Origin of the sequence: Pseudokineococcus sp. 5B2Z-1 (assembly GCF_037482305.1) — a bacterium.
Classification (GTDB): domain Bacteria; phylum Actinomycetota; class Actinomycetes; order Actinomycetales; family Quadrisphaeraceae; genus Pseudokineococcus.
Map to the genome: position 1 here is coordinate 160,507 of NZ_JBBHZG010000003.1, position 56,367 is coordinate 216,873.

Below are 56,367 nucleotides of genomic sequence, written 5' to 3' on the forward strand. Positions count from 1 at the left end.
CCGCCCGGGGGCCGCGGTGAGGAGCTCCGCATGTCTCTGCTCGACCGGCTCGACCGGCTGCGCCGACGCAGCGCGCCGCAGCGCGTCGCCGTCGTCGGCGCCTCCGGCGAGGACGACGCCGCCCCCCAGCCCGCGAGCGGCACCGGCTCCGCCGGTGCGGACGGCGTCGACGCGGTCGTCGAGATGCGCCCGTCGCGCGCCCACGCCACGAGCCGCTTCGGCAGGCTCGAGCAGGCGGCCACGGCGGTCGCGCTGTGGGTGCTGCGGGTCCTCGCGATCGTCCTCGGCCTGGTGCTCGTCTTCCTGGTGCTGCGCGAGCTGTGGTCGATCGTGCTCCCCGTCGTGCTCGCCCTCATCCTCTCGACGGTCCTGTGGCCGGGGGTCAAGCTGCTCCGCAGGGTCATGCCGGCGGCCCTCGCCGCCGCCATCACCCTGCTCGTCTTCCTCGGCGTCATCGTCGGGATCTTCTCCTTCCTCATCCCGCGGGTCGTCGAGCAGGCGTCCGGGCTCGGCGACCAGGTGTCCGGCGGTATCGAGCAGGTGCAGCAGTTCGCACGGGACGTCACCGAGAACGGCATCTTCGGCATCGGCGCCGACCAGGTCAGCGAGTACCTCGACCAGGCCCTCCAGCAGCTCCAGTCGAGCGCGCAGTCCATCGCCGGCAGCGTCGGCAGTGGGCTCGTCACGGGCCTGACGAGCGTGGGCTCCGCGCTCATCACCCTGCTCCTCGTCCTCGTCCTCGCCTTCTTCTTCACGAAGGACGGGCCCAAGTTCCTCCCGTGGCTGCACCTGTGGAGCGGTCCGAAGGTGGCCACGCACGTCGACGAGCTCCTGAGCCGGGTCTGGTCGACGCTCGGCGGGTACATCTACTCCCAGGCCGCCGTCGCGCTCGTCGACGCCGTCTTCATCGGCCTGGGCCTGTGGCTGCTCAGCGTCCCGTTCGCCTTCCCGCTGGCGGTCCTGGTCTTCTTCGCAGCCTTCATCCCGATCGTCGGCGCGGTGGCCACCGGCGCGCTGGCGGTACTCGTGGCCCTCTTCGCCGAGGGGCCGCTCATCGCCCTGGCGGTGCTGGGCGTCGTCCTCGCGGTGCAGCAGATCGAGGGGAACGTGCTCCAGCCGATCCTCGTCGGCAAGACGTTGGCGCTGCACCCGGCCGTCGTCATCCTCGCCGTGACCGCCGGCGGCACCATCGCCGGCATCATCGGCGCCTTCCTCGCGGTGCCCGTGACGGCCGTCGGCACGGTCGTCTTCCGGTACGTGCGCGAGTCCGTCCTCGACGAGGACCCGACATCCGGCGGGGGCGGCGCCCCGCTGTCGTCGACGGAGTCGGCCGAGGTCGAGCACCGCGTCGACGAGGGCGAGAGCAACCGCGAGGCCGCGCAGGCCGTCCCGCCCCCCGCCTGAGCCGACCCCGCCCGGCAGCGCGACGACGCACCTGGGTCGTCGGTGCCGGGTCAGCGCCCGGCGACCACCAGGCGCTCGCTCGTCGCGGCGCCCGACGCGGCGCCGCTCGCCGCGAGGTCGTGCGGGCCCCGGCGGGCGTCCGCCGGCACCTGCACCTGCGCGGTGAAGGAGCCGTCCTCGCCCGCCTGCGCGACGGCGAGGTCCACGACCGGCGCCTCGCCGCGCCCCTGGTGGCGCTGCAGGGTCAGCGCGACCTGCTCACCGGGCAGGTAGCCCGAGCCGCTCACCTCCACCTGCGCGCCGGGGGAGGCCAGGCGCGCGCCCAGCTCGAGGGCCGGGTCCACGGCGACGACCTGGACCTGCACCTCGCGGGACGCGCTGGTGCGGCCGTCGTCGACCGTGACGTGGGCCGTGTAGGTGCCCGGCGCCGCGTAGACGTGGTCGCCGACCACCTCCGCACCGCCGTCGCCGGTCGGCCGGACGGCCGCCGTCTCCAGCGGCGTGCCGTCGCCCCACAGGACGCGGGCGGTGAGGTCCTCGGGGGCCGCCGCACCGCCCGTCGCCGTGGCGAGCACCGCCCCGACGGGCGCACCCGCGGCCGCGGTGACGGTCTCGGGCGCCTGCACCGCGAGCGCGTCGGCGGGCGTGCCGTCGGAGGCCACGGCCATGACGTGCACCCGGCCGTCCTCGGTCTCCGTGCCCTGCTGGTCGGGCATCGTCAGGGTGACCGGGAGCGGCCCGTCGAGCGCCACCGGGGCGGTGGCGAGGACGAAGGGCCGGGCCGCGTCGCGGCTGCCGCCGAGGAGGCGGAACTGCGCCGCCGCCACGACGACGTTCCCGAACTGCGGCTGGTTCGACGGGTTCCCGCCGAGGGTCCAGTCCGAGAGCTGCAGCGGCACCTCCTGGGTGCTGCCGTCGGCGTAGGTGAGCAGCGCCGTCTCGTCCTGCGCGCCCTGGGTGCCCGCGCCCACGAAGGACAGCTGCGTCGCGTCGGCCGGCAGGTCGAGGTCCACGACCTGCCCGTCGCCCGTGGCGTTGTCCGGCGCGCCGGCCGGCACGGCGGGCATGACGAAGGACAGGTCGGTCCCCGGCACGCCGTGCCGCTCGCCCTGGACGAGGCCCGCGTCCGCGAGCGCGGCCCGCGAGTAGGACCAGCCCTTGGCGTCGCAGTCGGCGCCCGCCCCCTCGTCGCCGATGCACGTGCTGTCGAAGGCCGCGCGCAGCGACCCCTCCGGCACGAGGGCGACGTCGACGAGCAGCTCCGACGTGGCGGTGGCGTCCCCGGACGTCGCCGTGACGACGACCCGGTGCACGCCCGGCTCGGCGTAGGTGTGGGCGCCGCTGACGACGAGGGAGCCGAGGCGGCCCTCGCGCACGTCGGCGGGCACGGGACCGGTGCCGTCGCCCCAGTCGACGACGACGTCGACGTCGTCCGCCGCGGCCCCGGCGACCACGGCCAGGTCGCCCGACACCTCGCGGCCGGTCTGGGCGGTGAGGTCGGCGCCCGCCGTCACGGCGAGGTCGCCGGAGACGGCCTCGGCCGGGTCGACGAGGAGCTCGACCTCCGAGAGCTGCACGGTGTCCGCGCCCGCACCGGTGATCCGCAGGCGGTACTGCGCGAAGGGCTGGGCGTCCTCGACCTGGAAGGGCCGCGTCTGGCGCCGCCAGGCGAAGGCCTCGCCGGAGCGCGCGTCGACCTGGGTCCACGTCGCGCCGTCGTCGGAGCCCTCGAGGACCCAGGCGCTCGGGTCGCCGGCGCCGTCGGTGCCGCGCCCGGAGGTCAGGGTGTAGGTCCGCACGGCGCGGGCGCCGACGGCGGAGGTCCACGTCAGCTCGGCGTCCGCGCCCACCGTGGCCTGGCTGGCCGAGGTGTCGTCGACGAGGGCGGCCACGTCCGCGCCGCTCGCGGCCGTGAGCGTCCCGAGCCCGCTCGCCGTGGAGTCCTCGAGCGGGTCGGGCGCCTCGCCCTCGGGCGTCAGCGACGGCGGGGCGTCCTCCGGGTCCGAGCCCCAGTCCGATGGCTCCTCGCCGGTCGTGAAGGCCAGCTCGTGGCCCCCGCTGACCTGGTCGGCCGAGAGCCACGTCTGCTCGTGCGGCGCGCCGTCGACCGTGAGCGACTGGACGTAGACGTCGTCGTGGCCGTTGTCGCCGCCGCCGGCGTCCTTGGCGGTGACGACGAGGTCGCCGTCGGGGCGGTGGACGACGGCCCGGTCGAACAGCGGCGAGCCGACGCTCCACCGGTCGGACCCGACCTGCTGCGGGTAGACCCCGAGGGAGGACAGGACGTACCAGGCGGACATCTCGCCGTTGTCCTCGTCGCCGGGGTAGCCCTGGCCGATCTCGTCGCCCGTGTACAGGCGGCGCATGATCTCGCGGACGACGGCCTGCGTCTTCTCCGGCGCGCCGGCCTCGAGGTAGGCGTAGGGGATGTGGTGGCTCACCTGGTTGCTCATGCCGAGCTGCCCGAGCCGCACGTCGCGGGCCTCGCGCATCTCGTGGATGACGCCGCCGTAGCCGCCCGGCTTGTCCGCCTCCTCGGGCGTCGCGAAGAACTCGTCGAGCTTCGCCTCGAGGCCCTCGCGGCCGCCGTAGAGGGCGGCGAGGCCGGCGCCGTCGTGCGGGGCGTGGAAGGCGAAGTTCCACCCGTTGCTCTCGGTGTAGACCCCGCCCCACGCCTCCGGGTCGTACTGCTCCGGCGACTGCTGGAACGACCCGTCGGGGCGGCGGCCCTGGAAGAAGCCGACCTCCGGGTCGAACATCCGGGCGTAGCCGGTGGCCCGGTCGAGGAAGTAGGCCGACTCCTCGCGCAGGCGCTCCCGGCGCTCGTCCGGCGTCCGCGGGTCGTCGGCGAGCGCCGCGGCCATGTTGCCGATGCCGTAGTCGTTGATGAAGCCCTCGAGGCCCCAGCTGACGCTCTCCCCGGTCGTCGTCGGCGTCCAGCCGAGGAAGATCGACGTGTCGAGGCCCTTGCGGCCGACGGCGGCGTCGGGGGAGGGGGTCGTCGCGTTCTTCACCGCGGCGTCGTAGGTCTCGAGCGCGTCGGGCAGGTCGACGCCCTTGAGGTAGGCGTCGGCGAAGGCGACGTCCGAGCTCGTGCCCGTCATGAGGTTGGCGTAGCCGGGGGAGGACCAGCGCGACACCCACCCGCCGTCGCGGTAGTGCTGGACGAAGCCGTCGACGAGCTCGGCCGCCACGTCCGGGTAGAGCAGCGAGTACGCCGGCCACACCGTGCGGTAGGTGTCCCAGAAGCCGTTGTTGACGTAGATCTTGCCGTCGACGACCTCGGCGCCCGTCTGCGTCGCCGTGGGCTCGCCCGCCGGCTCGGCGACCGGGCTCGCGTACCGGTAGACCGGCTCCTCGGGTGTTCCGGTGTTCTCGAACTGGCTGTTGGGGTAGAGGTTCAGCCGGTACAGCGAGCCGTAGAGGCTGCGCAGCTCGGTCTCGCTCGCGCCCTGCACCTCGACGACGCCGAGGCGCTCGTCCCACTGCCGCGCGGCGTCGGCGCGGACGTCCTCGAAGGACCGGCCCTCGAGCTCCATCGCCAGGTTGGCGCGCGCCTGGTCGAGGCTGATGAAGGACGTCGCCACGTGCAGCACGACGTCGTCGTCGCCGTCGAAGGCCGCGTAGCGCGTGCCCCGGTGGCCGCCGTCGGTGGCCCCGGCCGCGCTCGCGGCCCGGTCGAACGTGCCGGCCACGAACATGCGGCTGCGACCCGCCGACAGGCCGCTGCCGTTGTCGACCCAGCCGGTGAGCTCCGTCGAGCCGGCCTCCACGGAGAACTCCCCGCTGTCGTCGACGGTGTCGACGACCACCTGCCGCGGCGCCCCGTCGGGGAAGGAGAAGCGCATCACCGCGCCGTGGTCGGTCGGCGTCGTCTCGGCGCGCAGCCCGCCCTCGAGGTCGACGCCGTAGTAGTCGGGCTGCGCCGTCTCGGCCGTGTGGGCGAAGGGCAGGGAGCGCGCCTGCGCGCCGCCCGCCGGGACGCCGTCCGCCGTGGCGGGCATGAAGGAGACCTGGTTGCGGTCGCCCATCCACGGGCTCGGCTCGTGGGAGAAGGCGAGGCCCTGCAGGTGGGGCCGGTTCTGGGCGTCGTTGCCGCGCGCCCAGTCGTACTCCCAGCTCTGGCTGTTCGCGTTCGTCACCGGCGTGAGGAAGTTGAAGCCGTTGGGGACGGCGGTGATCGGCAGGTTGTTGCCGCGCGAGAAGCTGCCCGTCGAGTTGGTCCCCCGGCGGGTGTCGACGAGCGCCGTGAACCCCGTGCCGTCGGTCGGCGCGGTGAGGACCTCGGGCGCGGGGTCGATCGTCACGTCGTCGACCCAGCCCGCGAAGGCGGTGCCCTCCTCGGCGTCGGGGTCGTCGTAGGACAGGAGCAGCGCCTCGACGCGCTTGCCGGCCGCGACGGCGCCGAGGTCGGCCTCCACGTGGTTCCACTGGTCGGGGTAGAGCACGTCGGAGGCGCCCTGGCCCGCCGCCGTCAGCGGGTAGCCGTGCTGGTCGGTCGCCCCCAGCTCGGACAGCCGCGTGCCGTCGGTGAAGCGGACGTCCATCGCCACGTGCAGCGACGGGTAGGAGAGGTCGCCGCCGGTCAGCTCGGGGAAGACGCGGTAGGAGAGGTGGGAGTCCTCACCGACGAGGAGGTCGTCCACCTCCACCACGCGGTTCACCGCGCTCGCGCGCCCGTCGACGGTCTGCACGCCCGCGTAGCGCAGGGCCGCGACGCCGGTGAAGCCGACGCGCGGGCGGACCGTCGGGCCGGACGCCGGGCCGGGGCCGACCTCGGTGGTCATGGGCTCGGCGGGCGCGGGCGGGGCCGTCCCGTCGGCGAGGTCGAGCTCGGCGAGCTGGAGCAGGGGACCGCCGGCGTTCGCGTCCACCTGCAGCCGGTAGAAGCGGTGGGGGGCCGAGGCCTCGTCCAGCACGAACTGCTGGGTCGACAGGCGCGCGGGGAAGGTGAGGTCGGTCCGCCGGTCGACCTCCGTCCACTCCTGGCCGTCGTCGGACCCGAGCAGGCGCACCTCCCGCGGGTCGCGCTCCGGCGCGTCGTTGGCCGAGGTGAGCGACCAGGTCGTCACGGGCCGCGGCTCGGCCAGCTCGACCTGCAGCCAGCCGGTGGGGGAGAAGGCCAGCCACTTGGAGCTGGTCGAGCCGTCCACGGCCGCCGAGGCGACCTCCGAGGGCGGGTTCTCCGCGCTCGCCGTGACGGCGACGACGTCGTCGCGCACGGAGCCCGGGAGGCCGGCCTCGCCGCCCTCGACGCCGTCCTGCAGCGGCTCGCCGTCCTGGGTCTCCGGGGTGCTCACCAGCACCTGCGGCGCGTCGCCCGTCTCGAAGGACGTGCTGAACGACCCGCCGTCGGCCGGCTCGCCGGGCGCCGCCGGCGCCGCGCCGGCCGGGGACGCCACCACGAGCGCCAGCGGGAGGGCGAGCGCGGCGGCGGCCGCCGCGGCGACCGAGCGGCGGCCGCGAGGGCGTGCGCCGCCCGCGAGCGGGGACGGCCGTGAGTGCGGGGGGAGGTGCAGGGCGGGGGGAGCCATGGGGAGCCTTCCGACGAGGGGACCGCTGCGTCGGCCCGCCGGCGCTCCCGGCGACCCCCGGGGCGGGGCGCCGCGGGCCGGCGCCGGTGCGGGCCCACGACCGGTAGGGAACAACTCGGACGGCCGGGTGTCAACGTTGTCAGGTCGTGACCCCGCCTCCCCGGCGCGGCCGCGGCCGTCCTGCATACTCCCCGGCGTGCACACCGCGGACGGGGAGCGCCCCCCGACGACGCTGCAGCACGTCGCCGCGCTCGCCCGCGTGAGCCCCAAGACGGCGTCCCGGGCGCTGAACGGCGAGCGCTACGTCGCCCCCGAGACGGCGGCGCGCGTGCTGGAAGCGGCTCGGAGCGTCGGCTACCGGGTCAACGCCGTCGCGCGCGACCTGCGGCTCGGCGCCGCGCCCCCGCTCGTCGGCTTCGTCTCGGCCGACCTCGCCAACCCCTTCTACTCGCGCCTGGCCGCGGGGGTCGAGCGCGAGCTGCGACCGGCGGGCCTGCTCCTCGTGACCGTCTCCAGCGACGAGGACCCGGACGCGGAGCGCACCGCCGTCGCCAGCCTGCTGGACCGCGGCGTGCGGGCGCTCGTCGTCGCGAGCACGAGCGCCGACCAGGAGCACCTCGAGGCCGCCCGCCGCCCGGGCACGCCGCTCGTCATGGTCGACCGCGCCGGGGCCGTCCCGGGCGCGGACACCGTGGTGCTCGACAACGCCGCGGGCGCCCGCGAGGTCACGGCCCACCTGCTGGCGCGGGGGGCGGGCGGAGGAGCCGGCGGGGAGGGGCGCCGCCCCCACCTCGCGGTCGTCAGCGACCTCCGCCGCCTCGAGACGGGGCGGGCGCGGATGGAGGGGGTCGCCCGGGCGCTCGAGGAGGCCGGGCTGCCCCCGCTCGCCGCCGCCCAGGTGCGCGAGGCGCACGACGCGGCGAGCGCCGAGCGCGCCGTCGCGGAGCTGCTGGCGGCCGACCCGCACCCGACCGGCGTGCTGGCGATGAACAACCTGCTCGCGACCGGGGCCGTGCGCGCCCTCGCGCGGGCCGGCGCGCTCGGCACCTGCGCGGTGGCGGGCTTCGACGACGTCGACCTCGCCGGGCTCGTCGGCCTGGCGACCGTGAGCTACGACGCCGAGGAGATGGGCCGCGAGGTCGGCCGGCTCGTGCTGGCCCGCGTGCGCGGCGACGAGGGCCCGGCGCGGCACGTCGTCGTCCCGACGCGGCTCGTGGTCCCCCCGGACGACGACGGAGCGGACGGCCGAGCCGACGGCGGAGCGGGCGACCGCGTCGAGGACGGTGCCCCAGGTCACGATCGCATGACGTCGTTGACATCACCGACGCCGCACGCCTAGCGTCCTGACGTCTCATGACATCGATGTCACTCAGAGGAGTACACATGCGTTCCACCCGTCTGCAGACCGGTGTCGTGGCGGGCGTCGCGGCCCTCGGCCTGACGCTCGCGGGTTGCGGGTCCGACTCCGGCGGCTCCGGCGGCGACGGCGGCTCCGGCGGCGGGGACGCCAGCGAGGTCGAGGTCTTCACCTGGTGGGCGGCCGGCTCCGAGAAGGCCGGCCTCGACGCCCTCGTCGCCGTCTTCGACGAGCAGCACCCCGACACCGAGTTCATCAACGGAGCGGTGGCCGGCGGCGCCGGCTCGGCCGCGAAGGACCTGCTCCAGCAGCGCCTGCAGACCAACGACCCGCCGGACACCTTCCAGGCGCACGCCGGCGCGGAGCTGCAGGACTACATCGACGCCGCCCAGATCGAGGACGTCAGCTCCCAGTTCGACGAGTTCGGCCTCACCGACGCGGTGCCGCAGGACCTCATCGACCTGCTGACGACCGAGGACGGGGCCATCTACTCGATCCCGTCGAACATCCACCGCTCGAACGTCGTCTGGGCGAACCCGCAGGTGCTGCAGGACGCGGGCCTGGACCCCGAGGCGACCTACAGCAGCATCGACGAGTGGATCCCCGCGCTCCAGGCGGTGCAGGACAGCGGCGTGACGGCGCTGTCGGTCGGCCAGGCCTGGACCCAGGTCAACCTCCTCGAGACCGTCCTCATGTCCGACCTCGGCGCCGAGGGGTACATCGGCCTGTGGGACGGCTCGACGGACTGGAGCTCGCCCGAGGTGACGGCCGCCCTGGAGGACTTCGACACCCTCATGGGCTTCACGAACACCGACCGCGACGGCCTCGACTGGCCCGACGCCACCCAGCAGGTCATCGACGGCCAGGCCGGCTTCAACGTCATGGGCGACTGGGCGGAGGCCGCGTTCGAGGAGCAGGACCAGGTCGCGGGCGAGGACTACACGTACTTCCCCGTCCCGGGCACGGCCGACCAGTTCGGCTTCCTGGCGGACTCCTTCACGCTGCCCGTGGGCGCCCCGCACCCCGGCGGCGCCGAGGCGTGGCTCGAGACCGTGGCCTCCCCGGAGGGCCAGGCCGCGTTCAACAAGGCCAAGGGCTCGATCCCGGCCCGCTCGGACGTCGACCTGTCCGACTTCAGCGAGTACCAGCAGAGCGCGGCCGAGGACTTCGCCTCCGCGACGATCGTGCCGTCGCTGGCGCACGGCGCCGCGGCGCCGGTCGCCACGCTCAACGACATCACCGACGCCGTGAGCAAGTTCACCAGCGGCTCCTCGGACGTCGCGACGCTGCAGCAGGAGATGGGCGCCGCCGTCAACGGCTGACCCCCCGCCGCGGCGCCCTCCCCGGCCTCGGGGAGGGCGCCGCGGCGTCACCGCTCGACCCCCGGACCGGCGCACCGGCCCGCGGGACCCCAGCACCTCGTGGAGGACCCCCCGTGACCCCTCAAGCGCCGACCGCGGCCGCCCGCGGCACCAGCGGCGGTGGCGCCCGGTGAGCAGCCCGACCACCGCCTCCCCGCGCACCGACCGCCCGTCCGGCACGAGCGCCCCGACGGGGGAGCGCCGACGCCGGCGGCGCGCCGGGCGCTACGTCGCCCCGCTGCTGCTCATCTCGCCGTCCCTCGTCGTCCTGGCCGTCTTCGTCTACGGCCTCATCGCGGTCAACATCCGCACGTCGATGACGGACGCCAACGACGCCGCGATCGCCACGGGCCGGGAGCCCGCGACCTTCGTGGGGCTGGAGAACTACGTCCGCCTGCTCCAGGACGACGACTTCCAGCACTCGCTCGCCAACATGCTGCTCTACACGGTCGTCTTCCTCGGCGGCGCGCTCGCGGTGGGCTTCGTCTGGGCCTGGCTGCTCGACAAGCCGATCAAGGGGGAGGGGATCTTCCGCTCCGTCTACCTCTTCCCCATGGCGGTGTCCTTCGTCGCCTCCGGGGTCGTGTGGCGCTGGCTGCTCAACTCCAACCAGGGCGACAACGCGTCGGGGCTCAACCGGCTCTTCGAGATGGTCGGCCTCAGCTTCCTGCAGAACCCGTGGTGGAGCGACCCGCGCTGGGGCATCGCCGCCATCGCCCTGCCCGCCGTCTGGCAGCTGGCCGGCTACGTCATGGCGCTCTTCCTCGCCGGCTTCCGCGGGGTGCCCGAGGAGCTGCGCGAGGCCGGCCGCATGGACGGCGCCAGCGAGTGGAAGCTGTACCGCTACGTCGTCTTCCCGCAGCTGAGCCCGGTGCTGCTGTCGGCGCTCATCATCATCGGCCACATGTCGCTGAAGGTCTTCGACCTCATCCTGTCCATCGCGGACTCGTCGAACTACTCGACGAAGGTGCCGGCGGTCGACGTGCTGCAGTACAAGTCGAGCTTCGCCTACGCGGACGCGGCGGCCGTGGGCACCATCCTGCTGCTGCTCGTGGCGCTCCTCATCATCCCCTACCTGGTGCGCACCGCCCGAGCGGAGAAGACCCGATGAGCGCGACGACCGCCACCGTCAGCGGGCCGAAGCCCGAGGAGCGCCTGCGCCTCGCTCCGCGTCCCCGGGAGCGTCGGTTCTCCGGAGCGCGCACGCTGCGCTACGCCCTCCTCCTGCTCTTCCTCGTCTTCGTGCTCACGCCCGTGTACGTGCTCGTCGTCACGAGCTTCAAGGGGGCGGGCGACGCCTCGCCGGACACCGCCTGGGCGCTGCCGAGCACCTGGACGACGGACAACTGGGTGGCGGCGTGGGACGCACTCGCCCCGGCCATCGGCCGCACGTTCCTCATGGTGATCCCGGCGGCGGTGATCTCCTCCGTCCTCGGGTCCATGAACGGGTTCGTCCTGTCCCGCTGGCGCTTCCCGTACGCGAACCTCGTGTTCACGCTGATCCTCTTCGGGATGTTCATCCCGTACCAGGCGGTGGTGATCCCCCTCGCGCAGCTGCTCACGGTCACGCTGCAGGTGCCGACGGGCATCCCGTCGCTGATCATCCTGCACGTCGTCTACGGCATCCCCATCACGACGCTGATCTTCCGCAACTACTACGAGTCGGTGCCGGGGGAGCTCATCGAGGCCGCACGCGTCGACGGCGCCGGCATGCTGCGCACCTACGCGTCGGTGATCCTGCCGGTGTCGCTCCCGGGCTTCGTCGTCGTCCTCATCTGGCAGTTCACGAGCGCCTGGAACGACTTCCTCTTCGCGGTGTTCTTCGCCTCCAGCCAGAACGGCCCGGTGACCCTGGCGCTGAACAACTTCGCCAACGGCGCGCTGCTGCAGAACTACGGCCAGTCGATGGCCGGTGCCCTGCTCGCCTCGGCGCCGACGCTCGTCGTCTACATCGTCCTCGGCAAGTACTTCGTCGGCGGGATGATGTCGGGCTCCGTCAAGGGCTGACCCGCCCCCCTGACCCGCCCGAGACCAGCAGGCCCGTGCAGGAGGGCCCCGGCGCACCGCGCCGGGGCCCTCCCGCACGTCCGGGGGCGTCCGAGGAGTCGGGGCGCTCAGGCGTCGACGCGGACCTGGAAGAGGCGCCGAGGGTCCTGCAGCGCCGCCGGCGGCAGGGCCGCGGAGCGGGCGAGGCGCCCGCCCCAGCGCACGGCCCGCCGGTGGGGCGCCGGGGCGCCGCGGCGGGGCACGAAGGCGTAGTCGCCGACGACCTCGCCGACGAGCAGGGCTCGCTCGCCCTCGATCGGCAGGCCGACCTCGTCCCCGACCGCGACCTCGTGCACGAGCGAGTGCAGCTGGCGCAGCTCCTTGCCCGGGCGGCGCTCGGGGTGCAGCCGCTTGAGCAGCGCCCGCAGGTCGGGCTCGTCGACGGGGGAGGGGTCGCCCCCCTTCTGCGCCGCCCGCTCGAGGGCGGCCGCCTCGGCCGCCCGGCGGGTCTCCTCGAGGCCCTCGACGACGTCGACGTCGACCCCGGAGCCGGCCGACAGGCCGACGACGCCGTCCGCGAGGAACGCGGCCAGGGTCTCGGCGTCGCCGGGGCGCACGACCCACAGCGGCCGCCCCCGGGGCGCGGCCGGCGGTGCGGGCGGGGCCGGCTCGGGCCAGGCGTAGGGCAGGTCGTCCGGCTCGTCGCCGAAGACGGGCGCGTAGGTCTCCGGGTCCTTGCGCAGCAGGGCCGAGCGGTGGCTGCGGTGGACCTCCTCGTCGCCGAGCCAGGCGGGGAGGAGACCGGCCGCCGCCAGCTCGTCCTGCGTGGCGCCGACGACGTCGGGGGCGAACTCGCCGATGAGCTCGGCCGTGCCGTCCGCGTGGCCGCGCCGCGCCCAGGCCTCCACGCAGGCGAGCCCGTACCCGACGAGCGCCGGGGTGCACCCGCGCCACATGAGGACGGCCGGGTGGTTGGCCCACCCGTAGTCGGGCAGCTCGAGCGCCCGCAGGATCTGCAGCGTCTCCACCCGCTGCTTGCCCAGACGAGGGGAGTCGAGCACCTCGGCGCTGCGGGCGAAGCTGGCGTAGGGGAGGAAGGTCTGCACCGGCCCATCCTCGGCCACGCCCGGGGCCGGCGAGCGCCCCGGCCGCGCCGACGTCGGGGGCGGGGTCAGACGGAGGTCGTCGCCAGGGCCAGGGGAGGGCGCTGCATGGCGGGGACGTCGCGGCCCTCGCCGGCCGGCACCGGGGCGGAGAGGTCACCGCCGAGGGCGACCTGGCGGTTGCGCCCGTCGACGTGGACGACGCGGGGGGAGTGGCCCTCGCGCTCGGACTCCTCGAGCTCGACGAACGACATGATGATGACGAGGTCACCCGGCGAGATGAGGTGCGCCGCAGCGCCGTTGATGCCGATGACACCGCTGCCCGGCTCGCCGGGAATGACGTAGGTGGTGAGCCGGGCGCCGTTCGTGACGTCGACCACCTGGACCTGCTCGCCCTCGACGAGGTCGGCGGCCTCGGCCAGCTCGGCGTCGATGGTGATCGAGCCGACGTAGTGCAGGTCGGCCTCCGTGACCGTGGCCCGGTGGATCTTGCCGTTGACGACCGTGCGCCGCATGCCCGCTCCTGTCCGCCCGTGCGCCGGACCCGCGCCTCGGGCCCGATCCGTGCTCGCTCGAGGGTAACGAGCGGGAGGGGCACCACCTTCCCGGCGAGGCGGCGGACGACGTGGCCGCCGCCGGGCGACGCGGCGGCGTAGCGTCGCCGTCGTGCACCCCGGGACGCGCGAGGCCCTGCTCGTCGACGCGCCCGCGCTGGCCGAGGCCCTCGCCTCGCCGTCGCCGCCGGTCGTCCTCGACGTCCGCTGGGCGCTCGACCGCCCCGACGGCCGCGACGCCCACCGGGCCGAGCGGGTGCCTGGCTCGGTCTACGTCGACCTCGAGACCGAGCTCGCCGGCCGCGGGGAGCCCGCGGACGGCCGGCACCCGCTGCCCGCGGTGGCCGACCTGCAGGCCGCCGCCCGGCGGTGGGGCGTGCGCCGCGACGGCGCCGTCGTGGTGCTCGACGACGTCGGCGGCCTGTCCGCCGCCCGGGCCTGGTGGCTGCTGCGCTGGGGTGGCCTGGACGACGTCCGCCTGCTCGACGGCGGCCTCGCCGCCTGGCGCGCCGCCGGCCTGCCCACCGCCTCCGGCGAGCCCGAGGAGCCGGTGCCCGGTGACGTCGACCTGTCCGCCGGGCACCGGCCCGTGGTGGACGCCGACGGCGCCGCGGACCTGGCCGCCCGCGGCCGCCTGCTCGACGCCCGCGCCCACGAGCGCTACACGGGCGAGGTCGAGCCGGTCGACCTGCGGGCCGGCCACGTGCCGGGAGCCCTCAGCGCGCCCACCGCGGACAACCTCGACGCCGACGGCCGGTTCCGCGCCGCCCACGAGCTGTCCCGGCGCTTCGCCGCGCTGGGCGTCGGGCCCGACGACGAGGTCGGCGTCTCGTGCGGCTCCGGCGTCACCGCCGCGCACGAGGCGCTGGCCCTGGAGCTCGCCGGCTGCCGACCCGTGCTCTTCGCCGGGTCGTGGTCGGCGTGGTCGAGCGACCCGGCGCGGCCCGTGGCGGTGGGACCGCAGCCCTGACGGCACCTCTCGCCGATCGCCGATAATGGGCGTTATGACATCTGAGGCCGCGGGGGCGGCGCTCGCGGTCCGCGAGCCCTCCCCTCCCGAGCACGACGACGCCGCCGCACCCGTGGGGTGCGGCGGCGTCGTGGTGGGGCGCGCCGTCTCGGCGCGCCGCGGTCAGCGGCGGAAGGTGCGGTCCACCAGCTGCGTGGCGCGGTTCGGCGGGCGCTGCTGCTCGCCGGCGTAGGAGCTGATGCCGACGAGCGTGCCGGTCAGCGACGGGATGACCCACTGCAGCGCGTGCAGCTGGCGCTGCGCGTCGGCGACGTCGGGCGGCGTCTGCGACGACGGCGTCGTGCCCCCGCGCACCGGGACGTCCTGGTGCTCGGAGACCTTCTTGCCGAGGACCCGGCTGTAGGCCGTGACGCCGAGGGCGGCCGCCGTGACGATCGTCTTGGCGACGCTCATCGACCGGACGCCCGGCTGGCTGGACAGGCGGTCGCGGTTGCCGAGCAGCTGGCCGACCGAGCCGACCAGGTGGAGGCCGATGGCGGCCGCGTTGACCGGCGTCCACCGGTCCCAGCCGGCGTTGGCGACGCGCCCGGCCTCGCGCGGGTCGCCGGGCTTCGACGCGGCGCTGTTCAGGGCCACGGCGTTCGCCAGCGTGCCGCCGAACCAGGCGGCGAGGCCGACGTCGTGCATGACGCGCGACGGCGTGTTGTTCTGCGAGGACACGGGTTACCTCCGGGAGTCGTCCGGTGCGGGCGTTCTCCCCCACCCTGGACGCGCTCCGGCGCCACCGCACGGCGGGACGCCCACCGGCGCCCCTCCCCGGCCGCGGCCGACGCCCCGGCGGTCTCAGCCCCGGGTGCGCAGGCTCAGCCCCGGGTGCGCAGGCTCGTGCGCCGCAGGAGCTGGCCGTCGTCCGTCTGCTGCTTGCGCCGGGCGGCCAGGACGCCGACGACGACGCCCACGACGCCCCACACCCAGCCGATGTAGTTCACCGGGTCGGTGACGACGAGGACGACGCCGGCGAGGAAGGCCAGGACGCCGAGGAGGGCGACGAGGCGCCGCACGAGGAGGGTCGCCGTCGACTGGTGGATCTCGCTGCTGCTCACGCGGCAGAGCCTAGGGCGGAGCGGACGGCGCCGCCCCGGACGACCCGCCGCCGCTCCACCGCGGCCCGTCGTCCCCGCGTCGGCGACGCGGCCCCCGCCCCCTCCCCGCTGCCGCCGTGCGGGGCCGCGGGGGCGGCCCTAGCGTCGAGCCATGGCCGTCAAGCTCACCGTCATCTACGACAACCCGAAGGACGCGGACGCGTTCGAGGAGCACTACGCGGGGACGCACGCCGCGCTCGCCGCGAAGGTGCCCGACGTGCAGAAGGTGGAGACCGCCAAGGTCTTCCCCAAGGAGGACGGGTCCGACACGCCCGCCTACCGCACCGCCGACCTGTACTTCGTCGACTACGCCACCGCGTGCGCGGCGCTGGCCAGCCCCGAGGGCCAGGCGCTCGCGGCCGACGTCGACGCCGTGGCCACCGGCGGCTACCGGATGCTCCTGTCCCAGGTCGGCGGCTGACGCTCGACCCGCCTCCGCTCGACCTCAAGGCTGTGGGCTTGACGACGCGTCGTCAAGCCCACAGCCTTGAGGTCGAGCGGAGGCGGGTCGAGCGTCAGCCGCCGACCTGGGACAGGAGCATCCGGTAGCCGCCGGTGGCCACGGCGTCGACGTCGGCCGCGAGCGCCTGGCCCTCGGGGCTGGCCAGCGCCGCGCACGCGGTGGCGTAGTCGACGAAGTACAGGTCGGCGGTGCGGTAGGCGGGCNCCGCCGCGCCGAGGACGCGGTGCCCGCGCTCCTCGAGCGCCTGGGCCGGCTCGCGCCGCAGCCGCTGCGGCCCTTCGAGCGCACGGCGGGCGACGAGGTGCAGGGCGTCCTCGACGACCCCGGCGTCGTCGTCGCCGTGGTGCTCGCCCTCGCCGACGAGGGGCGCTGGAGCACCGGCGTCGGCGTCGGCCCCGTGCGCCGCCCCCTGCCCGCCTCGACCCGGGCCGGGGCGGGACCGGCCTTCGAGGCCGCCCGGGCGGCCGTGACGGCGGCGAAGGGCGTGCGCGAGGGCGTGGCCCTCCGCGGACCGGACGGGCCGGACGGCTCGTCCGGGGCGGACGACGCGCCGGGCGCGCCCCTCGAGGAGGCCGGGCCGGCGACGGCGGTGCTCGACGCCGAGACGGCGCTGCTGCTGCTCGTCGGCCTCCGGGCCCGCCGCTCCGGCCCCGGCCGCGAGGCGGTCGCGCTCGCCGAGCGCGGCCTCGGCCCGCGGGAGGCCGCGCAGCACCTGGGCGTGACCCCCCAGGCGGTCAGCCAACGGCTGCGCGCCGCGGCCTGGACCGCCGAGGAGCGCACGCGCCCCCTCGCGGCGCGCCTGCTGGCCCGCGCCGCCCGCGCCGCCGAGCGCGCCTGACCGCCGGCGGCGCCCGTCCGCGCGGGTCCGGGCACCGACCCCGTCGGTGGCAGGCTGGCCCCTCGTGGAGCAGGGGACCGACCGGCACGTCGTGGTGACGGCGGCCCTGCGGCGCGACGGCCGGGTCCTGCTCGCCCACCGCTCCCCCGGCCGCGAGTTCTACCCCGACGCGTGGGACCTGCCCGGCGGGCACGTCGAGCCCGGCGAGGCCCCGCGGGCCGCCCTGGCCCGCGAGCTCGCCGAGGAGCTCGGCGTGGTGGCCGAGGTCGTCGGCGAGCCGGTCGCCCGCCTCGTCGCCGACGACCTCGTCATGGACGTGTGGGTCGTCGACACCTGGCGGGGCGAGGTCGTCAACCGGCAGCCGCACGAGCACGACGCGCTGGCGTGGTGCGACGCCGCGGACGTCTCCGCCCGGGGTCTCGCCCACGCCGACCTCGGCGGGGTGCTGCGCGGGCTGCTGCCGGGCTGAGGCCTGCGCCGGTCGCCGGACGCCCCTCTCCCCCGCCGGCCGGTCCCGGCGCCCGCCCGTCCCGCACCCCCGGACGCCTCCCCCGCGCCGTCGGACCCGTGCGCCACGCTGGGCCCGTGGTCACCGCCCTGCTCGTGCTCGTCGCGCTCGTCGGCGCCGCGGCGTGGCCGCAGGCGTCGCCCCGCCTCGGCCCCGCGCGCCCGTGGGTCCGCCGCCTCGCCGTGCCGGTGGCCGTGGCCGGTCTCGCCCTGGCCGCGGCGCTCGCCGCCGCGGCGTGGCCCCGGGGCTCCGCCGACCCGCGCGCCGTCGTGCCCGCCGCCGTGGCGGCGGCCGTCCTGGCCGGGGGGCCGTGGGCGAGCGCCGTCCTCGAGGCGGTGCGGCGGGGCCAGCGCCTCGACGCCGCCGCGCAGGGCCTGGTGCTGCGCGGCGGCGCGGCCATCGGCGCGCTGGAGCGGGCCGCCGTGGCGGCCACCCTCCTGGCCGGGTGGCCCGAGGGCCTCGCCGTCGTGCTCGCCGTCAAGGGCCTCGGCCGCTACGACGAGCTGCGCACCTCCGCCGACGCCGCCGAGCGCTTCATCGTCGGCACCTTCGCCAGCACCCTGTGGGCGGCCGCGTGCGCGGGGACGGCGGTGCTCGCCACGGGGTGACGCCCGCGGCGGCCCCGCCGGTGGCCGGCGGCGGGCCGGGTGCGGGCGTGGTGCCGGACCAGGGCTCAGACGGCCCGGCGGGGGCGCTGCGAGCGGAGCCACCAGAGCCCCAGGACCGGCAGCACGAGGGGCACGTAGCCGTACCCGGCGCCGAAGCCCGACCAGACGGTCGCGTCGGGGAAGGCCACCGGGTCCTCGACGGACAGCAGGCCGACGGTGAGGACCCCGACGAGCTCGACCGTCACCGAGACGAGCGCCACGCGCCGCGAGCGCTCGCTGGAGCGCACGAGGGCGACCGTCGCGACGACGTAGACGGCGGCCGCCAGCGCCGAGAGCAGGTAGGCGAGCGGCGCCGCGGAGAAGTCCGTGGCGATCTGCACGAGCGCCCGGGCGCTCGCGGACAGGGCGAAGACGGCGTACACGGCGACGAGGAGCCGCCCCGGGCCCGAGCGCAGGGCCGGGCGCACGTCGGACGTCGCGGCGGCCGCCCGGGGGTCGCCGGCCGGGGGGCCGCCGGCGGGGTCACGGCGGGGTCTCGCCACGGGTCACCCGTTCCAGATCTGCTCGAGCCGCAGCACGAGCACGGCGGTGGTCACGGCCGTGACGGCGAGGACGCCGTTGCCCCACCGGCTGCGGTCCGCCAGCCCCCAGAAGACGCCGGCGGGCAGGAGCAGGACGATGGTGAGCAGGTAGCCCGCGAAGGTCGCCGTCGACAGGGGCCGGGTGCCGGTGACGACGAGCGCCGTCGCGATGACGGCCTGGACGAGGATCGCGGCCTCGAGCACGGCCGCCAGCAGCAGCTGGCCCCCGGACGGCCGCGCCGCCCGCAGGGCGCCCACCAGCGACCACACCGCGAGCGCCAGCGACAGGGCGCCGAGCAGGAGGGCCAGGGGGGCGAGCACGGCAGCAGCGTAGGAGGGCGGCGCCGGCCGCCCTCCCGGGGATCCCCGTCGCCGCGCGCCCCGCGCGCGGGACGCGCCCGAGGCCGCCGCTGCCTAGGGTCCCCGCATGAGCACGGACGCGACGAGCCCCGCCCAGCGCAGCCCCGACGACGCCGCCGGGGGGTCCGCCGCCACGAGCGCCGGGGCGGCCGGCGCGAACGACGCCGGCGCCGTCCGCGCTCCGGACGACGGCCGCGCGACGTCGTCCGTGGCGGGCGTCACGGGCCCGGTGTCGGAGGGCGCGCACGCCTACGCCTCGGGGCCGGGCGCCCACCCCCTGCTGCTCGTGCGGCACGGGCAGACGGAGTGGTCGCTCGACGGGCGCCACACCGGGCGCACCGACATCCCGCTCACCGAGGAGGGCGAGGCGCAGGCCCGTGCCCTGCGCGACCTCCTCGCGCCGTGGGACGTGCGCGCCGTGCGGGTCAGCCCGCTGCAGCGGGCCCGCCGCACCGCCGAGCTGGCGGGGCTCGGCGACCACCTCGAGCTCGTCGAGGACCCCGACCTCGTCGAGTGGGACTACGGCAGCGTCGAGGGGAAGTCGACCCCGCAGGTCCGCGAGGAGCTGGGGTACGAGTGGAAGATCTTCGAGCACGGCGTCGCGCCCGGGCGCACGCCCGGGGAGCTGGTGCAGGACGTGGCCGCGCGCACGGCCCACGCCCTCGCCCGGGTGCGGCCGCTGCTCGACGAGGGCCCCGTCTGCCTCGTGGCGCACGGGCACTCGCTGCGCATCCTCGCGGCCACCTACCTGGGCCTGCCGCCCAGCGCCGCCGCCGCGCTGGAGCTGAGCCCGGCCTCGCTCAGCGTGCTGGGCGAGAGCCACCGGGTGCCGACCGTGCGGCAGTGGAACCTCAGCCCCGCCTGACCCACCACGACGGCCGCGGGTCGCCCGCGGTGGCCCCGGGCACCGGTCCCCGCCGTCGTCGGAGGGCGGACGGCGGAAGCAGTGGCAGACTTCTCGCCCGTGCGCCGGGGGCGCGGTCCCCGCACCGCCCCCGCTGGGCGCCACTCCTCGAGCAGGACGGACGATGCACGTGTCGGGCAACACCTCCATCCACCACGAGGGCACCGCCCTGCTCGGCACGAGCGCGGTCGAGGCGCCCGTCGTCGTCACGTCGGCGTCGATGGAGGAGCGGCTCGCCCCGACCCTGCGCCGCCTGCGCATGCGCCCCGGCACGCTGGCCTCGCTGGCGGGCATCGAGGAGCGCCGCTGGTGGGGCGAGGAGGAGGACGCCGCGCAGGGCGCCGCCCGCGCGGGGCGCCAGGCCCTCGAGGCCGCGGGCGTCGAGCCCGGCGAGGTGGGGCTCCTGGTCAACACCTCGGTCTACCGCGCCAACCTCGAGCCGTCGGTGGCCGTCGGCATCCACCACGCGCTCGGGCTGCCCACCTCGGCGCTCAACTTCGACATCACCAACGCCTGCCTGGGCTTCGTCAACGCCCTCACGCTCGCGGCGACGATGATCGAGAACGGGCAGATCCGCTACGCCCTCGTCGTCGACGGCGAGGACGCGCGCCCCGTGCACGAGTCCACCCTCCGGCGGCTGTCCGCCGAGGACGCCACGCGGCGCGACTACACCGACGCCTTCGCGACCCTCACCCTCGGCTCGGGGGCCGCGGCGGCCGTGCTCGGCCCGGCCGCCGACCACCCCGGCGCCCCGCAGGTCCTCGGGGGCGTGTCCCGGGCCCGCAGCTCGGCCCACGAGCTGTGCGTCGGCAGCAACGACGGCATGGTCACCGACGCCCGCGGCCTGCTCGAGGAGGGCATGCAGCTCGTCGGCGACGCCTGGGACGACGCCCAGGCCGACGGCTGGGAGTGGAAGGACATGGACCGCTACGTCCTCCACCAGGTGAGCACCGTCCACACCCGCGCCCTCGTGGAGCGCATCGGCATCGACCCCGAGCGCGTCCCGCTGACCTTCCCGCGCTGGGGCAACGTCGGGCCGGCCGCCCTGCCCATGACGCTGGCGGCCGAGGCGCCGTCGCTGCGCCCCGGCGACCGGGTGCTGTGCATGGGCGTCGGCTCCGGCCTCAACACGGCCATGACGGAGATCCGCTGGTGAGGGGCTCCCCCTCCCCCGCGTCCTCACCCCTCGCCGCACGCCCCTCCCGCGCCACCGCGCCGGGGGCTCCCGACGTCGACCCGGCGTCGCTGCCCGGCGTCGACCCGCGCTGGTCGCGCCTCGTCCAGGCGCCGGGCGTCGACGGGATGCGGCGGACGTGGCACCTGCTCGACGGGGCCGGCAGCCTCGGGGGCGAGGAGCCCGCGGGCACCGTGCTCGCCGTCCACGGCAACCCCACGTGGTCCTACCTGTGGCGCGACGTCGTCGCCGCCGGCGTCGCGGGGGACGCCGCCGGGCGGCGCTGGCGCGTGGTCGCCGTCGACCAGCTCGGCATGGGCCTGTCCGACCGCCGCCCGCGCGCCGGGGGCGGCCCGTGGCGCCTGGCCGACCGCGTCGCCGACCTCGGCGCCCTCGTGGAGGTGCTCCGCGCGGGGACGGACGACGGCTGGCCGCCCGTCACCGGCCCCGTCGTCGCCCTCGGCCACGACTGGGGCGGCGTCGTCGTCACCGGGTGGGCGGGCGAGCACCCCGAGCAGGTGGCCGCCCTGGCGCTGACCAACACGGCGGTGCACGCGCCCGCGGGCGCCGCCCTGCCCCTCGCGCTGCAGGTCGTCACGGCTCCCGGCCTCCACGCGCTGGCGACCTCGCGCACCGACGCCTTCGTCCGCGCGGCCGCGGCCCAGCCGCACCACCGCCTGCCGGACGACGTGCGCGCCGCCTACCGCGCGCCCTACCGCAGCGTCGCCGACCGGGCCGCCGTCGAGGGCTTCGTCGCCGACATCCCCTGGCGCGCTCACGACGTGAGCCGCCCGGCGCTCGAGCGGGTCACCGCCGGCGCCGACGCCCTGGGGGCCGCCGACGTCCCCGCCCTCCTCGTGTGGGGCGTCCGCGACCCCGTCTTCGGCGAGCAGTACCTGCGCGACCTGCGGGCCCGGCTGCCGCGGGCCGACGTCCACCGGGTCGAGCGCGGTGGGCACCTCGTGCCCGAGGACGTCGACCTCGGCCCCCTCCTGCTGCGCTGGCTCGCCGCGCGCGGCGTCGGGGCCGGCGCCCCCGCGGCCGCCCCGGAGCCCGCCGCGGCCCCGCACGGGCACCGCCGACCCCTCTGGGCCGAGCTCGCGGCGCGCGCGGACGACGACGGCCCCGCCGTCGTCGAGGTCCCCGCGGGCGGTGGCGCGCCGGCCGTCCTCAGCTGGCGCGAGCTGGGCCACCGCGTCGCCGAGGTGGCCCTCGGCCTGCACGACGAGGGCGTGCGCCCGGGCGACCGCGTGAGCCTCCTCGTGCCGCCCGGCGCCGACCTCACCACGGCGCTCTACGCCTGCCTGCGGCTCGGGGCCGTCGTCGTCGTCGCCGACCAGGGCCTCGGCGTCCGCGGTCTGAGCCGCGCGGTGCGGGGCGCCGCGCCCCGGCACGTCGTCGCCGTCGAGCGCGGCCTCGTGGCGGCCGCCGCGCTGGGCTGGCCCGGCCGGCGCACCGGGGCCGGCCCGCTCGGCCCGCTCGGGCGACGGCTCGCCGGCTCGACGCTGGCCGGGCTGGCGGCCCGCGGGCGCCGCAGCCCCCTCGCCGGCGTCCCTGACGGCGAGCGGCCGACCGTCGCGAGCCTCCGGCTGCCCGAGCCGGCGCCGGCGGACGACGCCGCCGTCCTCTTCACCTCCGGGTCGACCGGTCCCGCCAAGGGCGCCGTCTACACCCACGACCGGCTCGCCGGCGTGCGCGACGCCGTGGCCGCGGCCTACGAGGTCGACCACGGCACCGCGCTCGTGGCGGCCTTCGCCCCCTTCGCCCTGCTCGGCCCCGCCCTCGGGGCCGTCTCTGCGAGCCCGGCCATGGACGTCACCGCCCCGGCGTCGCTCACGGCGACGGCGCTCGCCGACGCCGTCGCCGCCGTCGGCGCCACGGTCGTCTTCGCCTCCCCCGCCGCGCTCGCCGGGGTGGTCGCCACGAGCGGGCGCCTCGACGCGCGCGGGCGCACCGCGCTGGGCGGCGTGCGCCGCCTGCTGTCGGCCGGGGCGCCCGTGCCCGTCCCCCTGCTGCGGCAGGTCGCCGCCCTCGTGCCGGGGGCGTCGCTGCACACCCCCTACGGCATGACCGAGGGCCTGCCCGTGACCGACGTGCGCCTCGCCGACCTCGAGGCCGCCGGCCCGGGCGGGGAGGCGGGCGGGGGCGTCGCCGACGGCGTCCTCGTCGGCGCCCCCCTCGACGGGGTGCAGGTCGCCGTCGCGCCGCTCGACGCCGACGGGACGCCGACCGACCGCCTCGTCCGCACGCCCGGCACGGCCGGCGAGGTCCTGCTGCGCGCCGGCCACACCAAGGCGCGCTACGACCAGCTCTGGGCCACCGAGGACGCGAGCCGCCTCGTCGACGCGGCCGGCGCCGTCTGGCACCGCACCGGCGACGTCGGGACGCTCGAGGCGGACGGTGGTGACCGCGTGCGGCTGCGCGTCCAGGGCCGCACCGCCCACCTCGTGCGCACCGCCGCCGGCGTCGTGACCCCCGTGGGCGTCGAGCTCGCGGCGGCGTCGGTCCCCGCCGTCACCCGGGCCGCCGCGGTGGGCGTGGGCCCCGCCGGCACGCAGGCCCTCGTCGTCGTCGTCGAGACCGATCCGCCGACGCGTCGCGCCGGCGGGGCCGCACCCGACCTCGTCGCCGCCGTGCGCCGGGCGGTCGCCGGGCTGCCCTCGGCGCCCGCCGTCGCGGCCGTGCTCGTCGTCCCGGCCCTGCCCGTGGACGTCCGGCACGAGTCGAAGGTCGACCGCACCCTCGTCGCCGCGTGGGCCGCCGACCGGCTCGCGGGGCGCCCCGTCGCGCCGCCGTGGTCCCGCACCGGGCGGCTGCGAGCCGCGGTCGGCGCTCTCGGAGCGCGCCGGTGAGCGGCGGGCTCGTAGTGGTCACCGGTGCCAGCGGCATGCTCGGGCGCGCCGTCGCGCGCGCCCTCGCCGACGCGGGCCACCCGGTGCGCACGCTGCAGCGCAGCGCCAGTGGGCTGGCCGGGCACCGCTCCCCCGCCGGGGGCGCCGTCGAGGACGTCGCGGTCGACCTCGCCGCCCCCGGAGCGGCTCCCGCCCTCCGCGCGGCGTTGGCGGGCGCCGAGGCCGTCGTCCACCTCGCCGCGAAGGTCTCCGTCTCGGGCCCGTGGGCGGCCTACCGGCGCACGAACGTCGAGGGCACGCAGCGGCTGCTGGACGCGGCGGGCGCCGCCGGGGTCCGCCGCTTCGTGCAGGTCTCCTCGCCCTCCGTGGCCCACGCGGGCGAGCCGCTCGTCGGCGTCCCCGCCGGTCCGGCCGACCCCGGCGCCGCGCGCGGCTCCTACGCCCGCAGCAAGGCGATGGCCGAGCGGGCGGCCCTGGCGGCCGACGGCCCCGACCTCGCCGTCGTGGCCGTGCGTCCGCACCTCGTCTGGGGGCCGGGCGACACCCAGCTCGTCGCCCGCGTCGTCGCCCGGTCGCGGGCGGGCCGCCTGCCCCTCCTCGACGGCGGGACGGCCCTCGTCGACTCGACGTACGTCGACGACGCCGCCGACGCGCTCGCGGCGGCCGCCGCCCGCGCCGCCGACCCGCAGGTGCACGGGCGGGCCCTCGTCGTCAGCAGCGGGGAGCCGCGCACGGTCGGCGAGCTCCTCGCCTCCCTGTGCGCCGCGCACGGGGCCCCACCTCCGGCGCGGTCGGTGCCCGCCGGGCTCGCGCGCGCCGCCGGCGGGCTGGTCGAGGCCCTCTGGGCGGTGCGCCCCGGCCTCGGCGGCGACGACGAGCCGCCGATGACGCGCTTCCTCGCGGAGCAGCTCTCGACGGCGCACTGGTTCGACCAGCGCGAGACGCGCCGCCTCCTGCGGTGGAGCCCGCGCGTGGGCCTCGACGCGGGCTTCGCGCGGCTCGCCGCCGCGGCCGCCTGACGCCGTGGCCGACCCGATGCGTCCCGCGACTCCTCCCGCCACTCCTCCCGGGGCTCCCCCGGGGGCTCCTCCTGGTCGGGCGCCCGTGGCGGCCGTCCCGGCGGGGACGGTCCCCGTGCCCGCTCTCGTGGCCTCGCTGCTGCCGGGCCGCGTCCTGGAGGCGGTCTGGCGCAACCAGGCGGACGGCACGACGTGGCGGACGACGGACGACGGGCCCGCCCGGCACGTCAAGTGGGCGCCCCGCGGCGCCGCCGCGCTGGACCTGCCGGCGGAGGCCCGGCGCCTGCGGTGGCTCGCCGGCCGCACGCCCGTGCCCGCCGTCGTCGCCGTCGCGGCGGACGAGGAGGGCGACGTCCTCGTCACCGCGACCGTCCCCGGCCGCAGCGCCGTGGACCCGCGGTGGCTGGCCGAGCCCGAGGCGGCCGTCACCGCCGTCGGCCGGGGGCTGCGGGCGCTGCACGACGCGCTGCCGGTCGAGGAGTGCCCCTTCTCGTGGTCGGTCGCCGACCGCCTGGCGCACGTGCGACCGGACGTCACACCGGACGTGCGCGCACGCCTGGGGTACCCGCCCGCCGTCGACCGGCTCGTCGTCGCCCACGGCGACGCGTGCATGCCGAACACGCTCCTCGCCGACGACGGCGCGTGGGCGGCGCACGTCGACGTCGGCGCGCTCGGGGTGGCCGACCGCTGGGCCGACCTCGCCGTCGCCTCCTGGAGCACCGCGTGGAACGTCGGCCCGGGCTACGAGGACCTGCTCCTCGAGGCCTACGGGGTCGCGCGCGACGACGAGCGGGTCGCCTACTACCGCGAGCTCTGGGACGCCGGCCCCTGAGCGGCGTCGGCGAGCGGGCCGCGCCGCCACGCCAGCGCCGCCGCGTGCGAGGTCAGGCGCACGACGGGCAGGTCCGGCCGGTCCGCGCCGAGGGCGAGGACGCGCTCGCGGCCGCGGTGGTGGCTCGTCCACGCCCACCGGACGATGTTCGCCGGGTCGGTGAGGACCGTCCGCAGCGGCGGCTCGACGTTCCCGTTCCACAGCACCTCGCGCCGCAGACGGCGCCGCACCGTCCGGCGCACGACCTGCCGCATGACGCGGTGCCGCGGCAGGTCCAGCCACACGACCAGGTCGGCGCGGGCGGCGAGCAGGTCGCGGACCGAGCCGTACTGCCACTCCGTCACCCACGCCTCCCCCGCCGCGAGCGCGGCGACGTCGGCGCGGAACTCCGGTCGCGGCACCCACCCCGGGCCGTGGTGCAGGGCGTCGAGCTCGACGTGCGGGACGCCGAGGTCGGCGCCCAGCGCCCGGGCCAGCGTCGTCTTCCCCGCCCCGGAGGTGCCCGCCACGGCGACGCGCCGGGGCCGGCGCGCGAGGCGGTCGCCGGGCCCGAGCAGCGCCGGTGACGACCGACCGGGTGCGGGCGGCTCCGGGGCGGGCACCCGCCGACCGTAGGCCCCGGCGCGCCCTCTCGTCGTCCCGTCGTCGGGGCGGCACCGGCACGGCTGGGTAGCGTGCCGCCATGCCGCAGATCGCCACGTCGACCACGGTCTCCCGCGAGGAGATGCTCGCGTTCGCGCGCCCCCGCCACCGCGTCCTGCTCATCACCCACCGGCGCTCCGACGGCGGCCCGCAGGCCTCGCCGGTCGCCTGCGGCGTCGACGAGCAGGGCCGCTTCGTCGTCTCCACCTACCCCGAGCGCGCGAAGTCCGGCAACGTCCGGGCGACGGGCCGCGCCAGCGTCGTCGTCCTGTCGGACGACTGGGACGGCCCCTGGATGCAGGTGGACGGCGACGCCGAGCTCCTCGAGCTGCCCGAGGCCCTCGAGCCGCTCGTCGACTACTTCCGGTCCATCTCCGGCGAGCACCCCGACTGGGACGAGTACCGCGAAGCGATGGCTCGCCAGGGCAAGGCCCTCATCCGCATCACGCCCACGCGGTGGAGCCCCGTCGCCACGGGCGGCTTCCCGGCGCGGCTCGGGTAGGCCGGCACGAGCGTCAGCCCGCCGGCCAGCCGCCCACCGCGGCGCCGTCGCGCATGAGCTCGGCGTAGCGGGTGAGCATCCCGTGCAGCGCCTCGTGCCGGTCGGCGCCGCGGTCCTCCGCGGCGGCCACGGCGTCGTGCTGCCACTGGGCGCCCGTCTGCCGCGTGCGGGCCCGCTCGTCGAGGACGCCGAGGTACCGGTCGCAGGCGCCCTGGTCCACGCCCCAGCTCGTGAGCCCCTCGTGGACGAGGGGCAGCAGGGTGCGGCGCACCAGGTCGGCGGCGTCGCGCTCCTCGGCACGGCCCGTGCGCTCGTCCGGCCACCACAGCGCGCTGCGCATCCCGCGCTGCGCCCCCGCGTCCAGCGAGGAGCGCGCGACGGAGAAGGGCAGCGACCCTCGCTCCCACGGCCGCCGGTCCCGGTCGGCGAGCGCGCGCACGGCCCCGAACCAGAAGGCCGCGTTGGCGGCCATGTCGAGCACGGTGGGCCCCGACGGCAGCAGCCGGTTCTCCACGCGCAGGTGCGGGGCGCCGTCGACGACGTCGTAGACGGGCCGGTTCCAGCGCCACACGGTGCCGTTCTGCATCTTCAGCTCGGCCAGCCGCGGGACGCCGCCGCGCGCGAGCACGCGCAGGGCGTCCTCCTCGGCCAGCTCGGGCAGCAGCGGCGGGTAGTGCAGGACGGAGTCCTCGAAGAGGGCGTACGCCGACGACGTCCACTCGTGGCCGAGCAGCACGCGCTCGCGCACGCCCTGGGCCGCGAGCTCCGGCGGGCGCGAGTCGGTGGCCTGCGCGAAGACGGGCAGGCGCGACTCGTCCCACAGCCGCCGTCCTGCGTAGAAGGGCGAGTTGGCCGCCAGGGCGACCTGCGGTCCCGCGAGCAGCTGGGCCGCGTTGTGGACGGCGGCGAAGTCCTCGGGCGAGGCCTGCAGGTGCAGCTGCACCGAGGTGCACGCCGCCTCGGGGGCGATGGACGGCGAGTGGGCCAGCAGCCGCTCCTCCTCGCCGCGGACGTCGAGGAGCAGGTCCTCCCCGCGCTGCGCGCGCACCGCCTCGTCGAGCGCGCGGTAGCGGGGCGAGCGCGTCATCCACCCCTCGCGCTGGTCCTCGGGCAGCAGCGTCGGGACGATGCCGATCATGACGACGCGCGCGCCGTGGGCGCGGGCGGCCACGTCGGCGGCCTCCATCCGGGCGCGCAGGTCCTCCTCGAGGGCCACGGCCCCGTCCCGCTGCATCCGGGCCGGCGGCACGTTGACCTCGATGGTGTGGGAGCCCAGCTCCGTCGTGACGTCCGGGTCGGCCAGCGTCCTCAGCACGTCGCGGTTCGCGCGGGACGGGCGGGCGGCGGGGTCGACGAGCGCGAGCTCGACCTCCATGCCCGTCACCGTGTCGTCGGTGGTGAAGGCGCCGTCGTCGAGCAGGCGCCGCAGCACGCCCAGCTGGCTGCGCAGCCGCTCTCGGTAGCGGCGGCGCCCCTCGGGGGTCGTCACGGTGCCCGAGACCTCGTCACCCACCGGCCCCACCCCTCTCCGCGCTGTCGTCGCACCTGCGTGTCGTCCCGCGGTGATCCGACCACCTGCGGCACCCGCGCGCGAGCGCGGACCGCCCGTCGGCGTCAGCCGCGCAGGCGCTCGGTGCGGGCGCCCGCGACGAGGCGGTAGCGCTCCGGCACGCAGGTGAGGACGACCACCTGGCAGGACTCCCCCGCGGCGGCCAGCGCGCGGGCCATGCCGTCCAGGCGCTCCGGGTCGGAGTAGCCGAGGGCGTCGTCGAGCAGCACGGGCACGCCCGCGCCCCCGCTGACGAGGACGGCGCAGGCCAGCCGCCCGAGGACGGCGAGCTGCTCGCGCGCCCCGCCGGACAGCTGGTCGAAGGGGACGGTCGTGCCGCCCAGCGTCCGGGAGGCGACCCGCAGGTCCGCCCCGACCTCGACCTGCACGTCGGCCCCGAAGACGGGCGCGGCCAGGCGCTCGAGCTGCGTCCTCAGCGGCTGCACGTAGGCCTCGTGGGCCCGCGAGCGCGCCTCCTGCAGCGCGAGGTGGAGGGTCCGCGCCGCCGTCGCGCGCCGGTCGCGGGCGACCTGCTCGCGCTGCAGCCGGTCGTGCTCCGCGCGCGCCTCGGCCAGCTGCTCGACGAGACCGGCGCCGCCGCGGTCCTCGAGCACCGCGGCGAGCGCGCCCACCTCGTCCTCGAGCCGGCGCAGGCGGCCGTCGGCGTCCTGCAGCCGCTGCGCCCGCAGGGCCACCTCCGCCTGGGCGTCCTCGACCCCCGCGCTGGCCACGGCCGCCTCGGCGGCCGCGAGCGCCGCGTCCGCGGCCACCAGCGCGTCCGCGGCGGCCGCCCGGGCCGCCGCGAGCGAGGCGTCGTCGGCCTCCTGCCGCGCCGTCGCCAGGTCCGCGGCCAGGACGGCCGCGCGGGCGTCCGCGCCCTCGACGGCGGCGACGGCCTCCGCCGCGCGCCGGCGGGCGGCCTCCGCCCCGGCGACCGCCTGCTCCCGGCGGGCCGCGGCCCGCGCGTCGTCCTCGACGGCCTCCCGCAGGGCGTCCTCGGCCGCCGCCAGGCGCTCCTCGGCGGCGGCGTCGTCCTGCTCGGGCTCCGGTGGCGCCGAGCCGGCCGCCTCGTCCTCCGCGTCGCCGTCGACCCGCGCCCCGGGGACGCCGGTGCGGGCCCCGCCGTCCCCGTGCTCGACGCGGCGCCGGGCCTCGGCGAGGTCCTCGCCCGCCGCGACGCGGCGGGCGTCCTCCTGCGCCGCCTCGAGCGCCGCCGCGGCGGACCGGCGGGCGTGGGCCGCCGCCACCGCACCGGCGACGTCGGCGACGCCGAGAGCGGCGCACCGCTCGGCCAGGGCGCGCCCCGTCCGCTGCGCCGCCGCCTCGGCGCGCTCCTGCTCCCCCGTGGGACGGGCGCTGACGCGCACCCCGTCGACCTCGACCCACGTGCCGCCCGCCAGGCGCACCTCGAGGCCCTCCGCGCCGAGGTGCTGCTCGCCGTCCGCCGTGACGACGCGGCGGCCGGGCCCCGTGAGCAGGACGGTCGGGGCGGCGGCGCCCGCGCGCGCGGCCGCCTCGACGTCCGCGCGGTGGGCGTCCTCGACCGCGGCCAGCGCCGCGTCGTCGACCCGGTGGCCGGCGAGCCGGGCGGCCGCGGCGCCGACGGCCTCCTCCGCCCGGCCGTGCGCGACCAGGACCGCGCGCAGCCGGGCGACCTCCCGCGCCTCGACCCGTCGAGCCCGGGCGGCCGCCGCCGCGTCGCGCTCCTCCCGGCGCCGGACGAGGGCGTCCCCCGCGCCCGCCGCCTCCTCGCCGGCGGCCTCGAGGCGCTGCAGGGCCGTCCGCAGGGCCTCCTCGGCCTCCGCCGCGGCGTCACGGCGGTCCCCCGCCGCCTCCTCGAGCTCGTGCGCCCGCACGACGAGGGCCTCCCGGGCGGCCTCGTGCTGCTCGGCCGTCGCCGCCCGCGCCCGCGCGCCGGCGGCCTCGCCGCGCGCCACCTCGGCGGCGCGGCGCACCTGCTCGAGCGCGCCGAGGTGCTGCTCGGCCGCCCGCAGCGCCTGCGCGTCGCGGGCCCGGGCGGCGCGCTCGGCCCCGGCGTCGTCCCGGGCCCGGTCGAGCCGCTCCACGACCCGGTCGACCTCCGCGACGGCGGCCTCGAGCCCGGACGCCCGCGCGGCGGCGTCCGCCACCTCCGCCTGCAGCTGGCGCGCCTCCTGCCGCGGCACGCCCGTGGGCGTGAAGTAGCGCAGGTGCTCGGCCTCGACGCGGGCGACGAGCGTCTCCTCGCGCTCGCCACCGACCTGCTCGGCGACGCCGACGTCGAGCGCCTGCGCCAGCGAGGAGCGGGCGTCGAGCTCGGCCTGCTCGAGCCCCACGCCCTGCTGCAGCCGCAGGGCCCGCCACAGCGGCAGGTCGACCTCCTGCCCGAGGATCTCGAGGACCCGGGCGTGGGCCTCGCGCCCGGCCACCTGCTCGGGCGCCGGCTCGTGGACGACGAGGCGGGTCGAGGGCTGGCGGTGCCACTGCTTGCGGTAGGTGAACCGGTAGCGGCCGGCCCGGACCTCGGCCTCCACGACGGTGGGCACGTCCTGCCCGACGGGCTGGGTCTGGCGCACCGCGCGCTTGCGGGAGTCGTCGTACTCGTCGAGCAGGAGGTCGAGGGCGTCGACGACGCTCGTCTTGCCCACCTCGTTGTCGCCGACGACGACCGTGACGCCGCTCGGCGCCAGGGCGACCTCGTGGTCGACGACGCCGCGGAAGGACTGCAGGCGCAGGCGCAGCAGCCTCATCCGGCGGCCGCCAGCCGGTGCAGCAGCGAGAGGGCGTCCTGGGCGGCGACGGCGTCGGGCGTGCTGGGCGCCCGCCCCCGCTCGCCGCCGGCGCCGCCCGCCGCCAGGTCGGCGGCCACGGCCGCCCCCGCCCGCGCCGCCAGCTGCTCGGCGGCCTCGCGGGCGAAGCCGGACAGACCCAGCGCGTCGAGGTCCTCGGCGTCGGCGCGCACGACGAGGTCGCTGCGCCGCTCCCACACCTGCAGGGCGCCGAGGAGGTCGGCCGCGTGCTCGAGCAGCGCGTCCACGCGCGCCTTCTGCGCCACGGACAGCGAGCCGACGACGCTGAGCCTCAGCGCGGTGCGCGACTTGTCGGGCAGGCCGGCCAGCAGCTCCTCGAGGGCGTCGACGTCCTCGTCGGTGCTGAGGTCGAGGCGGTGGCGCCGGAAGCGCCAGCGCCCCACCGGCACGCGGGTGACGACGGCGCCGGGGGCCCCGGGCGGCGGCTGCTCGTCGCCGAGGTCGACGACGAGCACGTTGCCCGGGTCCACCTCGTCGTGGTCGGTGGGCTCCGGCGCCCCGGCGTACCAGACGCGGCCGGTGCCCCCGACGTCGGTCGTCGAGTGGCGGTCCCCCAGGCACACGGCCTCGAGGACGCCGTCGGCCACCAGCCGCTCGAGCGCGGGGAGGTCGATCGTCGCGGCCGCGGGCGCGGCGCCGAAGTCCTCCACGGCCCCGTGCGCGACGAGGACCCGCCGCACCCCCTCCTCGCGGCCGAGCCCGGCGCAGGCGCGCGCCGCCAGGTCCTCGACGGGCCGCTTGCTGCGCCACGGCGCCGACAGCACCCGCACGCCGGCGACGTCGACGGGCTCGCCGTCGAGGACGCGCACGTGCGCCGGCGCGAGCCGGGCGAAGAGCTCGGAGCGCAGCACGCTCCCGGCGTCGAGGGGGTCGTGGTTGCCCGGCAGGAGCAGGACGGGCACCGGCACCTCGGCCAGGGCCTCGCACGCGCGGGCCACGACGTCGCGGCCCACGTGGTTGGTCTCGAAGACGTCGCCCGCCACGACGACGAAGGCGCAGCCGTGCTCGTGCGCCACCCGCCCGAGCGAGCGCACCGCCTCGAAGCGGGCCTCGGTGGAGCGCGCCTGCGCCTCCGGGGAGAGGTAGTGCCGCGTCATCCCCAGCTGCCAGTCCGCCGTGTGCAGGAACCGCACGCCGCGCCCTCCCTCCGCGCCCCGCGCCGCCACGACCGCCGTGACGCCCCCGGGTGCCGGGCACCTCGCCCGGCACCGCCGACGCTAGCCACGGGCACCGACAGCGCCGCCCCTCCCACGCCGGGCCCGTCGTGCCGGCGTGGGAGGGGACGGCCTGCTCGGGCCCGGTGGGCCGGGTCCCGCACCCCGGCGGCGTCACCCGGTCGGGTGGCGGTGGTCGGACGGCCAATCCCACGCCGTCGACGGGGCGAACACCGGACGAGCACGAGGTCGGGAGGCGCGACCGGTGGGCGCCGGCGGCGTCCGCCGGTCCTGGCGGCGGCAGGGGTGGCAGAGTGGGCGAGGTGTCCTTCCTCCGTCCTGAGCGCCGCCGCGCCCGACCGGGCGCCGAGGTCGCGGACGAGCGGCCGGAGGACCCGGTCGGGGACCTCCTGCGCCGGGTGGCGCGGGGCGACGAGCGGGCCTTCGAGGGCCTGTACGACGCCGTCGCCGGTCCCGTCCACGGCGTCGTGCTCCGGGTGCTGCGCGACCCGGCGCAGTCGGAGGAGGTCACGCAGGAGGTCATGGTGGAGGTCTGGAAGCAGGCCCCGAGGTACGACGCGGCGCGCGGCAGCGCCCGCGGGTGGGTGCTGACCATCGCGCACCGCCGCGCCGTGGACCGCGTGCGCTCGGCCCAGGCGAGCACCGACCGCGAGGACAAGGTGGCCGCGCGCGACGCCGACCGCGCCTTCGACGTCGTCACCGAGGAGGTCGAGCACCGCCTCGAGGCCGAGCAGGTGCGGCGCTCGCTCGACGTGCTCACCGACCTGCAGCGGGAGTCGGTCGAGCTCGCGTACTACGGCGGCTACACGCACCGCCAGGTCGCGGAGATCCTCGGGATCCCGCTCGGCACCGTGAAGACGCGCCTGCGCGACGGGCTCATCCGCCTGCGCGACGAGATGGGGGTGGTGGCGTGATGGCCGCGACGGACCACCGCACCGGCGACCGCGAGGACGTGCGCGACCTCCTCGCCGCCCACGCGCTCGACGCCGTGGACGACGTCGAGCGCGCCCGCGTCGAGCGGCTGCTCCGCGAGGACCCGGAGGCGGCCGCCGAGGCCGCCGGCTACGCCGAGGCGGCCTCCCGGATGGCCGTCGCCGTCGCGGCGTCCCCTCCCCCGGGCCTGCGCGCCGCCGTGCTGGCGGAGGTGGGCCGCACCCGGCAGGTCGCCCCCGCGGCCCCGACCCGCCGGGAGACCGCCGCCGACACCCGCGCCGGCCGTGGCGGGCGCGGCGCCGTCCGCCTCCTCGCCGCCGCGTGCGGGGTGCTCCTCGCCGGCTGCGTGGGGCTCGGCGCCGTCGTGCTCGGCCAGGACGACGCCGCGCCGTCCCTCGTCGCCGCCGGCGGCTTCGCGGACGGCACCGCCGCGCTGCTCGAGGTCGACGGCGACTACGTCGTCCTCGGCCAGGGCGTCGCGGCGCCCCCGGCCGGCCGCGTCTACCAGCTGTGGTCGCTCGGCGACGACGGGGTCCCCGTGCCCGAGGGCTTCCTCGAGCCGGAGGACGGCGGCCTCGTCGGGCAGCTGGACGACTGGCGGGACGGCGCGGTGCTCGCCATCACCGAGGAGCCCGCCGGCGGTTCCGAGCAGCCGACGGGCGACATCCTGGCCACGGTCCCGACCTGAGCCGCGCCCGCGTCGTGGGCCCCGGCCGGACGACGCGCGGGCTCGTGCCCGTGACGGCAGCCCCCCGCCCCTCGCGAGAGGGGCGGGGGCGCTGCCGTCTCCGCGTCCGGTGCCTCAGAGGTCCGGTGCGTCAGAGCCCGGCGAGCTCCTCCACCGGCGGGCACGAGCACACGAGGTTGCGGTCGCCGTAGGCGCCGTCGATGCGCCGCACCGGCGGCCAGTACTTGCGCTGCGGGGTGACGCCGGCGGGGTACACCGCCCGGGAGCGGTCGTAGGGCCGGTCCCACTCCTCCACGAGCATCGCCGCGGTGTGCGGCGCGCCGCGCAGCGGCGAGTCCTCCACCGACCAGCGGCCGTCCGCGACCTCGGCGACCTCGGCCCGGATGGCGACCATCGCGTCGCAGAAGCGGTCGAGCTCGGCGAGGTCCTCGCTCTCGGTCGGCTCGACCATGAGCGTGCCCGCGACGGGGAACGACATCGTCGGCGCGTGGAACCCGAAGTCCACGAGGCGCTTGGCGACGTCGTCGACGGTGACGCCCGTCGCGGCCGTCAGCGGGCGCAGGTCGAGGATGCACTCGTGGGCCACGAGGCCGCCCTCGCCGGTGTAGAGCACCGGGTAGTGCTCACGGAGCCGCGCCGCGACGTAGTTGGCCGTGAGCAGCGCCGCCTGCGTGGCCCGCAGGAGGCCGTCGGGGCCCATGAGGGCGAGGTAGGTCCACGAGATCGGCAGGATCCCCGCCGACCCGAGCGGCGCGCCCGACACCGGGCCGACGCCGCCCGGGCCCGTGCCGCCTGCGTCGCTCGCGCCCGCGCTGGTGCCGCCGGTGACGTCGGCCGCCGGGAGGAAGGGCGCGAGGTGCGCGCGCGCCGCCACGGGGCCGACGCCGGGGCCGCCGCCGCCGTGGGGGATGCAGAAGGTCTTGTGGAGGTTGAGGTGCGAGACGTCCGCGCCGAACTCGCCGGGCTTCGCGACGCCGACGAGCGCGTTGAGGTTGGCGCCGTCGACGTACACCTGCCCGCCGGCCGCGTGGACCGCCTCGCAGAGGCGCGTGATGCCCGCCTCGAAGACCCCGTGGGTCGAGGGGTAGGTGACCATGACGGCCGCCAGCCGCTCCCCGTGCTGGGCGATCTTCGCGTCGAGGTCCTCGAGGTCGACGTCGCCGGTCCCCGTCGTCGCGACGGTGACGACGCGCAGGCCGGCCATGACGGCGCTGGCCGCGTTGGTGCCGTGCGCGGAGGTCGGGATGAGGCAGACGTCGCGCGCCTCGTCCCCGCGGCTGCGGTGGTAGGCACGGATGGCGAGCAGGCCCGCGAGCTCGCCCTGGCTGCCCGCGTTGGGCTGCAGGCTCACGGCGTCGTACCCCGTGACCTCGGCGAGCTGGGCCTCGAGCTCGGCCGCCAGGGCCCGCGTGCCGGCGAGGTCCTCGGCCGGCGCGAACGGGTGGACGTCCGCGAAGGCGGGCCAGCTGATCGGCTCCATCTCGGCCGTCGCGTTGAGCTTCATCGTGCAGGAGCCCAGCGGGATCATGCCGCGGTCGAGCGCGTAGTCGGCGTCCGAGAGGCGCTTGAGGTAGCGCAGCATGGCCGTCTCGCTGCGGTGGACCGCGAAGACGGGGTGCGTGAGGTAGTCGCTCGTGCGGTGCAGCGCCGCCGGCAGGCCCAGCTCCGGACCGGCCACCGGCCCCGGGCCCGCGGGGAAGCAGGCCACGACGGCGTCGACGTCCGCCGGCGTCGTCGTCTCGTCGCAGGACAGGCCCACGACGTCGCCGTCGACGCGGCGCAGCCAGTACCCCGCCTCGCGGGCGGCGGCGACGACCTCGTCGGCGCGCCCGGGGACGCGCACGAGGACGGTGTCGAAGACGTCCGCGTGGACGAGCTCGAGCCCGCGGGCGCGCAGGGCGCCACCGAGGGCGAGGGTGCGCTCGTGGACGGTCCGCGCGATGCGCCGGAGCCCGTCGGGGCCGTGGTGGACGGCGTACATCGAGGCGATGACGGCGAGGAGCACCTGCGCGGTGCAGATGTTGCTCGTGGCCTTCTCGCGGCGGATGTGCTGCTCGCGCGTCTGCAGCGCGAGCCGGTAGGCGGGGTGGCCGTCCGCGTCCTTGCTGACGCCGACGAGGCGCCCCGGCAGCGTGCGCTGCAGGCCCTCGCGGACGGCGATGTACCCCGCGTGGGGCCCGCCGCCGCCCATCGGCACGCCGAAGCGCTGGCTCGTGCCGACGGCCACGTCGGCGCCGACCTCGCCCGGCGGCCGCAGCAGGGTCAGGGCCAGCAGGTCGGCGGCCACGACGACGAGCGCCCCGCGGTCGTGGGCCTCCCGGACGAGCGCCTCGTCGTCGCGGACGAGGCCGGAGGCACCCGGCTGCTGCAGGAGCAGGCCGAAGAGGTCGCCCTCGGGCAGCCCCTCGCGCGTGTCGTGGACGACGACGCGCATCCCGATCGCCTCGGCGCGCGTGCGCAGGACGGCGAGCGTCTGCGGGAGCACGTCGGCGTCGACGACGAAGGCGGCGTCGCGCGGCGCCCGGCTCGCGCGCCGCACGAGCGTCATCGCCTCGGCGGCCGCGGTCGCCTCGTCGAGCATCGAGGCGTTGGCCAGGGCGAGGCCCGTGAGGTCGGCCACGACCGTCTGGAAGTTGAGCAGCGCCTCGAGCCGGCCCTGGCTGATCTCCGGCTGGTACGGCGTGTACGCCGTGTACCAGGACGGGTCCTCGAGGACGTTGCGGCGGATGACGGGCGGCAGCACCGTGCCCGAGTACCCGAGGCCGATCATCGACCGCCGCACCGTGTTCCGGTCGGCGAGGGCCCGGAGCCGCTCGGTGACCTCGCGCTCGCTGCCGGCGGCCGGCAGGTCGAGCGGGCGGTCCGTGCGGATGCCGGCGGGGACGGCGGCGTCGACCAGCGCCTCGAGGCTCGGCTGCCCCACGAGCGCCAGCATGCGGCGCACGTCGTCGGCCGAGGGGCCGACGTGGCGGTCCGCGAACGGCACCGCGCCGGAGGTGCCCGGCCCGAGGTCGTCGAGCACCTGCACCGCGTGCCGGTGGTCCGGGCGGTCGGTGAGCTGGGGGTCCACGGGCAGGGTCATGGACGGGCTCCGAGGGGTCGGCGCGGGAGCGCGGGCGACGTCCCCGCCGTGGGTGGCGGGGTCCCCCTCTGTCGCCGTCGGCTCCAGAGATGCCTGCCCGCGCGGTCCTGGCGCCTGAGAGGTTCCGGGGAGGTTGCCCCTTCGGCGCCCCGTGCCCGGCGCCGGCGCGGTGGGCGCGCGGGGCCGCGTGCGGGGACTCTCCCGCGCGGGGTCGATCAGCCCGCCCAGGCTACCCCGGGGCTCAGCCGGTGCGGCGCGCGGCGCGACGGGCGGAGAGCTCGTCCTGCGGCTCGGCGCCCGGGGAACCGGGCTCGGCGTCGTCGGCCCGCTCGCCCGGCAGCGCGGCGAGCGTGCCCTCGACCTCGCGCCACACGCGGCCGACCGCGATGCCGAAGACGCCCTGCCCTCCCTGGACGAGGTCGATGACCTCGTCGGCCGACGTGCACTCGTAGACGCTGGCGCCGTCGCTCATGAGGGTGATCTGCGCGAGGTCCTCGACGCCCCGCTCGCGCAGGGTCGCCACCGCGGCCCGGATCTGCTGCAGCGAGACGCCGGTGTCGAGCAGCCGCTTGACGACCTTGAGCACGAGGATGTCCCGGAAGCCGTAGAGGCGCTGGGTCCCGGAGCCGGTGGCGGGCCGCACGCCCGGCTCGACGAGGCCGGTGCGCGCCCAGTAGTCGAGCTGGCGGTAGGTGATGCCGGCGGCGCGGCAGGCCGTGACCCCGCGGTACCCGACCTCCTCGTCGAGCACGGGCAGGTCCTCGGAGAACAGGACGCCCTGCGCCGCCCGGGGTGCGGGACGGCGCGGAGCCGCTCCGCTCGCATCACCCGTGGTGCTCACACCGGCCTCCATCGCGGGGTCCTGCGGCGCGGAGCCGGAAGCTCGGGGCTCGAGCACCGGGGCGCGTGGCCCGCCGCGGACGTCCTCTGGGTGGGGAACGTACGCAGGCCCTCGGGCCGGGTCAACGACCGGGGCCCGTCGGGCCCGGCGTGTCGCCCGGCCCCTCCTCGGGCTGCTCGAAGTCCTCGGCGCTCACCTGGTCGAGGAACTCGCGGAAGCGCTCGACCTCGTCCTCCGCCTCCCCCTCCTCCTCGGGGACCCCGACGGCGCTCGTCTCGAGCACCTCGTCGGCGCCGAGGATGGAGCACCCGGCGCGCAGCGCCAGCGCGATGGCGTCGGACGAGCGGGCGCTGACGACGACGCCGCCGGAGAGCACGAGCTCGGCGAAGAAGACGTTGTCGCGCACGGCGACGATGCGGACCTGCTCGAGCTCGCGGCCCAGGGCGCCGATGACGTCCTTGAGCAGGTCGTGCGTGAGGGGCCGGGGCGGCACGACGCCCTGCTGGGCGAAGGCGATGGCGCTCGCCTCGGGCGCCCCGATCCAGATGGGCAGGTACCGCTCCCCGCCCGTCTCCCGCAGCAGGACGATCGGCTGGTTGGACGGCATCTCGACCCGGACTCCGACGACCTCGAGCTCGCGCACGAGAGCCACGGTAGCCCGCCGCCCGGCCTGCGGCGGGGTGGGACCGGCGCGACCGGGGTCACCCTCGGCTGCCCCGCGCACCAGCTGGGCGGACGCCCGGGCGCACCACCCGGGCGCGGGCGCCCGGCGTCCTCAGGTGAGGCGGCCGAGGCCCCCGCGGACGAGGGCCGTGTGCAGCCGCAGGCACAGCGCGGCGAGCTCGGAGGCGGCGTCCGCCGCGCGCGCCGAGGCCCCGGGGCCGGGGTGGCGGCGCAGCGGCACGACGACCTGCTCGACGAGGCCCAGCTCGCGCTCGGCGGCGGTGCGGAAGGCCCGCAGGTGCCGGGCCTCGATGCCGAAGGCGGCGAGCTCGCCCGCCGCCGTCGCGACCTCGAGGTCGTCGGCGCCGAAGTGCCCGTCCTCGGCCGCCACCAGGCCGTACCCCTCGAGGTCGGCCAGCAGCTGCTCGTCGACGCCGGCGGCCTCGCGCAGCTCCGAGCGCCGCAGGCGCAGGCGCGGCGACGCCTCGAGCCGGGCCGGCTCGGGGTCGGCGACGGCGCGCGGCGCGAGCGGCGGCGGCCCGGCGGGCGAGGGGGGCAGCAGGCCGCGGTCGAGCGCGTCGAGGTGCTCGGCGATCGCCTTGAGGGGCATGTACCGGTCGCGCTGCAGCTCGAGGACGAGCCGGAGCCGCTCGACGTCGGCGGCCCGGAACTTGCGGTACCCCGCCGCGGTGCGCTGCGGCTCGACGAGGCCCCGCTCCTCGAGGAAGCGGATCTTGGAGTGGGAGATCTCCGGGAAGTCGCCGACGAGCTCGCCGAGGACCTCGCCGATGCTCATGAGGCGGCCCGCTCGCGCCGCCTGGTCCGGTCGTGCCGCGGGCGCCGCCCCGCGCGCCCGGGGCGCCGGAGCGCTCACGCGCCCTCCCCCTCCGCCCCGGTGGCCGAGGGGTGGAAGACGAGCCGGTACTTGCCCACCTGGACCTCGTCGCCGGCGGAGAGCTCGACCTCGTCGACGCGCACGCGGTTGACGTAGGTGCCGTTGAGGCTGCCGGCGTCGCGCACCCGGAAGCGGGCGCCGGCGCCCGTGCCGTCCCGCAGCAGCTCGGCGTGCCGGCGGGAGACGGTGACGTCGTCGAGGAAGATGTCGCTCTGGGGGTTGCGCCCCGCGGTCGTCCGGACGGCGTCGAGCAGGAAGCGCGCCCCCTGGTTGGGCCCCCGCTGCACCACGAGCAGCGCCGAGCCCGGCGGCAGGGCCGCGACGGCGCTCTGCTCGTCGGTGGACAGCGGGGACGCGGCGTCCTCGGCCTGCGCCTCGTCGTCCCGTCCCGCCCCGCGGGGGACCGCCTCGACGTCGGGGAGCGCGTGGCTCGACGTCGTGTCGGCCGGCCCGCTCCCGCGGGGGGCCTCCTCGCGCGCGTCGCGCGCGCCCTCGTCCTGCGTGCTCATCGGTGCCGCCCTCCCTCGACGGGTCGTCCGTCGCGCCTCCCGACCCGCTCCGGTCGGGGGAACCCTACTGGGGTCGACCGGGGCGGCGCCCTCCCCGGGGGCGCCGCTCGGCCTCGTCGTGCGGGTGCTCTAGGAGGTGGTCGCCCGGTAGCCGTCGGCGTCCAGGAGGGCGTCGACGGCGGCCGGGTCGACCCCCTCGAGCTCGAACATCCAGCCCTCGCCGTACGGGTCGCTGTTGACGAGCTCCGGCGTGGCCTCGAGGGCGGGGTTGACCGCGCGCACGACCCCCGACAGGGGCGCGTAGACCTCGCTGACGCTCTTCGTCGACTCGACCTCGCCGATGCTGTCGCCGGCCTCGACGGCGGCCCCCTCGTCGGGGAGCTGGACGAAGACGACGTCGCCCAGCGCCTCCTGGGCGAAGGCCGTGATGCCGATGCGCACCGCCCCCTCGGGCCCCGGTGCGGTCACCCACTCGTGCTCGGCGGTGTAGCGGAGCCCCTCGGGCGTCCCGGCGGTGCTGTCGTCGGCCACGGTGCTCCTGGTGGTTCCTGGGTCGGACGGTCGGCGCGGCCGATCATGCCAGCCCGGGCGCCCGCGCGGCACGGGCCGGCGTCGACCGGCGGGCGGCCCGTCAGCCGTCGCCGGCGTCGCCCCCGTCGTCCCCGGACCCCTCGTCGCCGGCCTCGTCGTCGGGGCGGGCCAGCCCCGGCGCGGGCTCGGGCGCGGTGGCCGTGATGCGCACCTCGTCCCGGCGCTGCACGAGCACGGTGGCGCCCTCGCTCTCGAGGAGGTCGAGCACCCCGCCGGGGATGCCGATGGTCGCCTCGAGGCGGACCGGGTCGCCGATGGCGCGGATGGTGAAGGGCGAGGTGACGAGCGTCCCGCCCACCTCGACGCCGAGGGCGGTGTCGGTGAAGTCCGTCCGCGCGACGACGCGCGCGTCCCCCACGGAGAGGACCTCGGCGCCGGCGTCGCGCAGCTCCTGCACCGTGCCGAGCAGCCGCACGGCGCTGACGCCGCCGTCCGGGTCGACGACGCTGAGGGTGACGCCCGGGCCCACGGCCGGCGCGGTGCCGGCCAAGAGGCGCTGCGCGTCCTCCGCGTCCTGCTGGGACCGCAGGGCCTCGGCGCGCTGGTCGCCCTCCGCCTGCAGGGACCGCTGGGTGTCGCGCAGCTCGGAGAGCTCGCCCTGCAGCCGCTGCCGCTGCTCCCCCAGGTCGTCCACGGCGCGAACGAGGTCGGCCTCGCGCAGCTGCGCCAGGCCGCTCTCCTGGGTGGCCTGCAGCTGGACCACGAGGGCGAAGCCCAGCGCGGCGCACAGGAGCCCGGCGAGCACCTGGCCGCGCGTGGCCCGCGGGCGCAGCGCGGACCCCAGGCGCCGGCGCACGAGGCGCGCCGAGGGCGGCGCCGGCGGGCCCTGCTCCTCCGCCGCCTGCTCCTCCGCCGCCTGCTCCTCCGCCGCCGGGCCCTCCCCCGGCCCCGGGTCCGCGTGCCGTCCGTGCTCGGGGCGCGGCCCGGGCCCCTCCGCGGGCGCGCTCACGCCCGGAAGAGGTGCCGCCGGATCGCGGCCGCGTTGGAGAAGATCCGGATGCCGAGGACGACGACGACGCCCGTCGAGAGCTGGGCGCCGACGCCGAGCTGGTCGCCGAGGTAGACGACGAGCGCGGCCACGACGACGTTGGAGAGGAACGAGACGACGAAGACCCGGTCGTCGAAGACGCCGTCGAGCACCGCCCGCAGGCCGCCGAAGACGGCGTCGAGGGCCGCGACGACGGCGATGGGCAGGTAGGGCTGGACGAGCGGGGGGACGGTCGGCTGGAGCACGAGCCCGAGGACCACCCCCACGACGAGACCGAGGACGGCGATCACGGCGGGCTCCCCCCGTCGGCGTCGAGGACGCGCGCGGCCTCCGGGCGCAGGCCGGCGGCGGCGGGCAGGTGCAGCTCGTCGACCTCGTCCACGCTCACGGTGATGCCGTAGTCGGCGAGGCCGGCGGCGTACCGGCCGCCCGCCGAGCGGGCGAAGCCGGTGGCCAGCGCGTCCGGGTCCCCCACGGCCTCCACCTCGTAGGGCGGCGCGAGGGGCTGGTAGCCGACGAGGACGGCCTCCCCGGCCCCGCGCACGGCCGTGCGCGCGGTGAGGCGCTGCCCGCCGACGGCCACGGCCTCGGCGCCCGCCGACCACAGCCCGTTGACGACGACCTGCAGGTCGCGGTCGCGGACCCGGCCGAGGTCGGCCTCGGCGTCCGTGCGGGGGGAGCCGGAGGCGTCGGCGCGCGCGTCGGGCGCGTCGTCGACGACGACGCGCAGGCCCGGCCCCGTGACGGCGACGGCGCCGGTCGCCGCGCCGAGCTGCTGCGCCCGCTCACCCCCCTGCGAGGCCTCGGGCCCGAGGACGGCGTCCTGCGCGCCGACGACGTCGGCGCGCGCGCCCTCGACGGCGGAGGCGAGCGCGTCCACCTCGCCCTGCCGCTGCTCGACCTCGGCCCGCAGCGCGGCCGTCGTGCCCTCCGCGCCGGGGGCGCGCAGCTGGACGACGCCGACGACGGCGAGGAGCCCGGCGAGCAGGCCGAGCCCGGCCGTCACGGCCCTGCGGGGGCGGGTCGCCGGGGGCGCCGTCCCGGTCCGGCGCGCCGCGGCCGCGGCCGCGTACCCCGGGTCGAGCGGTCGCTCCATGACCTCCCGCAGCAGGGTCATCGACGCGTCGGGGCGGCGGCGCGCCGCGCCGGCGGCGGGGCTCACGTGCCGGCCCCCGCGACGGCCCGGTCGCCCGCCGGCCCGGCGTCGGCGCGCACGAGGAGGCGGACCTGGTGGACGTAGAGCAGCCCGGCCCACCAGTAGAGGCCGGTGCCCCACCAGGCGAAGGCCCAGCCGAGCGACTCGGCCGCCGGCCCGAGCGGGGTCAGGGCGCCGCCGACCTGAGCGAGGAGGATGAGCGGGAAGGCGTAGAGCAGGCAGAAGGTCGCGGCCTTGCCGAGGTAGTGGACCTCGAGCGTGCCGTACCCGTGCCGCGAGAGGACCGGCACCGTGAGCGCCAGGACGACGTCGCGCAGCGCGATGAGGGCGACCAGCCACCACGGGACGACGTCCCGCCAGGCCAGGCCGACGAGCGTCACCGCGATGTAGAGGCGGTCGGCGGCCGGGTCGAGGACCCGCCCGAGCCGCGACGTCTGGTGCCACCGACGGGCGAGGTAGCCGTCCACCCAGTCCGAGGCGCCCGAGACCATGAGGACGAGGAGCGCCCAGCCGTCGCGCTCGGTCGCGATGAGGACGGCGAAGACGGGGACGAGGAGCAGCCGGGCGGCGCTGATCGCGTTGGGGACGGTGAGGACGTCGTCGGTGTCCATTTCCGCCGCCGTGGACCCCCGCGGCGCGGGCGAGCTGCCGCTGCCCCGCTGCGGGGCGCTCGAGCCCTCCACGCGCACCTCCCCTGCCCGTCCGGCGCCGGTCGTCCCCGGCGCCGGGCAGGAGCCTACGGGGCACCGGTGACGACGAGGGCGGCCCACCCGGCGGCGCCGCGCCCGGACCGGGCGCAGGCGGGGCCGGGGACGACGAAGGCCCTGGCGGGAGCGGTGCTCCCACCAGGGCCGTGCGTCGGGATGACAGGATTTGAACCTGCGACCCCTTGACCCCCAGTCAAGTGCGCTACCAAGCTGCGCCACATCCCGAGCTGCCGAGCACCGGCTCGCGCCCGCCCCGGAGGGCGGCCGGCGGACCGCCGCGGCGCCGCAGACACTACCGCACCGGCGGGACCGCCCGAGCGCCGTCCGCGCTCAGCGGCGGCGCCGCTCGCGCACCCGGACGCTGAGCTCGACGGGCGAGCCCTCGAAGCCGAACTCCTCGCGCAGGCGCCGCTCCAGGAACCGCCGGTAGCCCGCCTCGAGGAACCCGGAGGCGAAGACGACGAAGCGGGGCGGCTGGGTCGACGGCTGCGTGCCGAAGAGGATCCGCGGCTGCTTGCCGCCGCGGACGGGGTGCGGGTGCTCGGCGACGACCTGGCCCAGGAAGCTGTTGAGGCGCCCCGTGGGGACGCGGGTCCCCCACGAGTCCAGGGCGACGTCGAGGGCGGGCACGAGGCGCTCGAGGTGGCGCCCCGTGCGGGCCGACACGTTGACCCGGGGGGCCCAGCGGACCTGGACGAGGTCCCGCTCGAGCTCCCGCTCCAGGTAGTAGCGGCGCTCCTCGTCGACGAGGTCCCACTTGTTCACGGCGAGCACGAGGGCCCGCCCGGCCTCGACGACCGTCGAGATGATGCGGGTGTCCTGCTCGGTGAGGGTTTCGGAGCCGTCGACGAGGACGACGGCGACCTCCGCCTTCTCGAGCGCGGCCTGGGTGCGCAGCGAGGCGTAGAAGTCCGCCCCGCTCGACTGGTGCACCCGGCGGCGGATGCCGGCGGTGTCGACGAAGACCCACTCCCGCCCGGCGAGCTCGACGACCTCGTCCACCGGGTCGCGGGTCGTCCCGGCGGTGGCGTCGACGACGACCCGGTCGCTGCCCGTGAGCTTGTTGAGCATGCTCGACTTGCCGACGTTCGGCCGGCCCAGGAGGGCCACGCGCCGCAGGCCCGACGGGCGCTCGCGGGAGGCCTGCAGCTCCTCGGGCATCGCCGCGAGGACGGCGTCGAGGAGGTCGCCCGACCCCCGGCCGTGGACGGAGGAGACCGGGAAGGGCTCGCCGAGCCCGAGGGACCACAGCGTCGCCGCGTCGGCCTCGCCGCGCTGGTCGTCGACCTTGTTGGCCGCGAGGACGACGGGCTTGCCCGAGCGCCGCAGGAGCCGGACGACCGCCTCGTCGGTGCCCGTGGCGCCGACCGTGGCGTCGACGACGAGCACGACGACGTCGGCCGCCTCGACGGCGACCTCGGCCTGGGCGGCGACGCGCGCCTCCAGGCCGGCGACGTCCTGCTCCCACCCGCCGGTGTCGACGAGCGTGAAGCGCTGCCCCGACCACTCCGCGGGGTAGCTCACGCGGTCGCGGGTGATGCCGGGCAGGTCCTGCACGACCGCCTCGCGGCGGCCCAGGATGCGGTTGACGAGGCTCGACTTGCCGACGTTGGGGCGCCCGACCACGGCGACGACGGGCAGCACCTCGAGCGGCTCCGCGGCCGCGCCCGCCTCCTCGGCGAGGAGGAGGGCGTAGTCCTCCTCCGAGAGCTCGTAGTCCTCCAGGCCGGCCCGCAGCGCGGTGGTCCGGTCGACCCCCTCGGCGCCGTCCTCGACGTCGTCCGGCGCGCCGTCGGCCGCGTCGACGACCTCGACCTCGACGTCCACCTCGACCTGGTCGGGCTGCTCGTCGTCCGCCGGCCCCGGGCCGGTCCTCTCGATGTCCACGTCAGGACCTCCCCGGCCCGGCGGGCCGCTCGACGTCGTCCGGCAGCGGCATGCCGGTGAGGTCCACCGCCGCGTGCACGTGGGCCGTCATCGCCCCGCGCAGGTCCTCCGTGGCCTGCTGGAGCGCGTCCCGGCGCGGCACGCCGGCGCGCGGGGTCAGCGACACCGGCTCGCCGAAGACGACGTGCACGGGCTGGCGCGGGCGCGGCAGGTCGGTGCGCGACCCCCCCGCCCGCTTCGTCCCGAGCAGCGCGACGGGCACGACGGGCGCGCCGGTCTGCAGCGCGAGCCACGTGACGCCGGACTGCATGGCCGCGACGTCGCCGCGACCGCGCGTGCCCTCGGGGAAGACGCCCACGGAGCCGCCGCGGCGCAGCACCGCCACCGCGGTGACGAGCGCGCCCCGGTCGCCGGTGCGGTCGACGGGGATCTGCCCGCAGCCCCGCAGGACGACGCCGAGCGGCCCGGTGAACATCTCCTTCTTGACGAGGAAGTGCGTGCCCCGCGGGGCCATGCCCATGAGCAGCGGCCCGTCGAGGAAGCCGAGGTGGTTGCTCGCGAGGAGCACCGGCCCGTCGGCGGGCACGTTGTCGAGGCCGTGGCGCGTGACGCTCCACAGGGTGCGGGAGAGCACCCAGCCCACCGGCTTGCCCCACTTCGGGCCGAAGGTGCCGGGGACCTCGCGGCCTCCCGAGGCCGGGCGACGCGCCGGCGCCCCGCTCTCCTCGCGGCGGCCCTCCTCGCGGCGGCCCTTCTCGCTGCCGCCCCTCTCACCCGCGCTCATCGGGCGCCCGCCCGGTCGGCGCGCTCGAGCGCGCTCGCGCTGACCCGCTCCGGCGGGAGCGCCGCGGGCACGGCCCGCGCGACGAGCGCGAGGACGGCCTCGACGGTCTCCTCGAGGGTCAGGGCCGAGGAGTCGACGGTGACGACGCCGTCGGCCGCCACGGAGAACTCCGAGACGGTCGCGTCGTCGCGGTCCCGGCGCAGCACCTCGTCGCGGGTGGCCTCGCGGGAGGAGGCGTCGTCGCTGCCGTGGACGTCGAGGGAGCGGCGCCGCAGCCGGGCCTCCTCGTCGGCGACGAGGAGCACCCGCACGTCGGCGTCGGGGACGACGACGGTGGTGGTGTCGCGGCCCTCGGCGACCACGCCGCGCTCGCGGCGGGCGAGGTCGACGACCGCGCGCTGGCGGCGGCGGAGCTCGGCGCGCACGTCGAGGTTGGTCGCGACGGCGCTCACGGCCGCGGACACCCGGCTCGCCCGGAGGTCGTCGGTGACGACGCGACCGCCGACGCGCACCGACGGCGCGGACGGGTCGGTGCCGAGCTCGAGCTCGATCTGGCGCGCCACCTCGGCGACGGCCCCGCGGTCGGAGAGGTCGACGTCGTGCTCCAGGCACCACCAGCAGACGGCCCGGTACGTGGCCCCGGTGTCGAGGTAGGCCGTGCCGAGCCGGGCCGCGACGGCGCGGCTCACGCTGGACTTGCCGGAGCCCGACGGCCCGTCCACGGCGACGACGACCGGGGCGGCGGCTGGGCGGGGAGCGGGCATGCGGGTCCTGACGTCGGTGCGGTCGGGGAGGACCGGCCTCGTCCGCGGGCGGGCGCGGAGCGGCTCAGGTCGCGCCCAGGGTAGTCGCTGGCGCCCGCGGGGCCGGTCGCCCGCACCGCGCGCGCTCCGCCCCCGCTGCCCGCCCCCGCCCTCAGCCGGCGACGCGCCAGCCGCGCGGCGGCAGCTCGGCCTCGAGGCGCGGCCGTCCCGCGGGCAGGACGGAGAGCTCGGCGAGGCCGAGCAGCCGCCCGGGCGCGTGCTCGAGCTTGACGTCCTCGACGCTGACCCCGAGGTCGGCCACGTCGGCGAAGAGGCGCGCCAGGCTGCCGGGCTCGTCGGGCACGAGCACGGCGACGACCTCGACGGGCACGGGGTCGGCCCCGTGCTTGCCCGGCACGCGCGCGACCCCGGCGCCGCCCTCGTCGATGGCGCGCGCCACCCGGGCGCGGGCCCCGAGCGCCCCGCCGTCCGCGGCCAGCGCGTCGAGGGCGCCCAGCACCGCGTCGAGGTCCGAGCGCAGCGCGTGCAGCGCCCGCGCCACCGGCGCCGCGTTCGCCCCGAGGATCTGCACCCACAGCCCCGGGTCGCTGGCGGCGATGCGCGTGACGTCCCGCAGCCCCTGGCCCGCGAGCGCGACGGCCGCGGAGGGGGCCTCGAGCAGCCGCGCGGCCACGAGGCTCGCCGCCACCTGCGGCACGTGCGAGACCAGCGCCACCGCCTCGTCGTGCTCGGCCGCCCCCATGACGACGGGCACGCCCCGGCAGTCGGCGACGACGTCGAGGACCCGCTCGAGCGCCCCCGCGGCGGATGCTGCCGGGTCCGCCGGCGCAGCCGCGGACGCACCGCGCTGGGCGCCGTCCGGGGCACCCTCCGGGGGCACGAGCACCCAGGGGCGGCCCGTGAAGAGGTCGGCCCGCGCGCTCGTGGCGCCCGAGCGCTCCCGCCCGGCCATGGGGTGGCCGCCGACGTAGCGCCGCACGGCCGACGGGTCGGCGCCGTCGCGGGCGAGCGCCGCGGCGACGCCGTCGAGCACGGCGCCCTTCACGCTGGCGACGTCGGTGACGACGGCGCGGGGGTGAGCCCGCAGGCGCGCGGCGACGACCTCGGCCGTGACGTCCGGCGGGGCGGCCACGAGCACGACGGACGGCTCCTCGGCCGGGCCGGCGGGGCGGCCGGCGCCGACGTCGCGCGCCAGGGCGCGGGCGGTCGGCGAGGGGTCGTCGAGGGCGACGTCGACGCCGCGGGCCCGCAGCGCGAGCCCGGCGCTGGCGCCGAGCAGCCCCGTGCCCACGACGAGGACGGTGCCGCGGGTGCGGGCGGGCCCGCCCTCCGCACCCGAGCCGGCCGTCCGGGGGCCGGCCGCCCGGGGCGCGGCCGGCCCGTCCGTCGCCGCGCTCACTGGGCGATGTCGCGGCGCAGCGCGACGGCCCCCCGCAGGTAGACGTGGCGCACGTCGGCGCGCGGGACGTCGAGCTCGGCGTGGGCCATGAGCCGCACGACCCGCGGCATGGCGCCCGGGACGTCGATCTCGGTGCAGCACAGCAGCGGCACGTCGCCGAGGCCCAGCTCGCGGGCCGCGACGGCGGGGAACTCCGAGCGCAGGTCGGGGGTCACGGTGAAGACGACGGAGATGAGGTCCTCGGGGCCCATGGGGTTGGCCTCGAGGACGGCGGTGACGAGCTCGCGGGTCGAGGCGAGCAGGTGCTCGCGCTCGTCGACGTCCAGCTGGGTCGCCCCGCGCACCGCTCGCACCGCCACCGCGCACCCCTTCCGTCGTCCCGCCCTGCCGACGCCTCCGGTCGTCCCGCCCGCGTCGGGCCTCCGCGTCGTCGTGCCCGGCGGCCCGTCGCCGGCGTCCGAGCGGCGCCGCCGCGAGGCTAGCGGCGGCGCGCCGGACGGGGCGGGCGGCGCCCGGTGGGCGGACGCCGGCCCCCGGCGGGCCGCCGGGGGCGGTGCGTCAGAGCCCGACGTCCGCCATGAGGCGACCGAGCTCGGGGCCTGCCAGCGCCCGCGAGCGGCCGGGGAGCATGTCCCCGAGGAGCACCGGCCCGATGCGCGTGCGCACGAGCTGCTCGACGGGGTGCCCCACCTCGGCGAGCAGGCGGCGGACGATGTGGTTGCGGCCCTCGTGCAGGACGAGCTCCACGAGCGCGCGCCCCGGCTGGGAGTCGACGAGCCGGAAGGAGTCGACCTTCACGGGGCCGTCCTCGAGCTCGACGCCCTCGCGCAGCCGGCGCCCGAGATCGCGCGGGATGGGCCCGGGCACTTGCGCCAGGTACGTCTTCGGCACCTCCCACGAGGGGTGCTGGAGCCGGTTGGCGAGCTCGCCGTCGTTCGTCACGAGGATGAGGCCCTCGGTGTCGACGTCGAGCCGGCCGACGTGGTAGAGCCGGTGGGCGTGCTGCTCGAGCAGGTCGCCGATGCAGGGACGCCCCTGCGGGTCCGACATCGTCGAGACGACGCCGAGCGGCTTGTTGAGCGCCAGGTAGACCTTCGTCTCGTCGAGGACGACGCGCAGCCCGTCGACGTGGACGGCCTGGCGGGAGGGGTCGACCCGCAGGCCCAGCTCGGTGACGACGACGTCGTCCACGCGCACCCGGCCCGCGGCGATGAGGTCCTCGCACGTGCGGCGCGAGCCGACGCCGGCCTGGGCCAGCACCTTCTGCAGGCGCACGCCGTCGGCGACGTGGACGTCGACGGCCGGCCGCCCTCCCGGGCGCTCGCCGCGCTCGCCGCGCTGGGTGCCGGCCGGGCGGCGGGACGCGCCGCGCGCGGACGCGCCACGACCGCTCGTGCCCTGCTGCCCGCGGCCGATGCCCGAGCCCCAGCGGTTCGCCTTGTGGTTGCGGCGGCGCTCCTCGGCGATCTCCTCGGGCGTGCGGCGGCGGTCGGGCGACGACCGCTGGCCCTCGCCCGTCCGCGCGCCCCCGGGGCGCCCGCCGCGTCGCTCGTCCGGCCGACCGCCGTCGGGCCGCCCGCCGCGCCGGTCGTCAGCACGGTCGGCGCCGGGGCGCGACCCGTCGGGACGTCCGCGACGCCCCTCCGCCGACCGCCCCTCCGTCGGGCGCTGCCCGGTCGACCACCGGCCCGTCGACCGCTGGCCGGTCGACCGCTCGCCGGTCCGGCCGTCGTCGCGGCGGGGGCCGCGCTCGTCGCGCCGGTCGTTCCCGGACGCCGGGCGCCCGCCACGTGCGCCGGAGGGGGCGCCGCCGCGACCGCCCGTGGGCGCGCCGCCGCGACCGCCCTGGGGCGGGCGGCTCCCCCGGCTCGCTCCCGTGCCGCGCGAGCCGCCGGACGCGGGGCGCCCACCGCCCGCTCCTCGGGCACCTCCGGGGTGGCCTCCTCGGCCCCCGGCTCCGCGCCCGCGTCCGTCGTCGCTCACAGCTGTCCTTCCGTCAGGTCCTCGAGGTCCGCGCCCTCGGGCAGGAACGGGGCCAGGGGCGGCAGCTCGTCGAGGCTGGCCAGCCCCATCCGCTCGAGGAAGGAGGGCGTCGTCCCGTAGAGCATCGCACCCGTGGCGAGGTCCTTGGACTGCTCGACCACGAGGCCCCGCGCCACGAGGGTCCGCACGACGCCGTCGACGTCGACGCCCCGCACCGCGGAGACGCGGGCCCGGCTCACCGGCTGGCGGTAGGCGATGATGGCCAGCGTCTCGAGCGCCGCCTGCGTGAGGCGCGCCGTCTGGCCGTCGCGCACGAAGCGCGCGACGACGTCGGCCAGGTCGGCGCGGCTGTAGACGCGCCAGCCGCCGGCGGAGCGACGCAGCTCGAAGCCCCGGGCGTCCCGGGCGTACTCGTCCTCGAGCGCGACGAGCAGCGCGTGCACGCGGTCCACCGGCAGGCGCACGGCCGCGGCCAACGACGCCTCGTCGACGGGCTCGTCGACGACCATGAGCACCGCCTCCAGCGCGGCCCGCGCGCCGCCGGGCAGGTCCTCGACGTCCGGCACCCGCTCGGCGTCGGGCTCCTGCTCCCCCGCGGGCGGTCGTCCGTCGCCGACCACCGCCGGCCCCTGCTCGCTCACGACGGCGCATCCTCCCCCGGCTCGGCGACGCCGCGCACCACGCCCTCGAGCGCCTCGTCCTCGTCCTCCGCGTCCCCGGCGGGCCGGGTCCAGCGGACCGACAGCTCGGCGAGGGCGTCCGCCTGCTCGAGGGCCACGGCGCCGTCGCGGAAGAGCTCGAGCAGGGCGAGGAAGCGCGCGACGACGACGAGCACCGAGCCGGCGTCGCGGACGAGCTCGCGGAAGGTCGCGCTGCCCTCGCGCCGCAGGTGGCGGGCCACGGCCAGGGCCTCCTCGCGGACGCTTACGGCGGACCCGTGCAGGTGCGCGAGGCCCACCCCGGGCGGGGCCGCGCGCGGGCGCGACGCCGCGGCCGCCAGCTCGGCGAGCTGCTCCGGCGTCGTCGACAGGACGAGCTCGGGCAGCAGGCCGGCGAGCGCGGGCTCCAGCGGGGCGGAGCGCGGCACGGAGCGGCCGAAGCGGGCGAGCCGGTCGGCGAGGACCGCGGAGACGTCCTTGTAGGCCCGGTACTGCAGCAGGCGGGCGAAGAGGAGGTCGCGGGCCTCGAGGAGGGCGAGGTCCTCGGCGTCCTCGACCTCGCCGCTCGGCAGCAGGCGCGCCGCCTTGAGGTCGAGGAGGGTGGCGGCGACGACGAGGAACTCGCTCGCCTGGCCGAGGTCCCACTCCTCCCCCGTCCCGTCGGAGCCACCCTCCCCACCACCGACGTCGTCCCCCGCCGCCTCGCCGGAGCGGGCGCGCAGGTGCGCGACGAACTCGTCGGTGACGGCGGCCAGCGCCACCTCGGTGACGTCGAGCCGGTGCTTGGAGATGAGCTGCAGGAGCAGGTCGAACGGCCCCGTGAAGACCTCGAGGTGCACCTCGAAGGGCGCCCGACGGCCCGCGGGGCGGGCGCGGGCGGCGGGCGGGGACCCCGCGGGCGCCGCGTCGTCCGCCGGCGCCCCGCCCGCGACGGGGTCCACGACGGGGTCCACGGGGTCCCGCCGGTCCGGGGGCGCGGGCGGCGCGTCGGGGCTCAGGCCGCGTCGCCCCGGGCGATGAGCTCGCGCGCGAGCTGGCGGTAGGCCGCGGCTGCCGGGTGGCTGCTCGCGTAGCTGGTGATCGGCTCGGCGGCGACGGTCGCGTCGGGGAACTTCACCGTGCGGGCCACGACGGTGTGGAAGACGTCGTCGCCGAAGGCGTCGACGACCCGGGCGACCACCTCGCGGCTGTGGAGGGTCCTCGAGTCGTACATCGTCGCGAGGATGCCGTCGACCTCGAGCCGGGGGTTGAGGCGGTCCTGCACCTTCTCGATGGTCTCGACGAGCAGGGCCACCCCGCGCAGGGCGAAGTACTCGCACTCCAGCGGGATGACGACGCCGTGCGCCGCGGTGAGCGCGTTGACCGTGAGGAGCCCCAGGGAGGGCTGGCAGTCGATGAGGACGACGTCGTAGTCGTCGAGGACGGGGCGCAGGGCGCGGGCCAAGAGGTTCTCGCGCGCGACCTCGGAGACGAGCTGGACCTCGGCGGCCGACAGGTCGATGTTCGCCGGGATGACGTCCATGCCCTCGACCCGCGTGCGGACGATGGCGTCGCGGGTGTCCGCGTGGCGGTCGACCATGAGCGTGTAGACCGTGGTCTCCCGGTCGTGCGCCGAGACGCCGACCCCGGCGGACAGGGCGCCCTGGGGGTCGAAGTCGACGAGCAGCACCCGGCGGCCGAGCTCGGCCAGCGCGGCCCCGAGGTTGATGGTGGTCGTCGTCTTGCCGACCCCGCCCTTCTGGTTGCACAGGGCGATGACGCGGGCCGGGCCGTGGGAGGACAGCGGAGGCGGGACCGGGAAGTCCGGCATCGGGCGCCCCGTCGGGCCGAGGCCCAGGCCGGTGACGTCGAGCGCCGTCTGACCGGGCGCCCCGTCCGCGTCAGCGGTGGGCGGGGCGCTCTGGTCGGTGCTCACGGCGGTCACTCCCGTGCTCGGGTCGGCGGCGTCGGCCGCCCGGCGGCGGCCCGCCCAGGGCGGCTCGACCCTAGCCGCGCCCCGGAGGCACCGTCGAGGCGGCGTGCTCGTCGGCCACGGCTCCGGGCGGCGGACGGGGGCGGCGGCCGGGGACGGCGCCCAGGGGACGGCCGGGGGTGCCATGTCGTGGGTCGAGCGGCGCGGACAGGGCGGGGCTCGTCGCGGGTGGCGGTGCGGAGCATGGCGTGCAGGACGTCGACGCGGCGTCGGGCGAGGCAGACGAGGGGGCGCTGGGGCTGCTCGCGGAGAGCGTGTGAGCCGTCCCCGACGCCCGCGGTCGAGGCGGCCAGCGCTCTCGCCGTCGGACGGGTGAGCCCTCGCCGCGCTGGACGGTCGGCGTGCTGGGCACCTGCCGCCGTCAGGCGGGTGGCGACAACCCGTCGTCCCGGAGGCGCTGCACGGCGTCGGCGACCGTCGTCGCCGTGTCCAGTGCTCCGACCACCGCCGTGCCGCCGGCGCCGACGACCACGACCTCACGGCCGACGACGGCGTAGGCGCGCCAGCCCGGTGTCTCCTCTGGTCCCTTGCGGAGCAGCCGGACGTCGTCGGCGTCGACCCCCGCCTCCGCGGCCACCGCGGCCGCCGCCTCCGTGTCGAGCACCACCTCGCGGTCCGACGTCCCGCAGGCACCGGAAGCGCCGTCGAGGAAGTCGAGGAGGTCGGTGGTCAGCTCGGCCGGCGGGGCGAAGGCGCCGGTCACGACGACGCCGTCCTCGTCGTCGACCTGCACCCGGTACTCGGCGTGCACGCCCGTCGCCGCGACCTCCTGCTGCGGGTCGGTGAGGAGGTCGCACGGCAGGAAGCGGCCGAGCGGGAGTTCGTCGTCCATCTCGACCACGTCCACGCCGTCGAGGTCATCCGGCTGCAGGAGGGGCGCGGGGGCCGACGGGGAGGAGGCGCAGCCGCTGAGCAGGGCGACGGCTGCGACGGTGGTCGCCCCGGTCCTGAGCAGTCGGAGGTCTACCCGGCGATCCACCGTCCGTGCCGGACCTCGGCGTCGTCCTCCATAGCGGCGCCGACCTGCTCGCTGCCCGCGGCCACGGGATCGGAGGTGCACCGCGTCCCGCTCCTCCTCCAGCAGGGGGGAGTCCGCGTGCATCACGCCGTCACCGCTCACGCCGCCCCCTCGGGGAGCGGCGACCGCGACGCCGCTCCCGGTCCTCTGCCCGGTCCGGCGCGACGCTACTGGGCCCCGCGGGGGACGAGGGAGGGGTCCGCCGGCTCGTCACCGGTCAGGTCAGCACCGTCACGCCGTCGAGTCGTCCGTCGACGTCTCGCCACGCCGCTGCCCCCCGGCTCCGGGGCGGCGCTGCGGCCGTCGGTCGAGGAGCAGGACGTCGCAGAGCTCGCCCGCGCCAGCGCTGCGGGTGCTCCACGCGCAGCAGGACCTGGGCGCTCGGTCCCCTGACGTGGCGGGACGTCCCTCAGCGCAGCGGCCGGAGGTCCTCCGGTCCGTCCGGGGACGTCCGTCGCCGCCACCGGTCGACCCTCCAGAGGGCCCGGTCGAGCGAGACGGGCGTACCCAGTGCCGCACGCAGGCGCGGGTCGTGGACGAGCACGTCGAGGGCGAGCTCGACGAGGACGGTGACGACGCCGAGGCTCGCCCCCCAGGCCCAGAGGCCCTCCGCGAGGGCCAGGACAGTCGGGGCCAGCACAGGGCCCCCGACGACCACGGCGACGGTCCACCGCAGGCCGGGGCTCCACGGGGCCCGGACGAGGAAGGTCGACGGAGCGCCGAGAGCGGGGTCGCGGTCGAGGACCGGGCCGGGTCGCCCGGCGTCCCACCGCCGCTCGAGCAGCAGGACGGGACGGCGAGCAGCCCGGTCCCGGCTGTCAGGACGCCGAAGGCCACGAGGTAGGGCGACAGGCTCGCCTGCGAGACGAGGCCGAGACCGACGAGGACCATGACCGGGCACATGAGCGCCGTCACGACCCGCTGCCCGAGTCCCCGCGAGGGGCCGATGCGCTCGAGAGCCCTGCCCGTCCCTCCGCTCCCGCTCGTCAGTCGAACCACCCGCCGATCCCCTCCCCGAGGGCGGCGGCGCCGGGGGCGGCGGCGCGCCCGGTGTCCGCCACGGCCTCGGCGCCCCTGGCGACGGCCTCCTCGATGTCGGGGCCGTCATCGAGGAGCCAGTCCACGGCTCCCACGCCGGCGCGCTCGCCCTCGAGGTCCTCGCGCGGAGGGGTGAGCTGATCGGCGGCGGCCTGCGGCCCCTCGGGCTCGACGTCCAGGGGCATCAGGCCGTCGGCGCGGTCGCTCACCGGGGCGCCTGCTCACCGGAGGGATGACCGGACAGGTCGACCACTGCTCCCGCCGTGGCGCCCACGACCATGCCGTCCCCTCGCGCTGCCGCACCTCACCGCTGCGGGCGCGACGCCAGTCGCCCCGTCGGGTCCGCGGTCGCCCCTCGACGTGCTCGCTCACCCGACCGAGGCGCGTCCGGGGCCCCCGTCGCCGCTGATGGCCGGCTCCCAGCCAGGGCGGCGAGCCCTGACTAGCCTGCGGGGTGGGGGGCTGCTCAGCGCGCTCGGGGGTGGGCGGCGGCGAAGACCTCGCGCAGCGCGTCGGCGGTGACCAGCGTGTACGCCTGCGTCGTCGTCACCGACGCGTGGCCGAGGAGCTCCTGGACGACGCGCACGTCCGCGCCGCCCTCGAGGAGGTGGGTCGCGAAGGAGTGCCGGAGGGTGTGCGGGGAGACGCTGCCGGACAGGCGCGCCCGCTCGCCGGCGGCGTGCAGGACGGCCCAGGCGCTCTGGCGCGAGAGCCGCCCCCCGCGCGTGTTGAGGAACAGCGCCGGCCCGCCGCGGCCCGCCGCCGCGAGCGCGGGGCGGCCGCGGACGAGGTAGTCGTCCAGCGCGGCCCGCGCGTAGCGCCCGAGCGGCACGACGCGCTCCTTGTCGCCCTTGCCCCGCAGCCGCAGCAGCCCCTCCGGCGGCGGCCCGTCGTCGTCGCCCGCGGCGCCGGCGGAGCTCTGCGGGCGCGGGCCGCCGAGGACGTCGACGAGGTCGTCGACGTCGAGCGCCACCGCCTCGGAGATGCGCGCGCCGGAGCCGTAGAGCAGCTCGAGCAGCGCGCGGTCGCGCAGCGCGCCGGGGCCGTCGCCGACCGCTGCGGCGTCGAGCAGGCGCCCCACCTCGGCGACGCCGATCGCCTTCGGCAGGCGGCGCGGCTCCGCGGGCGGCCGGACGTCGCGCGAGGGGTCGGTCGTCGTCAGCCCCTCCTCTGCGAGGAAGCGGTGGAACCCCCGGACGGCGACGACGGCCCGCTTGCTCGAGCTGGCGGTGAGGACGGCGCGCCCGTCGCTCCCCGTGCCGAGGGCGACGGCGAAGGCGCTGACGTCCGCGGGCTCGACGCCCGCCGGGGCGGCCCGGCCCCGCGCGGCGAGGAAGTCGGCGTACCGGACGAGGTCGCGGCGGTAGGCCGCCAGCGTGTTGTCCGACAGCCCCCGCTCCACGCGCAGGTGGCCCAGGTAGGTGGCGACGGCCGCGTCGACCGCGGACGGCGGGCGCGGGACGTCCTGCGCCCGCCCCCGCTCGGCCGGGGCCGCCACGGCCTCGGCGGGCAGGGCCTCGGCGGGCAGCGCGGCGGCACCGCCCGCGCCGTCCTCGCCCGCCACCACGGCGTCCACGGTACGGCCCGCGACCGTGGGGGGGCG

At 77.8% G+C, this 56,367-nt stretch carries 52 protein-coding genes and 1 tRNA gene; 18 read left to right on the forward strand and 35 right to left on the reverse strand.

Translation table 11 applies throughout. The annotated features are described in order from the left end of the window. The first annotated feature begins 30 nt into the window (after positions 1-30). Positions 31-1,404 (forward strand): AI-2E family transporter, encoded by a 1,374-nt coding sequence (locus WDV85_RS09210; protein ID WP_339570322.1) that lies wholly within the window; start codon positions 31-33, stop codon positions 1,402-1,404. Between the two features lie 50 nt (positions 1,405-1,454). Here the strand turns inward: WDV85_RS09210 and WDV85_RS09215 are convergent, their stop codons facing one another. After that, on the reverse strand, positions 1,455-6,938 hold the full coding sequence (locus WDV85_RS09215; RefSeq protein WP_339570323.1) for a GH92 family glycosyl hydrolase: 5,484 nt from the start codon (positions 6,936-6,938) through the stop codon (positions 1,455-1,457). Between the two features lie 196 nt (positions 6,939-7,134). Here WDV85_RS09215 and WDV85_RS09220 point away from each other — a divergent pair, with 196 nt between their 5' ends. The 4 genes from WDV85_RS09220 (at position 7,135) to WDV85_RS09235 (ending at position 11,663) form a co-directional block, all read left to right on the forward strand. Then, positions 7,135-8,277 carry a LacI family DNA-binding transcriptional regulator gene (locus WDV85_RS09220; RefSeq protein WP_339570324.1) on the forward strand — a complete coding sequence of 381 codons (1,143 nt, stop codon included), beginning with the start codon at positions 7,135-7,137 and terminating at the stop codon, positions 8,275-8,277. Positions 8,278-8,321: 44 nt separating this feature from the next. Further along, on the forward strand, positions 8,322-9,617 hold the full coding sequence (locus WDV85_RS09225; protein WP_339570325.1) for an ABC transporter substrate-binding protein: 1,296 nt from the start codon (positions 8,322-8,324) through the stop codon (positions 9,615-9,617). Positions 9,618-9,894: 277 nt separating this feature from the next. Next, positions 9,895-10,767, forward strand: a complete 873-nt coding sequence (locus tag WDV85_RS09230) for a carbohydrate ABC transporter permease (RefSeq protein WP_445263280.1) — start codon at positions 9,895-9,897, stop codon at positions 10,765-10,767. Continuing rightward, the gene (locus WDV85_RS09235) at positions 10,764-11,663 is read left to right on the forward strand and encodes a carbohydrate ABC transporter permease (RefSeq protein WP_339570327.1); all 900 of its coding nucleotides are present in this window, start codon (positions 10,764-10,766) and stop codon (positions 11,661-11,663) included. The genes WDV85_RS09230 and WDV85_RS09235 overlap by 4 nt, the downstream gene beginning before the upstream one ends. A gap of 107 nt (positions 11,664-11,770) precedes the next feature. Here WDV85_RS09235 and WDV85_RS09240 read toward each other — a convergent pair whose 3' ends face one another. Both WDV85_RS09240 and panD read right to left on the reverse strand, forming a co-directional pair. Beyond that, complete coding sequence (locus WDV85_RS09240) at positions 11,771-12,748, reverse strand: MSMEG_6728 family protein (RefSeq protein ID WP_339570328.1); 978 nt, start codon at positions 12,746-12,748, stop codon at positions 11,771-11,773. A 65-nt stretch (positions 12,749-12,813) separates the two neighbouring features. Further along, positions 12,814-13,260, reverse strand: a complete 447-nt coding sequence (panD, locus tag WDV85_RS09245; RefSeq protein ID WP_339570329.1) for an aspartate 1-decarboxylase — start codon at positions 13,258-13,260, stop codon at positions 12,814-12,816. Between the two features lie 151 nt (positions 13,261-13,411). Here panD and WDV85_RS09250 point away from each other — a divergent pair, with 151 nt between their 5' ends. Beyond that, on the forward strand, positions 13,412-14,269 hold the full coding sequence (locus tag WDV85_RS09250) for a sulfurtransferase (RefSeq protein ID WP_339570330.1): 858 nt from the start codon (positions 13,412-13,414) through the stop codon (positions 14,267-14,269). A gap of 162 nt (positions 14,270-14,431) precedes the next feature. On the opposite strand, the gene WDV85_RS09255 is transcribed toward WDV85_RS09250, so the two are convergent. Then, positions 14,432-14,989 carry a hypothetical protein gene (locus WDV85_RS09255; protein ID WP_339570331.1) on the reverse strand — a complete coding sequence of 186 codons (558 nt, stop codon included), beginning with the start codon at positions 14,987-14,989 and terminating at the stop codon, positions 14,432-14,434. Between the two features lie 143 nt (positions 14,990-15,132). Continuing rightward, positions 15,133-15,372 carry a hypothetical protein gene (locus WDV85_RS09260; RefSeq protein WP_339570332.1) on the reverse strand — a complete coding sequence of 80 codons (240 nt, stop codon included), beginning with the start codon at positions 15,370-15,372 and terminating at the stop codon, positions 15,133-15,135. Between the two features lie 151 nt (positions 15,373-15,523). On the opposite strand from WDV85_RS09260, the gene WDV85_RS09265 reads away from it, so the two are divergent. From WDV85_RS09265 to WDV85_RS09280, 4 genes are all read left to right on the forward strand, one after another. Continuing rightward, positions 15,524-15,832 carry an EthD family reductase gene (locus WDV85_RS09265; RefSeq protein WP_339570333.1) on the forward strand — a complete coding sequence of 103 codons (309 nt, stop codon included), beginning with the start codon at positions 15,524-15,526 and terminating at the stop codon, positions 15,830-15,832. Between the two features lie 265 nt (positions 15,833-16,097). After that, the gene (locus WDV85_RS09270) at positions 16,098-16,712 is read left to right on the forward strand and encodes a hypothetical protein (protein ID WP_339570334.1); all 615 of its coding nucleotides are present in this window, start codon (positions 16,098-16,100) and stop codon (positions 16,710-16,712) included. A 64-nt stretch (positions 16,713-16,776) separates the two neighbouring features. Continuing rightward, positions 16,777-17,181: an NUDIX domain-containing protein gene (locus WDV85_RS09275; protein ID WP_339570335.1), complete on the forward strand. Its 405-nt coding sequence runs from the start codon at positions 16,777-16,779 to the stop codon at positions 17,179-17,181. 116 nt (positions 17,182-17,297) lie between these two features. After that, positions 17,298-17,828: a hypothetical protein gene (locus WDV85_RS09280; protein ID WP_339570336.1), complete on the forward strand. Its 531-nt coding sequence runs from the start codon at positions 17,298-17,300 to the stop codon at positions 17,826-17,828. A gap of 65 nt (positions 17,829-17,893) precedes the next feature. On the opposite strand, the gene WDV85_RS09285 is transcribed toward WDV85_RS09280, so the two are convergent. Both WDV85_RS09285 and WDV85_RS09290 read right to left on the reverse strand, forming a co-directional pair. Beyond that, positions 17,894-18,370 carry a hypothetical protein gene (locus tag WDV85_RS09285; protein WP_339570337.1) on the reverse strand — a complete coding sequence of 159 codons (477 nt, stop codon included), beginning with the start codon at positions 18,368-18,370 and terminating at the stop codon, positions 17,894-17,896. Positions 18,371-18,373: 3 nt separating this feature from the next. Then, entirely contained in the window at positions 18,374-18,730 is a 357-nt protein-coding gene (locus tag WDV85_RS09290; RefSeq protein ID WP_339570338.1) for a hypothetical protein, read from the reverse strand. A 106-nt stretch (positions 18,731-18,836) separates the two neighbouring features. Between WDV85_RS09290 and WDV85_RS09295 the strand changes: the two genes are divergently transcribed. From WDV85_RS09295 to WDV85_RS09315, 5 genes are all read left to right on the forward strand, one after another. Further along, positions 18,837-19,634, forward strand: a complete 798-nt coding sequence (locus WDV85_RS09295) for a histidine phosphatase family protein (RefSeq protein ID WP_339570339.1) — start codon at positions 18,837-18,839, stop codon at positions 19,632-19,634. Positions 19,635-19,797: 163 nt separating this feature from the next. Further along, the gene (locus WDV85_RS09300) at positions 19,798-20,829 is read left to right on the forward strand and encodes a 3-oxoacyl-ACP synthase III (protein ID WP_339570340.1); all 1,032 of its coding nucleotides are present in this window, start codon (positions 19,798-19,800) and stop codon (positions 20,827-20,829) included. Next, positions 20,826-23,699, forward strand: coding sequence for an alpha/beta fold hydrolase (locus tag WDV85_RS09305; RefSeq protein ID WP_339570341.1), 2,874 nt, complete (start codon positions 20,826-20,828; stop codon positions 23,697-23,699). The genes WDV85_RS09300 and WDV85_RS09305 overlap by 4 nt, the downstream gene beginning before the upstream one ends. Next, positions 23,696-24,718, forward strand: coding sequence for an NAD-dependent epimerase/dehydratase family protein (locus tag WDV85_RS09310; protein WP_339570342.1), 1,023 nt, complete (start codon positions 23,696-23,698; stop codon positions 24,716-24,718). The genes WDV85_RS09305 and WDV85_RS09310 overlap by 4 nt, the downstream gene beginning before the upstream one ends. A 115-nt stretch (positions 24,719-24,833) precedes the next feature. Beyond that, on the forward strand, positions 24,834-25,550 hold the full coding sequence (locus WDV85_RS09315; RefSeq protein WP_339570343.1) for an aminoglycoside 3'-phosphotransferase: 717 nt from the start codon (positions 24,834-24,836) through the stop codon (positions 25,548-25,550). Here the strand turns inward: WDV85_RS09315 and WDV85_RS09320 are convergent. Next, positions 25,520-26,152 carry a hypothetical protein gene (locus WDV85_RS09320; RefSeq protein ID WP_339570344.1) on the reverse strand — a complete coding sequence of 211 codons (633 nt, stop codon included), beginning with the start codon at positions 26,150-26,152 and terminating at the stop codon, positions 25,520-25,522. The genes WDV85_RS09315 and WDV85_RS09320 overlap by 31 nt on opposite strands. An 80-nt stretch (positions 26,153-26,232) precedes the next feature. Between WDV85_RS09320 and WDV85_RS09325 the strand changes: the two genes are divergently transcribed. Further along, positions 26,233-26,694 carry a TIGR03618 family F420-dependent PPOX class oxidoreductase gene (locus tag WDV85_RS09325; protein ID WP_339570345.1) on the forward strand — a complete coding sequence of 154 codons (462 nt, stop codon included), beginning with the start codon at positions 26,233-26,235 and terminating at the stop codon, positions 26,692-26,694. A 13-nt stretch (positions 26,695-26,707) separates the two neighbouring features. Here the strand turns inward: WDV85_RS09325 and WDV85_RS09330 are convergent, their stop codons facing one another. From WDV85_RS09330 to WDV85_RS09340, 3 genes are all read right to left on the reverse strand, one after another. After that, positions 26,708-28,207, reverse strand: a complete 1,500-nt coding sequence (locus WDV85_RS09330) for a glutamate-cysteine ligase family protein (RefSeq protein ID WP_339570346.1) — start codon at positions 28,205-28,207, stop codon at positions 26,708-26,710. A gap of 101 nt (positions 28,208-28,308) precedes the next feature. Beyond that, positions 28,309-30,972: an AAA family ATPase gene (locus tag WDV85_RS09335; RefSeq protein WP_339570347.1), complete on the reverse strand. Its 2,664-nt coding sequence runs from the start codon at positions 30,970-30,972 to the stop codon at positions 28,309-28,311. After that, positions 30,969-32,165 carry a metallophosphoesterase family protein gene (locus WDV85_RS09340; RefSeq protein WP_339570348.1) on the reverse strand — a complete coding sequence of 399 codons (1,197 nt, stop codon included), beginning with the start codon at positions 32,163-32,165 and terminating at the stop codon, positions 30,969-30,971. Before WDV85_RS09340 ends, WDV85_RS09335 begins: the two co-directional genes overlap by 4 nt. Before the next feature lie 344 nt (positions 32,166-32,509). Between WDV85_RS09340 and sigK the strand changes: the two genes are divergently transcribed. Together sigK and WDV85_RS09350 are read left to right on the forward strand one after the other, a co-directional pair. After that, positions 32,510-33,121, forward strand: a complete 612-nt coding sequence (sigK, locus tag WDV85_RS09345) for an ECF RNA polymerase sigma factor SigK (RefSeq protein WP_339570349.1) — start codon at positions 32,510-32,512, stop codon at positions 33,119-33,121. Then, on the forward strand, positions 33,121-33,828 hold the full coding sequence (locus WDV85_RS09350) for an anti-sigma factor (RefSeq protein WP_339570618.1): 708 nt from the start codon (positions 33,121-33,123) through the stop codon (positions 33,826-33,828). The genes sigK and WDV85_RS09350 overlap by 1 nt, the downstream gene beginning before the upstream one ends. 130 nt (positions 33,829-33,958) lie before the next feature. Here WDV85_RS09350 and gcvP read toward each other — a convergent pair whose 3' ends face one another. The 24 genes from gcvP to WDV85_RS09470 form a co-directional block, all read right to left on the reverse strand. Beyond that, positions 33,959-36,910 (reverse strand): aminomethyl-transferring glycine dehydrogenase, encoded by a 2,952-nt coding sequence (gcvP, locus tag WDV85_RS09355; protein ID WP_339570350.1) that lies wholly within the window; start codon positions 36,908-36,910, stop codon positions 33,959-33,961. A 241-nt stretch (positions 36,911-37,151) separates the two neighbouring features. Next, complete coding sequence (locus WDV85_RS09360) at positions 37,152-37,763, reverse strand: MerR family transcriptional regulator (RefSeq protein WP_339570351.1); 612 nt, start codon at positions 37,761-37,763, stop codon at positions 37,152-37,154. 109 nt (positions 37,764-37,872) lie between these two features. Further along, positions 37,873-38,394 carry a bifunctional nuclease family protein gene (locus WDV85_RS09365; protein WP_298805492.1) on the reverse strand — a complete coding sequence of 174 codons (522 nt, stop codon included), beginning with the start codon at positions 38,392-38,394 and terminating at the stop codon, positions 37,873-37,875. Between the two features lie 132 nt (positions 38,395-38,526). Continuing rightward, positions 38,527-39,210 (reverse strand): transcriptional regulator FtsR, encoded by a 684-nt coding sequence (gene ftsR, locus WDV85_RS09370; protein ID WP_339570352.1) that lies wholly within the window; start codon positions 39,208-39,210, stop codon positions 38,527-38,529. A gap of 74 nt (positions 39,211-39,284) precedes the next feature. After that, positions 39,285-39,818: an FHA domain-containing protein gene (locus WDV85_RS09375; protein WP_339570353.1), complete on the reverse strand. Its 534-nt coding sequence runs from the start codon at positions 39,816-39,818 to the stop codon at positions 39,285-39,287. Positions 39,819-39,947: 129 nt separating this feature from the next. Beyond that, on the reverse strand, positions 39,948-40,349 hold the full coding sequence (gene gcvH / locus WDV85_RS09380; RefSeq protein ID WP_339570354.1) for a glycine cleavage system protein GcvH: 402 nt from the start codon (positions 40,347-40,349) through the stop codon (positions 39,948-39,950). A gap of 100 nt (positions 40,350-40,449) precedes the next feature. Then, positions 40,450-41,358, reverse strand: coding sequence for a DUF881 domain-containing protein (locus WDV85_RS09385; protein ID WP_339570355.1), 909 nt, complete (start codon positions 41,356-41,358; stop codon positions 40,450-40,452). Next, complete coding sequence (locus WDV85_RS09390; protein ID WP_298805482.1) at positions 41,355-41,687, reverse strand: small basic family protein; 333 nt, start codon at positions 41,685-41,687, stop codon at positions 41,355-41,357. The genes WDV85_RS09385 and WDV85_RS09390 overlap by 4 nt, the downstream gene beginning before the upstream one ends. Further along, entirely contained in the window at positions 41,684-42,559 is an 876-nt protein-coding gene (locus tag WDV85_RS09395; RefSeq protein ID WP_339570356.1) for a DUF881 domain-containing protein, read from the reverse strand. Before WDV85_RS09395 ends, WDV85_RS09390 begins: the two co-directional genes overlap by 4 nt. Next, positions 42,556-43,164, reverse strand: coding sequence for a CDP-alcohol phosphatidyltransferase family protein (locus WDV85_RS09400; RefSeq protein WP_339570357.1), 609 nt, complete (start codon positions 43,162-43,164; stop codon positions 42,556-42,558). Before WDV85_RS09400 ends, WDV85_RS09395 begins: the two co-directional genes overlap by 4 nt. 247 nt (positions 43,165-43,411) lie before the next feature. Next, a tRNA-Pro gene (locus WDV85_RS09405) sits at positions 43,412-43,485 on the reverse strand. 105 nt (positions 43,486-43,590) lie between these two features. Then, complete coding sequence (der, locus tag WDV85_RS09410) at positions 43,591-45,147, reverse strand: ribosome biogenesis GTPase Der (RefSeq protein ID WP_339570358.1); 1,557 nt, start codon at positions 45,145-45,147, stop codon at positions 43,591-43,593. 1 nt (position 45,148) lies between these two features. Beyond that, complete coding sequence (locus WDV85_RS09415) at positions 45,149-45,931, reverse strand: lysophospholipid acyltransferase family protein (protein ID WP_339570359.1); 783 nt, start codon at positions 45,929-45,931, stop codon at positions 45,149-45,151. Continuing rightward, positions 45,928-46,695 carry a (d)CMP kinase gene (gene cmk / locus WDV85_RS09420; RefSeq protein WP_339570360.1) on the reverse strand — a complete coding sequence of 256 codons (768 nt, stop codon included), beginning with the start codon at positions 46,693-46,695 and terminating at the stop codon, positions 45,928-45,930. Before cmk ends, WDV85_RS09415 begins: the two co-directional genes overlap by 4 nt. A 151-nt stretch (positions 46,696-46,846) precedes the next feature. Then, positions 46,847-48,094 (reverse strand): prephenate dehydrogenase, encoded by a 1,248-nt coding sequence (locus WDV85_RS09425; RefSeq protein ID WP_339570361.1) that lies wholly within the window; start codon positions 48,092-48,094, stop codon positions 46,847-46,849. Further along, complete coding sequence (gene aroH, locus WDV85_RS09430) at positions 48,091-48,453, reverse strand: chorismate mutase (protein ID WP_171204444.1); 363 nt, start codon at positions 48,451-48,453, stop codon at positions 48,091-48,093. The genes WDV85_RS09425 and aroH overlap by 4 nt, the downstream gene beginning before the upstream one ends. A gap of 199 nt (positions 48,454-48,652) precedes the next feature. Further along, positions 48,653-49,369 carry a pseudouridine synthase gene (locus WDV85_RS09435; RefSeq protein ID WP_339570362.1) on the reverse strand — a complete coding sequence of 239 codons (717 nt, stop codon included), beginning with the start codon at positions 49,367-49,369 and terminating at the stop codon, positions 48,653-48,655. Between the two features lie 704 nt (positions 49,370-50,073). Then, the gene (gene scpB / locus WDV85_RS09440; protein ID WP_339570363.1) at positions 50,074-50,718 is read right to left on the reverse strand and encodes an SMC-Scp complex subunit ScpB; all 645 of its coding nucleotides are present in this window, start codon (positions 50,716-50,718) and stop codon (positions 50,074-50,076) included. Then, positions 50,715-51,677 (reverse strand): segregation and condensation protein A, encoded by a 963-nt coding sequence (locus tag WDV85_RS09445; RefSeq protein ID WP_339570364.1) that lies wholly within the window; start codon positions 51,675-51,677, stop codon positions 50,715-50,717. The genes scpB and WDV85_RS09445 overlap by 4 nt, the downstream gene beginning before the upstream one ends. A gap of 53 nt (positions 51,678-51,730) precedes the next feature. Next, a complete protein-coding gene (locus WDV85_RS09450) occupies positions 51,731-52,546 on the reverse strand; it encodes a ParA family protein (protein ID WP_339570619.1) in 816 nt (271 codons plus the stop codon). A gap of 523 nt (positions 52,547-53,069) precedes the next feature. Continuing rightward, complete coding sequence (locus WDV85_RS09455) at positions 53,070-53,555, reverse strand: hypothetical protein (RefSeq protein ID WP_339570365.1); 486 nt, start codon at positions 53,553-53,555, stop codon at positions 53,070-53,072. A gap of 580 nt (positions 53,556-54,135) precedes the next feature. Continuing rightward, positions 54,136-54,366: a hypothetical protein gene (locus WDV85_RS09460; protein WP_339570366.1), complete on the reverse strand. Its 231-nt coding sequence runs from the start codon at positions 54,364-54,366 to the stop codon at positions 54,136-54,138. 346 nt (positions 54,367-54,712) lie between these two features. After that, positions 54,713-54,973, reverse strand: a complete 261-nt coding sequence (locus WDV85_RS09465; RefSeq protein WP_339570367.1) for a hypothetical protein — start codon at positions 54,971-54,973, stop codon at positions 54,713-54,715. Between the two features lie 257 nt (positions 54,974-55,230). Further along, positions 55,231-56,328, reverse strand: a complete 1,098-nt coding sequence (locus WDV85_RS09470; protein ID WP_445263281.1) for a site-specific tyrosine recombinase XerD — start codon at positions 56,326-56,328, stop codon at positions 55,231-55,233. Between the last annotated feature and the right edge of the window lie 39 nt (positions 56,329-56,367).

Excerpts from the sequence above, each read along its gene's own strand:
- WDV85_RS09450 (WP_339570619.1), bottom strand. The coding sequence starts at position 52,546 with ATGCCGGACTTCCCGGTCCCGCCTCCGCTGTCCTCCCACGGCCCGGCC.
- WDV85_RS09210 (WP_339570322.1), top strand. The coding sequence starts at position 31 with ATGTCTCTGCTCGACCGGCTCGACCGGCTGCGCCGACGCAGCGCGCCG.
- gcvP (WP_339570350.1), bottom strand. The coding sequence starts at position 36,910 with ATGACCCTGCCCGTGGACCCCCAGCTCACCGACCGCCCGGACCACCGG.
- WDV85_RS09225 (WP_339570325.1), top strand. The coding sequence starts at position 8,322 with ATGCGTTCCACCCGTCTGCAGACCGGTGTCGTGGCGGGCGTCGCGGCC.
- WDV85_RS09415 (WP_339570359.1), bottom strand. The coding sequence starts at position 45,931 with ATGAGCGCGGGTGAGAGGGGCGGCAGCGAGAAGGGCCGCCGCGAGGAG.
- WDV85_RS09300 (WP_339570340.1), top strand. The coding sequence starts at position 19,798 with ATGCACGTGTCGGGCAACACCTCCATCCACCACGAGGGCACCGCCCTG.
- WDV85_RS09335 (WP_339570347.1), bottom strand. The coding sequence starts at position 30,972 with ATGAGGCTGCTGCGCCTGCGCCTGCAGTCCTTCCGCGGCGTCGTCGAC.
- WDV85_RS09375 (WP_339570353.1), bottom strand. The coding sequence starts at position 39,818 with ATGAGCACGCAGGACGAGGGCGCGCGCGACGCGCGCGAGGAGGCCCCC.
- WDV85_RS09400 (WP_339570357.1), bottom strand. The coding sequence starts at position 43,164 with ATGGACACCGACGACGTCCTCACCGTCCCCAACGCGATCAGCGCCGCC.
- ftsR (WP_339570352.1), bottom strand. The coding sequence starts at position 39,210 with ATGAGCATCGGCGAGGTCCTCGGCGAGCTCGTCGGCGACTTCCCGGAG.
- WDV85_RS09215 (WP_339570323.1), bottom strand. The coding sequence starts at position 6,938 with ATGGCTCCCCCCGCCCTGCACCTCCCCCCGCACTCACGGCCGTCCCCG.
- WDV85_RS09265 (WP_339570333.1), top strand. The coding sequence starts at position 15,524 with ATGGCCGTCAAGCTCACCGTCATCTACGACAACCCGAAGGACGCGGAC.
- cmk (WP_339570360.1), bottom strand. The coding sequence starts at position 46,695 with ATGCCCGCTCCCCGCCCAGCCGCCGCCCCGGTCGTCGTCGCCGTGGAC.
- panD (WP_339570329.1), bottom strand. The coding sequence starts at position 13,260 with ATGCGGCGCACGGTCGTCAACGGCAAGATCCACCGGGCCACGGTCACG.
- WDV85_RS09350 (WP_339570618.1), top strand. The coding sequence starts at position 33,121 with ATGGCCGCGACGGACCACCGCACCGGCGACCGCGAGGACGTGCGCGAC.
- WDV85_RS09360 (WP_339570351.1), bottom strand. The coding sequence starts at position 37,763 with ATGGAGGCCGGTGTGAGCACCACGGGTGATGCGAGCGGAGCGGCTCCG.
- WDV85_RS09235 (WP_339570327.1), top strand. The coding sequence starts at position 10,764 with ATGAGCGCGACGACCGCCACCGTCAGCGGGCCGAAGCCCGAGGAGCGC.
- WDV85_RS09325 (WP_339570345.1), top strand. The coding sequence starts at position 26,233 with ATGCCGCAGATCGCCACGTCGACCACGGTCTCCCGCGAGGAGATGCTC.
- WDV85_RS09295 (WP_339570339.1), top strand. The coding sequence starts at position 18,837 with ATGAGCACGGACGCGACGAGCCCCGCCCAGCGCAGCCCCGACGACGCC.